The 57193-nt window shown below is 48.5% G+C and carries 60 protein-coding genes and 1 pseudogene (2 of these 61 running past the window's edge); 11 read left to right on the top strand and 50 right to left on the bottom strand.

Annotated elements, in window-relative coordinates; all coding sequences use genetic code 11:
• The 9 genes from pstB to ACNA6I_RS02620 form a co-directional block, all read right to left on the bottom strand.
• Positions 1-11 carry the beginning of a phosphate ABC transporter ATP-binding protein PstB gene (pstB, locus tag ACNA6I_RS02660; protein ID WP_048006100.1) on the bottom strand. The gene continues 796 nt to the left of window position 1, outside the view, so the window shows 11 of its 807 coding nt (coding positions 1-11); its start codon is at positions 9-11; its stop codon lies beyond the left edge, outside the window.
• 17 nt (positions 12-28) lie between these two features.
• Positions 29-916 carry a phosphate ABC transporter permease PstA gene (pstA, locus tag ACNA6I_RS02655; protein WP_048006101.1) on the bottom strand — a complete coding sequence of 296 codons (888 nt, stop codon included), beginning with the start codon at positions 914-916 and terminating at the stop codon, positions 29-31.
• Positions 916-1779 (bottom strand): phosphate ABC transporter permease subunit PstC, encoded by an 864-nt coding sequence (gene pstC, locus ACNA6I_RS02650; RefSeq protein WP_370295458.1) that lies wholly within the window; start codon positions 1777-1779, stop codon positions 916-918. Before pstC ends, pstA begins: the two co-directional genes overlap by 1 nt.
• Before the next feature lie 128 nt (positions 1780-1907).
• Positions 1908-2804, bottom strand: coding sequence for a phosphate ABC transporter substrate-binding protein (locus ACNA6I_RS02645; RefSeq protein ID WP_048014687.1), 897 nt, complete (start codon positions 2802-2804; stop codon positions 1908-1910).
• Positions 2805-3146: 342 nt separating this feature from the next.
• A complete protein-coding gene (locus ACNA6I_RS02640; protein ID WP_063191752.1) occupies positions 3147-5276 on the bottom strand; it encodes a peptidoglycan D,D-transpeptidase FtsI family protein in 2130 nt (709 codons plus the stop codon).
• A 163-nt stretch (positions 5277-5439) separates the two neighbouring features.
• Complete coding sequence (locus ACNA6I_RS02635; protein ID WP_048014685.1) at positions 5440-6654, bottom strand: MFS transporter; 1215 nt, start codon at positions 6652-6654, stop codon at positions 5440-5442.
• Positions 6655-6762: 108 nt separating this feature from the next.
• Positions 6763-7371 (bottom strand): superoxide dismutase SodA, encoded by a 609-nt coding sequence (gene sodA / locus ACNA6I_RS02630; protein ID WP_048006106.1) that lies wholly within the window; start codon positions 7369-7371, stop codon positions 6763-6765.
• Positions 7372-7543: 172 nt separating this feature from the next.
• Positions 7544-8023 (bottom strand): DUF456 domain-containing protein, encoded by a 480-nt coding sequence (locus ACNA6I_RS02625; RefSeq protein ID WP_048006107.1) that lies wholly within the window; start codon positions 8021-8023, stop codon positions 7544-7546.
• A 65-nt stretch (positions 8024-8088) separates the two neighbouring features.
• Positions 8089-9717: a Na/Pi cotransporter family protein gene (locus ACNA6I_RS02620; protein WP_048006108.1), complete on the bottom strand. Its 1629-nt coding sequence runs from the start codon at positions 9715-9717 to the stop codon at positions 8089-8091.
• 267 nt (positions 9718-9984) lie between these two features.
• Between ACNA6I_RS02620 and ACNA6I_RS02615 the strand changes: the two genes are divergently transcribed.
• Entirely contained in the window at positions 9985-10749 is a 765-nt protein-coding gene (locus ACNA6I_RS02615; RefSeq protein WP_416312918.1) for a DUF1189 domain-containing protein, read from the top strand.
• Positions 10750-10765: 16 nt separating this feature from the next.
• Here ACNA6I_RS02615 and ACNA6I_RS02610 read toward each other — a convergent pair whose 3' ends face one another.
• Positions 10766-11944 (bottom strand): MFS transporter, encoded by a 1179-nt coding sequence (locus ACNA6I_RS02610; RefSeq protein WP_416312917.1) that lies wholly within the window; start codon positions 11942-11944, stop codon positions 10766-10768.
• 37 nt (positions 11945-11981) lie between these two features.
• Here ACNA6I_RS02610 and ACNA6I_RS02605 point away from each other — a divergent pair, with 37 nt between their 5' ends.
• Positions 11982-12326 carry a hypothetical protein gene (locus ACNA6I_RS02605; protein ID WP_063191698.1) on the top strand — a complete coding sequence of 115 codons (345 nt, stop codon included), beginning with the start codon at positions 11982-11984 and terminating at the stop codon, positions 12324-12326.
• Between the two features lie 104 nt (positions 12327-12430).
• The gene (ispG, locus tag ACNA6I_RS02600) at positions 12431-13543 is read left to right on the top strand and encodes a flavodoxin-dependent (E)-4-hydroxy-3-methylbut-2-enyl-diphosphate synthase (protein ID WP_048006111.1); all 1113 of its coding nucleotides are present in this window, start codon (positions 12431-12433) and stop codon (positions 13541-13543) included.
• A 72-nt stretch (positions 13544-13615) separates the two neighbouring features.
• Here ispG and ACNA6I_RS02595 read toward each other — a convergent pair whose 3' ends face one another.
• Positions 13616-14002, bottom strand: a complete 387-nt coding sequence (locus tag ACNA6I_RS02595; protein WP_148795497.1) for a DUF4190 domain-containing protein — start codon at positions 14000-14002, stop codon at positions 13616-13618.
• 181 nt (positions 14003-14183) lie between these two features.
• Here ACNA6I_RS02595 and ACNA6I_RS02590 point away from each other — a divergent pair, with 181 nt between their 5' ends.
• Positions 14184-14744: a nucleotidase gene (locus ACNA6I_RS02590; protein ID WP_048006410.1), complete on the top strand. Its 561-nt coding sequence runs from the start codon at positions 14184-14186 to the stop codon at positions 14742-14744.
• 36 nt (positions 14745-14780) lie between these two features.
• On the opposite strand, the gene ACNA6I_RS02585 is transcribed toward ACNA6I_RS02590, so the two are convergent.
• From ACNA6I_RS02585 to ACNA6I_RS02570, 4 genes are all read right to left on the bottom strand, one after another.
• Positions 14781-15143, bottom strand: a complete 363-nt coding sequence (locus tag ACNA6I_RS02585) for a DUF1499 domain-containing protein (protein WP_048006112.1) — start codon at positions 15141-15143, stop codon at positions 14781-14783.
• Positions 15144-15545: 402 nt separating this feature from the next.
• Complete coding sequence (locus tag ACNA6I_RS02580) at positions 15546-15962, bottom strand: Fur family transcriptional regulator (protein ID WP_048006113.1); 417 nt, start codon at positions 15960-15962, stop codon at positions 15546-15548.
• A 2-nt stretch (positions 15963-15964) separates the two neighbouring features.
• Entirely contained in the window at positions 15965-16822 is an 858-nt protein-coding gene (locus ACNA6I_RS02575) for a metal ABC transporter permease (protein WP_048006114.1), read from the bottom strand.
• Positions 16823-16837: 15 nt separating this feature from the next.
• The gene (locus ACNA6I_RS02570; protein ID WP_048006115.1) at positions 16838-17608 is read right to left on the bottom strand and encodes a metal ABC transporter ATP-binding protein; all 771 of its coding nucleotides are present in this window, start codon (positions 17606-17608) and stop codon (positions 16838-16840) included.
• A gap of 153 nt (positions 17609-17761) precedes the next feature.
• Between ACNA6I_RS02570 and ACNA6I_RS02565 the strand changes: the two genes are divergently transcribed.
• Positions 17762-18016: a DUF2624 domain-containing protein gene (locus tag ACNA6I_RS02565; RefSeq protein WP_048006116.1), complete on the top strand. Its 255-nt coding sequence runs from the start codon at positions 17762-17764 to the stop codon at positions 18014-18016.
• A gap of 37 nt (positions 18017-18053) precedes the next feature.
• Here the strand turns inward: ACNA6I_RS02565 and ACNA6I_RS02560 are convergent, their stop codons facing one another.
• Together ACNA6I_RS02560 and ACNA6I_RS02555 are read right to left on the bottom strand one after the other, a co-directional pair.
• The gene (locus tag ACNA6I_RS02560; protein WP_416312916.1) at positions 18054-18947 is read right to left on the bottom strand and encodes a deoxyribonuclease IV; all 894 of its coding nucleotides are present in this window, start codon (positions 18945-18947) and stop codon (positions 18054-18056) included.
• Between the two features lie 30 nt (positions 18948-18977).
• Entirely contained in the window at positions 18978-20285 is a 1308-nt protein-coding gene (locus ACNA6I_RS02555) for a DEAD/DEAH box helicase (protein WP_048006118.1), read from the bottom strand.
• A gap of 278 nt (positions 20286-20563) precedes the next feature.
• On the opposite strand from ACNA6I_RS02555, the gene ACNA6I_RS02550 reads away from it, so the two are divergent.
• The 3 genes from ACNA6I_RS02550 (at position 20564) to ACNA6I_RS02540 (ending at position 22955) form a co-directional block, all read left to right on the top strand.
• Entirely contained in the window at positions 20564-21256 is a 693-nt protein-coding gene (locus tag ACNA6I_RS02550) for a YqfQ family protein (RefSeq protein WP_251528343.1), read from the top strand.
• 138 nt (positions 21257-21394) lie between these two features.
• On the top strand, positions 21395-22351 hold the full coding sequence (locus tag ACNA6I_RS02545) for a 4-hydroxy-3-methylbut-2-enyl diphosphate reductase (RefSeq protein ID WP_048006119.1): 957 nt from the start codon (positions 21395-21397) through the stop codon (positions 22349-22351).
• A 127-nt stretch (positions 22352-22478) separates the two neighbouring features.
• Positions 22479-22955 (top strand): NUDIX hydrolase, encoded by a 477-nt coding sequence (locus ACNA6I_RS02540; protein WP_048006120.1) that lies wholly within the window; start codon positions 22479-22481, stop codon positions 22953-22955.
• Between the two features lie 20 nt (positions 22956-22975).
• On the opposite strand, the gene ACNA6I_RS02535 is transcribed toward ACNA6I_RS02540, so the two are convergent.
• From ACNA6I_RS02535 to ACNA6I_RS02490, 10 genes are all read right to left on the bottom strand, one after another.
• Positions 22976-24094: a Nif3-like dinuclear metal center hexameric protein gene (locus tag ACNA6I_RS02535; RefSeq protein ID WP_416313208.1), complete on the bottom strand. Its 1119-nt coding sequence runs from the start codon at positions 24092-24094 to the stop codon at positions 22976-22978.
• 2 nt (positions 24095-24096) lie between these two features.
• The gene (locus ACNA6I_RS02530; protein ID WP_048006413.1) at positions 24097-24807 is read right to left on the bottom strand and encodes a tRNA (adenine(22)-N(1))-methyltransferase; all 711 of its coding nucleotides are present in this window, start codon (positions 24805-24807) and stop codon (positions 24097-24099) included.
• 134 nt (positions 24808-24941) lie between these two features.
• A complete protein-coding gene (gene cccA, locus ACNA6I_RS02525; protein WP_048006121.1) occupies positions 24942-25307 on the bottom strand; it encodes a cytochrome c550 in 366 nt (121 codons plus the stop codon).
• A 302-nt stretch (positions 25308-25609) separates the two neighbouring features.
• On the bottom strand, positions 25610-26752 hold the full coding sequence (locus ACNA6I_RS02520; RefSeq protein ID WP_048006122.1) for an acyl-CoA dehydrogenase: 1143 nt from the start codon (positions 26750-26752) through the stop codon (positions 25610-25612).
• Between the two features lie 120 nt (positions 26753-26872).
• Entirely contained in the window at positions 26873-27397 is a 525-nt protein-coding gene (locus tag ACNA6I_RS02515) for a hypothetical protein (RefSeq protein ID WP_416312915.1), read from the bottom strand.
• A 104-nt stretch (positions 27398-27501) separates the two neighbouring features.
• Positions 27502-28632, bottom strand: a complete 1131-nt coding sequence (rpoD, locus tag ACNA6I_RS02510) for an RNA polymerase sigma factor RpoD (protein WP_048006123.1) — start codon at positions 28630-28632, stop codon at positions 27502-27504.
• A 31-nt stretch (positions 28633-28663) separates the two neighbouring features.
• Positions 28664-30472, bottom strand: coding sequence for a DNA primase (gene dnaG / locus ACNA6I_RS02505; RefSeq protein ID WP_048016262.1), 1809 nt, complete (start codon positions 30470-30472; stop codon positions 28664-28666).
• 52 nt (positions 30473-30524) lie between these two features.
• Positions 30525-30959, bottom strand: a complete 435-nt coding sequence (locus ACNA6I_RS02500) for a YaiI/YqxD family protein (protein WP_082139333.1) — start codon at positions 30957-30959, stop codon at positions 30525-30527.
• Positions 30960-31315: 356 nt separating this feature from the next.
• Complete coding sequence (locus ACNA6I_RS02495) at positions 31316-32128, bottom strand: pyruvate, water dikinase regulatory protein (RefSeq protein WP_187427076.1); 813 nt, start codon at positions 32126-32128, stop codon at positions 31316-31318.
• A 10-nt stretch (positions 32129-32138) separates the two neighbouring features.
• Positions 32139-32765, bottom strand: coding sequence for a helix-turn-helix transcriptional regulator (locus ACNA6I_RS02490; RefSeq protein ID WP_048006125.1), 627 nt, complete (start codon positions 32763-32765; stop codon positions 32139-32141).
• Between the two features lie 466 nt (positions 32766-33231).
• Here ACNA6I_RS02490 and ACNA6I_RS02485 point away from each other — a divergent pair, with 466 nt between their 5' ends.
• Entirely contained in the window at positions 33232-34608 is a 1377-nt protein-coding gene (locus tag ACNA6I_RS02485) for a glycine--tRNA ligase (RefSeq protein ID WP_148795501.1), read from the top strand.
• A 106-nt stretch (positions 34609-34714) separates the two neighbouring features.
• On the opposite strand, the gene recO is transcribed toward ACNA6I_RS02485, so the two are convergent.
• The 10 genes from recO to yqfC form a co-directional block, all read right to left on the bottom strand.
• Positions 34715-35467: a DNA repair protein RecO gene (recO, locus tag ACNA6I_RS02480; protein WP_048006127.1), complete on the bottom strand. Its 753-nt coding sequence runs from the start codon at positions 35465-35467 to the stop codon at positions 34715-34717.
• A 46-nt stretch (positions 35468-35513) separates the two neighbouring features.
• Positions 35514-35657: a YqzL family protein gene (locus tag ACNA6I_RS02475; protein ID WP_079516415.1), complete on the bottom strand. Its 144-nt coding sequence runs from the start codon at positions 35655-35657 to the stop codon at positions 35514-35516.
• Between the two features lie 103 nt (positions 35658-35760).
• Entirely contained in the window at positions 35761-36666 is a 906-nt protein-coding gene (gene era, locus ACNA6I_RS02470) for a GTPase Era (RefSeq protein ID WP_048016263.1), read from the bottom strand.
• Entirely contained in the window at positions 36659-37057 is a 399-nt protein-coding gene (locus tag ACNA6I_RS02465) for a cytidine deaminase (protein ID WP_048006129.1), read from the bottom strand. The genes era and ACNA6I_RS02465 overlap by 8 nt, the downstream gene beginning before the upstream one ends.
• Before the next feature lie 194 nt (positions 37058-37251).
• Entirely contained in the window at positions 37252-37635 is a 384-nt protein-coding gene (locus ACNA6I_RS02460) for a diacylglycerol kinase family protein (protein ID WP_252264887.1), read from the bottom strand.
• Positions 37616-38089 (bottom strand): rRNA maturation RNase YbeY, encoded by a 474-nt coding sequence (gene ybeY, locus ACNA6I_RS02455; protein ID WP_048016264.1) that lies wholly within the window; start codon positions 38087-38089, stop codon positions 37616-37618. The genes ACNA6I_RS02460 and ybeY overlap by 20 nt, the downstream gene beginning before the upstream one ends.
• A 2-nt stretch (positions 38090-38091) precedes the next feature.
• Positions 38092-40239, bottom strand: a complete 2148-nt coding sequence (locus ACNA6I_RS02450) for an HD family phosphohydrolase (RefSeq protein WP_048006132.1) — start codon at positions 40237-40239, stop codon at positions 38092-38094.
• Positions 40240-40404: 165 nt separating this feature from the next.
• Entirely contained in the window at positions 40405-41370 is a 966-nt protein-coding gene (locus ACNA6I_RS02445; RefSeq protein ID WP_048006133.1) for a PhoH family protein, read from the bottom strand.
• 3 nt (positions 41371-41373) lie between these two features.
• Positions 41374-42561 (bottom strand): sporulation protein YqfD, encoded by a 1188-nt coding sequence (yqfD, locus tag ACNA6I_RS02440; RefSeq protein ID WP_063191708.1) that lies wholly within the window; start codon positions 42559-42561, stop codon positions 41374-41376.
• A gap of 12 nt (positions 42562-42573) precedes the next feature.
• Complete coding sequence (gene yqfC, locus ACNA6I_RS02435; RefSeq protein ID WP_048006135.1) at positions 42574-42858, bottom strand: sporulation protein YqfC; 285 nt, start codon at positions 42856-42858, stop codon at positions 42574-42576.
• A 458-nt stretch (positions 42859-43316) separates the two neighbouring features.
• Here yqfC and ACNA6I_RS02430 point away from each other — a divergent pair.
• Positions 43317-43541, top strand: a pseudogene (locus ACNA6I_RS02430) (cupin domain-containing protein); the annotation flags it as partial.
• A gap of 118 nt (positions 43542-43659) precedes the next feature.
• On the opposite strand, the gene ACNA6I_RS02425 reads toward ACNA6I_RS02430, so the two are convergent.
• The 6 genes from ACNA6I_RS02425 to rpsU form a co-directional block, all read right to left on the bottom strand.
• Complete coding sequence (locus tag ACNA6I_RS02425) at positions 43660-44559, bottom strand: ferritin family protein (RefSeq protein WP_416312914.1); 900 nt, start codon at positions 44557-44559, stop codon at positions 43660-43662.
• Positions 44560-44812: 253 nt separating this feature from the next.
• Positions 44813-45238: a hypothetical protein gene (locus tag ACNA6I_RS02420; protein ID WP_416312913.1), complete on the bottom strand. Its 426-nt coding sequence runs from the start codon at positions 45236-45238 to the stop codon at positions 44813-44815.
• A 26-nt stretch (positions 45239-45264) separates the two neighbouring features.
• A complete protein-coding gene (gene floA / locus ACNA6I_RS02415; RefSeq protein ID WP_048006137.1) occupies positions 45265-46260 on the bottom strand; it encodes a flotillin-like protein FloA in 996 nt (331 codons plus the stop codon).
• A gap of 19 nt (positions 46261-46279) precedes the next feature.
• Positions 46280-47584, bottom strand: a complete 1305-nt coding sequence (locus ACNA6I_RS02410; RefSeq protein WP_416312912.1) for an NfeD family protein — start codon at positions 47582-47584, stop codon at positions 46280-46282.
• Positions 47585-47812: 228 nt separating this feature from the next.
• A complete protein-coding gene (locus tag ACNA6I_RS02405; RefSeq protein ID WP_048016269.1) occupies positions 47813-48259 on the bottom strand; it encodes a GatB/YqeY domain-containing protein in 447 nt (148 codons plus the stop codon).
• A 14-nt stretch (positions 48260-48273) separates the two neighbouring features.
• A complete protein-coding gene (rpsU, locus tag ACNA6I_RS02400; protein ID WP_032087602.1) occupies positions 48274-48447 on the bottom strand; it encodes a 30S ribosomal protein S21 in 174 nt (57 codons plus the stop codon).
• A gap of 330 nt (positions 48448-48777) precedes the next feature.
• Between rpsU and ACNA6I_RS02395 the strand changes: the two genes are divergently transcribed.
• Positions 48778-49695 carry a Na/Pi symporter gene (locus ACNA6I_RS02395; RefSeq protein ID WP_231593233.1) on the top strand — a complete coding sequence of 306 codons (918 nt, stop codon included), beginning with the start codon at positions 48778-48780 and terminating at the stop codon, positions 49693-49695.
• Positions 49696-50012: 317 nt separating this feature from the next.
• On the opposite strand, the gene deoC is transcribed toward ACNA6I_RS02395, so the two are convergent.
• The 7 genes from deoC to dnaK form a co-directional block, all read right to left on the bottom strand.
• Positions 50013-50684, bottom strand: coding sequence for a deoxyribose-phosphate aldolase (gene deoC, locus ACNA6I_RS02390; protein ID WP_048006141.1), 672 nt, complete (start codon positions 50682-50684; stop codon positions 50013-50015).
• Positions 50685-50824: 140 nt separating this feature from the next.
• Positions 50825-52486 carry a glycoside hydrolase family 13 protein gene (locus ACNA6I_RS02385; RefSeq protein WP_416312911.1) on the bottom strand — a complete coding sequence of 554 codons (1662 nt, stop codon included), beginning with the start codon at positions 52484-52486 and terminating at the stop codon, positions 50825-50827.
• 231 nt (positions 52487-52717) lie between these two features.
• Entirely contained in the window at positions 52718-54046 is a 1329-nt protein-coding gene (mtaB, locus tag ACNA6I_RS02380; protein WP_416312910.1) for a tRNA (N(6)-L-threonylcarbamoyladenosine(37)-C(2))-methylthiotransferase MtaB, read from the bottom strand.
• A 5-nt stretch (positions 54047-54051) separates the two neighbouring features.
• Positions 54052-54804, bottom strand: a complete 753-nt coding sequence (locus ACNA6I_RS02375; protein ID WP_048006144.1) for a 16S rRNA (uracil(1498)-N(3))-methyltransferase — start codon at positions 54802-54804, stop codon at positions 54052-54054.
• Position 54805: 1 nt separating this feature from the next.
• Positions 54806-55750 carry a 50S ribosomal protein L11 methyltransferase gene (prmA, locus tag ACNA6I_RS02370; RefSeq protein WP_048006145.1) on the bottom strand — a complete coding sequence of 315 codons (945 nt, stop codon included), beginning with the start codon at positions 55748-55750 and terminating at the stop codon, positions 54806-54808.
• A 25-nt stretch (positions 55751-55775) separates the two neighbouring features.
• Positions 55776-56912, bottom strand: coding sequence for a molecular chaperone DnaJ (dnaJ, locus tag ACNA6I_RS02365; protein WP_048006146.1), 1137 nt, complete (start codon positions 56910-56912; stop codon positions 55776-55778).
• Positions 56913-57056: 144 nt separating this feature from the next.
• Positions 57057-57193 carry the final stretch of a molecular chaperone DnaK gene (dnaK, locus tag ACNA6I_RS02360; RefSeq protein ID WP_048006147.1) on the bottom strand. The gene runs 1693 nt beyond the window's last position, so 137 of the gene's 1830 nt are visible here — the last part of the coding sequence; the start codon falls outside the window, past its right edge — the gene reads right to left on this strand; the stop codon is at positions 57057-57059.

The following is a 57193-nucleotide window of genomic DNA, read 5'->3' as shown; positions in this document are numbered from 1 at the left end:
TCAATCGTCATATCAATCCCACCTTCACTTATTTAGTCGCCGTAATTTTTTTATGAATATAGCTTCCAAGAATCCTTGCACCCAGATTGAAGATCAGAACGACAATGATCAGGACTGCCGATGCGCCTGCTGCTTTCTCTGCTACGTCAGGAATGATTCCCTGTGTATTGATGGACCAGATGTGGACGGCAAGTGTTTCAGCCGGTCTGAAAACATTCAGGGGCGAAGTAGGGGACAGTGGATTCAAGTCTCCATAATTCAGTCGCGGTGTCGACAATCCGGCTGTAAATAACAGGGCTGCCGCTTCACCGAATACGCGTCCCGATGCCAGGATGGCACCCGTCAGGATCGATGGGAAAGCGCCGGGGATCATGACAGTCTTGATCGTATGCCAGTTGGTGATGCCGAGTGCCAGGCTTGCTTCTTTCAGTTCACGCGGAACGCCACGGATGGCATCCTCGCTCACCCTTACCATGACAGGCAGGTTGAAAACGGTCAGAGCCAGGGCACCCCCGATGATGGTGTAACCCCATCCGGTGATGTTCACGAAAACCAATAGACCGAACATACCGATGACGATGGATGGGAGCGATGCAAGTACTTCAATACATGAACGGATGGTGTTGGTGATCTTACCCGGTTTTGCATATTCAGCCATGTAGATCCCACCGCCTACTCCGAGTGGGACGGTGATCAACATCGTGATGAACAGGATGTAAACGGAGTTGAATAGCTGGTCGCGTATTCCGCTCCCTTCACGAACTGTACTGGATGGAGTCGTCAGGAAATCCCATGTGATATACGGTACTCCTTTGACAAGGATATAGGCGAATAGGGCAACCAGCAGTGCAATGATGAGTGTTGCGATTCCGACGAATACGCCGGTTGCCAGTTTATCTGCTCGTTTGCTGTTCATTAGATTTTCCTCCTAGATGAGAGATAACGGATCAATAGGATAAATAGGAAGGACATGATCAGAAGGATAAGTCCCATTGACCACAGCGTATTGTTCTCTACGCTTCCGTAAGTGGTATGTCCCATATTCAGCGTAATGATCGTCGTCAATGTCGCAGAGGCATCCAGAAGGCTGGATGGAAGATCACGTGTATTACCGATGACCATCTGCACAGCAAGGGCTTCACCGAATGCCCTGGCCATCCCCAGGACCACCGCCGTCAAAAGCGTCGGTAACGCAGCAGGGATCAAGACCTTCCTGATCGTCTGCCAGCGTGTCGCACCGAGGGCATATGAACCTTCACGAAGGTTTTTGGGCAGTGAACTCATGGCATCTGTTGCGATAGTCGTAATCGTAGGCAGGATCATGACGGCAAGGACGATGGTCCCTGCCAATAATGAGAATCCCATGCCGGAGAAGGTTCCCCTGATGAATGGGACCAATACTGTAAGCCCTATAAATCCATAAACGACGGAAGGAATCCCGACGAGGAGTTCCACGATCGGCTGCATGATCTTGCGGCCCCATGATGGGGCAATATCCGTCATGAAGATGGCGGCGCCAATTCCGAGTGGAGCGGCCACAATGGCGGCCAAGATCGTGACAGCGAATGATCCAAATATGAACGGAAAAGCACCGTATAAGGGGTTTTCCCCTGTGGGATTCCATTTTGTACTGGTTAAGAACTCAATGGGGCTTACACCATTTTTTATGAATGATTGCAACCCTTTTGTGGTTAAGAAAATCGTGATGGATATTGTCGCCACAATCATGATGACGGCACTGAGTGTGACAAGAAATTTCCCTTTGAATTCCCCGCTCATCCAAGATCGGTTATTCTTCAGTAGCCTTTTGGAGGCCGGTAGTTGCTTTTCTGACATCATCGTTAAACACCCCTAGTTACGAGATAATAGGGTAAATGCCTATGCATTTACCCTATCAGTTTCATGCATTACTTCTTGGTGATTTTCCCTTCTGCATCGCGTTCCACTTTCATGTCAGCAGAGGAGATATACCCTTGATCCTTCACTAGTCCGCCTTGGACATCTTCGCTCATCATATAATCAAGGAATGTTTTGGCCAGACCATCAGGCTCACCCTTCGTATACGAATGCTCGTAAGCCCAGATCGGGAAGTCGCCTTTTTGTACGTTTTCATCAGTCGGTTCAACACCATCTACTGAAAGTGCTTGTACCTTGTCATCCGTGAAGTAAGAGAATGCCATGTAACCGATGGCTCCGTCCGTCTCACTGATGATTTTCTTGACGGTATTTGTGGAGTCCTCTGTGATTCCTTCAGCAGGGTTTTCTCCATCAAGTGCATATTTTACAAAAGTGGCACGGGTACCTGAAGAATCAGGACGGTTGACGAGGGTGATCTTCTGATCTTTACCGCCAAGTTCTTTCCAGTTCTTGATTTCTCCCGTGAATACTTTCTTCAAGTCTTCTTTGGAAATGTCTTTGACTCCAACGTTCGGATTCACCGCAGCCGTCATTCCAACTACAGCGACTTTATGATCAACAAGCTCGTCAGCTGGAATTCCTTCTTTTTCTTCGGCGAACACATCGGAGTTACCGATTTGGACTGAACCTTCTGCTACCTGGGATAGTCCTGTTCCAGAACCACCGGCATTCACTTGGATATCGGCTTCTGGATTTTCAGCCATGAATTCTTCAGCTGCTGCTGCAACTAGTGGTTGCATGGCAGAAGAACCTGAAATGACGATGGAACCTGATGCTTTTTCATCACTTTTTCCTTCGTCGGTGCTGCTTCCATTTCCGCACGCCGCCGAGAATGTGACAGCTGCTGCTAGTACTGTAAGCAGTCCTACTTTCTTGAAGTTCTTCATTCGTTGATTCCCCCTAGAATATTGGTTGTTTTGTCCTACATGAATTAGATTAAGGGATAAGTGTTAATGGGGTTTTAATCGATTGTAAAGCTTTTGTAAATCGTGTATGTTCTTGATTTAATAAGCATCGGAGCTTGCCTTGATCGGAGAGAGTGCTCTCCCACATTCCTGCTGGAGGATATTTTTTCCTAGGAATATCACCTCATTCCTCCCCATTGCATAGTCCCTATTACCTTGTAGGGTCTCCTATCCTCCGCCTTGCATTCGTTCCTTTTCTGCGCGACTCGAAGCATTGAAAAAAAACAAACAAAAAAGAGGGTGGATTTCTCCACCCTCTAAGGATCAGTTGCTTTCTTCCCTTATCTTTTCCTGTTGCTTTTCAGCATCTTTTGCATTCTCGACTTTTTTGTCCACGGTATTTGTATCTCCTGCGGTCTTCGCCCGTTCTTTCTTCAACTCGAAATATTTATCCATGACCCGTTTGGCGATCTTTTTGTTTGTATAGGGATCGCTCACCCCACTAGCTTGGATGTGGGAAGATGGGACGACGGTTGCATACGCCACTTCCGGGTTGTCAAACGGCGCGTAGCCGATGATCGTCGTATTGTAATTCAGCTTGCCGTCTACATATGTTTCGGCTGTACCTGATTTACCTGCCGCATTATAGGGAGCGTCTTTGAACTCATTATAGGCCGTACCATCAGGGTTGTGATAGACCCGGTAGAACCCTTTTTGTACATGTTCGATCTGATCCTGTGTTGCGTCGATTCTGTTCAGTACCTTTGTCTCGTCTTCAAACAGGACGGAACCGAGACTCTTCTTATCATTGGTCGGCTCCCGGATTTCCTTCATCATATGAGGCTGAATCCTGTACCCGTCATTGGCGATTGTCGATACATACTGAGCGAGCTGCATGGTCGTGTAGGTATCGAACTGCCCGATGGCGTAGTCAAGCAGGAACCCGGGATCGGTAGCCGTTCCTTTCAGTCCAGGTGATTCACCAGGAAGGTCGATGCCCGTCGGTACACCTAGGCCGAATTGGGCGAAATGCGTGCGGAAGGTATCGAATGCTTCCGGATTATTCACGATCGGCTGATTCGGTACATATCGTCCCCCTGCAATCCGAAGGGCGACTTTCCACATATAAGAGTTTGATGACTTTTCCAAAGCGAACAGATCCGTGATCGGCATCTGGCCATACTTATTGAACCAGGATGATTTCGGAGGCGTACCTTTGATTTTCAGGGGTTCATCGATCAAGGTTTCGCCCGGGGTCAGATTCCCCGTCATATACCCCGTCAGGATCGTAGCCCCTTTCACAACGGAACCGACCTCATAGGAAGAGGTAAAGGTGCCGAGAGCCGCATCCCTCATTTCGTATTTGCCGGTCTCTTCATTCTTCATATATTGCTTCCCTGCCATGGAAAGGATCTCTCCCGTATTCGGATTGATCATGACCACATAGGCACGGTCAAGGTTCGGGGATGCCCCCCGGTCCTGTATTTGTTTCGAAAGCTCATCTTCAATGATTTTCTCCACTTCACGCTGAAGCTCCATGTCGATGGTGAGGACAACATCTTTTCCACGCTGTCCTTCCTGGACAAGAAGGGATTCAATGACGCTTCCGTTTTTCGTGATGTTCTTCATCTGCTCTTTTTGACCTTGGAGCAGGTCTTCATATTGAAGCTCCAAGTAGCTTTTCCCTACCCGGTCGTTCCGGTTGTATCCTTCAGCAAGATACGCATCGACAAGATTTTTCGGAAGACCTTCCCTTGCAGAGGATACGTTTCCAAGGATCGTCCTCAGCGTATCATCGAATACATAGGACCGCTTCCAGTCCGTCGTTGTATTCACCCCCGGCAGTTCGTTCAGGTGCTCACTCACCTTGGCAAACTCATCGGGAGTGACATCTTCATTTTTCACGATTTGCGGATTCAATGCGTAGCCACCGGCAAACTCACGGTAGATCGCAATGATCTCAAGATCCTTTTTCGATAGGGACTCAAGCATGTTGTCCGAGATGCGGTCGAGCCTCATCTGGTATACCTTGGCATTTACGTCATCTTCCGAAAGTTCTTCGTCAGCCTGGAGTTTCTTGATTTCAGATGAGGTAACCAATTTATCTGCTTCATCGCTATTCTTGATGATCCAATAGTCTTTTTTATCCCGGACCGTCACGCTTTCCGGGTCTTTGTCAATAAACTCTGAAAGCTTGGTGGCGACATCGATCATTTCCTCCGTCGTCGTTGTATTCGTCCGGGTATATGTGATGGCATTCAACGGGACATTATCCACGATGACGTTACCGTATCGATCATAAATCTTCCCACGAGGAACACCGGTATTCACGACCACATCCTCGGTCCGTTCCACTTCACTCTTATAACTTTCCCCATTTACGATCTGGACGACGCCCAACCGCAGCACCAGCATGGAGAACAGCAGAAAAACAGCAAAAAACAGCATATTCATCCGAATGGGGACGTGCGTTTTCTTTTTCCTTTTACTCCTTTTCAATCCTTCCAACCCTTCCTCTATGTAAAAATTCTATCTATGTATAGTGTATAAAAAAAGCGGCTGAGTTTCTAGCTGTAACTAAAGGGAGGGATATTTTCCCTCCCTTTGAGGAATTTGGCTAGGACTGTTGGAATTGAATCTTCCGGATGAAAAAGTAAATCAAACTGTGCCCGGCACCAAGCAGTAAGAGGAGGACCGGGATGCTTACATCCTGGTCGAAAAGGGTCACAGCCGCAATGAATGCGAGGACCGATACGATCCTTCCTCCATTCAGGAAAAGCTCGCGGACGACGATGTACTCAATCCGCATTTCGGCCGCCTTCCAGCCGGTCCCGATGACGTCATAGGTCATGGAGATATAGGGCACCAGAAGAATGGGATAGGCAACGGCGATCAATCCAGCGTAAATCAGGAGGCGGGTGTACGTCATGTCAAAGACGATCAAGAAAACAGCGAGATAGAGAAGGATGCCGCCGAGCAATATCGCTCTTTTCCTGAATTCCTTTTTAATGACCCTCGAGGCGATATAGTAGCTGATGAAGGCGATGCCGGAGTTTACCAGACCGAATGTCCCGAGTGCGAATTCACTTCCCGTACTGATGTAAACGAAGACCGATACGGCAAATATGAATGTCCCTTCACGGATCCCCTGAAAGAAATGGGCATTTGTGATCCGACGCCAGTTCGGGTCATTGCCCCTCTCCTGAAAGATCCTCCAGAACAGATACTGTCCGTCTGCTGGTCTCCTTTTCAGGAAGAAGCTCAGCACAACGGCCACTGCGAACAAGAACAGGGAAAGTCCGAAGACGATGGTGTAGCCCTTGAACGATTCGAAACGGGAAATGATAAATCCAGCAAGCATCGGTCCGATGATTCCGCCTGCAGAAGTCAGGATCCCGAGGAATCCATTAAAGAAGTCCCTCGTCTCAGGCTCGGTGATCTCGAATGTGAGCACATTGAAGGCAAGCCAGTAAAACCCATACCCGATTCCGAGCAGTGCGCCCAGGATAACAAGATAATGCTCGGCCAGGGAACCGAATGAAAGGACTGATATATAGAAAAGCGCAAGGAAGATGACGCCGATTCGAAGAACGATTACGCGATCGACCTTCTTGGCCCATCTCCCTGCCAGGATGAATGTCAATGGCTGCAGGATGACGACTGTCAGATTGTAGATCCCAAGGTCGACAAATTGACCCGATTGTTTCCATAAATAAATATTGACGAACGTATTCGACAAGGCAATGCTCAATGAGTACATGCCGCCGATCAACAAGAGCAGCGTCAATTCTTTCGTTAAATCGATATCACCTAAAAATCGTTTATAGCTCATAGCAAAACTCCCCTTTGATGTACCCCTATTCTTTGAATAAGGAAGGGAAGTTATGCAGGAAAAAAGGGGGCTCCCGGTAACGGGAACCCCCTTCTAGACATCATGAAATTATTTAGCAGCGCTGTAAAGCTTAGCCACTTCATCCCAGTTGACAACGTTCCAGAAAGCTGAAATGTAGTCAGGACGACGGTTTTGGTAGTTGAGGTAGTATGCATGCTCCCAAACATCAAGTCCAAGGACAGGCGTTTTGCCTTCCATTAGAGGAGAGTCCTGATTTGGTGTGCTAGTTACTTCCAATTCACCGTTGTTCACAACAAGCCAAGCCCAGCCTGAACCGAAGCGACCTGCAGCTGCTGCAGCGAATTCTTCTTTGAATTTGTCGAAGCTACCGAATTTAGATGTGATGGCATCAGCCAGTTCGCCTGATGGAGTGCCTCCACCATTCGGTGAAAGAAGCGTCCAGAATAGAGAGTGGTTGGCATGACCGCCACCGTTGTTGCGCACAGCAGTACGTGCACCTTCAGGAACGGCATCAAGATTCGCTACAAGCTCCTCGACAGATTTGCTGAGAAGGTCGTCGTGACCTTGAAGGGCATCATTCAATTTTGTTACATATGTGTTGTGGTGCTTCGTATGGTGGATGTTCATTGTTTCCTTGTCGATATGAGGTTCCAATGCGTCATACGCGTAAGGCAGTTGTGGTAATTCGTAAGCCATGATTAAATTCCTCCCTATGTAAGTTTGTCCGGACTTCTAGTTCCGGCCTGTTTCAGTTTAAGATTACCAAATCTCCACAGCAGGTTCAACTGATTTGCTTCGTCCTCTGTGATTGATACTCCTTTAAAATACCCATTCTTCCCTATCTTAATCCTCCGCATCCCGGGATTGTTCAGATCACCCAGAAGAAATAGACCAGCATGGCCGCCTGAATAAGACCTTTTGTGATTACGCTCGAGATAAAACCGATCACGGAACCGATCCCCACCTTTACGGCCTGTGTGAATGACGTCCGCTTGACGAGCCACTCACCGAGGATCGCCCCGATGAACGGGCCGATGATGATTCCTAGGACCGGGATGATGAATGGCCCGGCAAGAAGTCCGATCGTACTTCCCCATACGCCTGCCTTGGATCCGCCAAATTTCTTGACGCCGATGAGATTCGTGACATAATCGGCTCCGAACAGAAGGATCACGAACAGGATCTGGATGGTCCAGAACAACCAGTTCATCGGCTCGAATGAAAAGAACAATCCATAAAGGATATACCCGAGAAGCAAAAATAACACACCGGGAATGATCGGGTAGATCAATCCCGCAAATGCGACTACAAATGCCGCAATGATCAAGATCCAATACAACACGTCCATATAACCATCTCCATTCGTATTCGTTAAAAAGGGGACCTTCAAACGAGGTCCCCTTTTGTTCTGCATTATTTTAATTCTAGCACAGCTTCAGCAATATTGACGGCATGATCACCGATGCGCTCGAGATTGCTGATGATATCCACGAACACGATGCCGGACTGACCCGTACATTTGCCTTCATTCATGCGCAGGATATGCTGCTTCCTCAGCTTACGCTCCATCTTGTCGATACGGTCTTCCTTCTCGATGACTTCACGTGCCATATCCAAGGAATTCACATCCAACGCCTCAATGGACTGGCTGACAGTAGAAATCGTAAGACCGAACATTTCCTCAAGGTCATTCATCGCTTCCTCGGAAATCTTCACTTTATTGGCCTGCTGGTATTCCACCAGCTCCACGATGTTTTCAAAATGGTCCCCGATCCGCTCGATGTCCCTGACGGTATCCATCAGGATCGAATGGCGCTCTGATTCCACTTCGGACAGGGATGCAGAAGAAAGGTCGACGAGATAATCCGTGATCTTTTTATCCAAGTTGTTGATAGCACCCTCGATCTGGTAAGCAGTCTCAGAGTTCTTTGTATTCTTCGTTTTCAAAAATTCGTTCGTCTCTTCCAGACCCTTCACGGCAAATTGACCCATCCGCAAGACTTCTTCTTTGGCCTGGCCGATGGCAATGGCTGGTGACTGCTGGATGAAAACAGGATCAAGATGCTGAGCGTTATAATCGATGATCGCATCTTTACCAGGAATCAGCTTCGTCACGATATAGGCAAGCACCGCAATGAACGGGAATTGAATGATGGTATTGGTGACATTGAATGTACCATGTGCGAATGCGATCGTCATCGGCTCGTTCAGATTCAATGATGATTGCATGAACATAATGACCTTTGTGAACAACGGCAGGATGATCAGGAAGATCGTCGTACCGATCAGGTTGAAGAGCACGTGCACGGCTGCAGTCCTTCTTGCCGCTACACTGGCTCCAAGTGCTGCAAGGACCGCTGTGATCGTCGTACCGATATTGTCCCCGAACAGGACAGGAAGGGCTGCATCAAGATCGAGCAGACCGGAGCCGTACAGTTCCTGAAGGATCCCGATCGTTGCTGAAGAACTTTGGACAATCAGGGTGAACACGGTCCCTACTACGACCCCAAGGATCGGATTGTCACTCAGGCTGACCGTGAGCTCATGGAATGATTGCAGGTCACGCAGCGGCTTCATTCCTCCGCTCATCAATTCAAGACCGTAGAAGAGTCCTCCGAATCCGAAGACCATCTGACCGATGTTCTGAATTTTTTTGTTTTTAAAGAAGAACAGAAGGATTGCTCCCAGGGCGATGATCGGCAGCGCGTACTCACCGATATCGATCCCGATGATGAAGGCCGTGACCGTCGTCCCGATATTCGCCCCCATGACGACACCGATGGCCTGTCTGAGCGTCATGAATCCTGCGCTTACCAGTCCTACGACGATGACGGTCGTCCCACTGCTCGATTGAATCAGGACGGTGACAAAGATTCCCGCCAGGACGCCCATGAATGGGTTCGTCGTGAACTTATCAAGGATTTCCCTCAATCGGTCCCCGGCGGACTTTTGAAGTCCGTCCCCCATGTATTTTATTCCGAATAGGAAGATCCCAAGTCCACCTATAAACTGAAACAACATTTCTTGCCAATTCAATTCCATTCCTTCAACCCCTAAGCGTTAATTTCGACACTGATTTACAAAAACCCCATCACCTTTATAAATTATTTTAAAGAACAGGTAAATAGTTTAAGGTCCGAATTTACAATAGATTAATAATATGACCCTTTTGTTACAATACGATTACAAATAACCCCATCCCTTCCTCTCATCGTGGTGAATGTTCATAAAGTTGTCCGATTCCAACTTGTAACGGGCTTATGGTTACGATTAAAATAGAGGAGATATGCCGAGAAAGGAGTTGAGGCTTTGAATATTTTCAAACAGCTGATAAAAAGTATTCATTCCCCAAAACATATAGCCGCATTCCGCTTTCAGGGGATCGGAAAGACCATTTTATACATATTCCTACTATCTTTCTTGTCGGTCATCCCTCGGGTGATCGAACTGACTTCGTTTTCCACGGATGCCATCAATGACGTGCAGGATGCCCTTGAACATAACATCCCTTCATTCACCATCAAGGATGGGAAACTGGAATCCGAATCAAAGGAACCTATCATTATTGAAAAACCGGACATGACCATCGTATTCGATAGTACCGGCGATACCGAGGCCAAGGATATGGAAGAAGAAGAAAAATCCATCGCTTTTCTGAAAGACTCCATCGTGGTGAATCTCATGGGAAGCGTCGAGTGGAGCTACTCCATGATCGGTGCCGAAGATATCACCAAGGACCAGGCACTATCTACGGTCAACATGATGGATAGCCTGAAATGGATCTTCCTTCCAGTGGCCATGATCAGCGTCTATCTGTTCAGTTCTGCCGTGATGTTCTTGAAGATCATGATTTTTGCTCTCATCGCAACGGCCTTTGCAACGGCCATGCAAAAGCGGGTCAATTATCGCCAAGGCTTCCGCATCACAGCATATGCCGCTACCCTCTCGACCCTGTTCTTCACCATCATGGAACTGTTGAAGACCCCGGTTCCGGCAGCACCGTTCGTCGATTGGTTTGTTATCACCGTCATCATCTACCTTTCAGTAAAAGAAATACCGCAGCGGAAGGCCTGACCTTCCCGGGCGCCCATCACTGGGCGCTCTTTTCTTTTAGAAAGTACATATACGTCAGAGCCAGAGCTACGACGAATGCAAATGTCCACCCATACATACTGGTAACATCCTCCTTCCACCTTCCATATGCAATCGGCCCAAGGGCGACACCTGCAAATCGGCTCGTCCCGTATAAACTGACCACAAGTCCCCTCTCTTCCTCCCCTACTGCTCCTGTTACTTCGGAGTTAATGACAGGCAGTATGAGCCCAAGACCGCCGAAACAGACTGTTAGAAGGAACATGAGGCCACTCAGGGAATCCCAGAAGAACAAGCCCCCTGATGCCGCCACCATAAGGACCACCCCCGTTCCCATGTACAGACCTCCATTCCCTTCCTTCAGACGCTTCCCGCACCAATAGGAAGTCACCACCATGGCACCCAGGGGAAAAAGAAAGGCTAACCCCTTGAAAAAACCATCGATGTGAAAAGTATTTTCAATATGGTAGGAAAGGAAGTAAAGGATGCCGAATAATACAAAAAGACCTGTCCCGCCCACCGCATATAGAGGAACCAACAACATCCATTTCTTCTTGAATATGATTTGAATATCCCGCATATAACGACCGGTGCCACGGAAGGAACCGGATTTTCTTTTCTCTACTGAAAGCTCTTTTCGCAGACCGGCAAGGATGATGAAGCTTACCAGGATATACACCCAGAAAGAATGATTCCAAGGGAGCAGGAATGCCAAGGTGGCACCTAGTATGGGGGCAAGCACCTTGCCGGCCCCGTTGGACACCTCAAGGGCGGCCAGCACACCCGTCCGCTTCTCCCCGCTGAACAGGTCCCCTGCAAGGGCCATGGCGAGAGGAGTGGTGCCCGCGGCGCCCAGCCCCTGGATCACCCGCCCCGTCATGAATAAAAGTCCTGAGCCCCCGCCGCTCATTACACAAATCAAGCTCCCAAGAATCATCAGATAAAGGGACCACTTCACCATGAAGCTTCTGCCGAACCGGTCGGACAGGACTCCGACCGCCGGAATGACAATGGCTGCGGGAATCGTGAAGGCACTTAAAATAAATCCACTCCACGCTCCCTCCAGACCGAGTGATGCTTCAATCTCAGGCAGGATCGGAATGAGCATGGAGTTTCCAAGCACCATCAACAGTGGAAGTAATAGTAGGACAAACTCCAGACGTGTCATTTTCATCATAAGAAACTCCTTTTCCAAACGAACAAAACCAGGAGGAATGTTGATCGTGAAGAGGCTCGCGGTTTTTGTAGGTGTGATCATTCTGTTATACAGTGTGTATTATGACTTGAATAAAGGAACATTAACCTTATTACATGAAGAATCAGCGGAGACTGCGGCTACAACGGAAGCACCCGTCACCCCCGCCGTCAGGGAGGTGCCCTATGTTGAAACAAAGGTTTCCACAGGCGATACCGTGTTGAGTCTAGTTAAGGAAGCGGTTGACGGTCCCCTGCCCGTTTCTGTCGACCAGGTGATCCGAGACTTTGAAGAGCTGAACGGTATCGGTGCTTCGGAGATCCAGGCGGGAAAAACCTATAAGTTCCCGAAATACCCCTCTTGAATATGCTTTTTGACACCTATTTCTTGTCAATACCGTGCAAACACTGTTACAATAATTTCGTATTATGAATAGCTGAATAAGCTTTTTAAAGGAGCGAATCACACGTGAGTGAAATCATACATCGCACAAAAACACGCCCCGTCAAAGTCGGGAATCTGACAATCGGCGGAAATAATGAAGTGGTTATCCAGAGCATGACCACCACCAAAACACATGATGTTGAAGCAACAGTAGCAGAAATCCACCGCCTGGAAGAAGCAGGATGCCAGATCGTCCGCGTCGCATGCCCTGACGAACGCGCAGCAGAAGCCATTGCGGATATTAAAAAACAAATCAACATCCCCCTTGTCGTCGATATCCACTTCGATTACAAGCTTGCACTTAAAGCCATCGAGGGTGGAGCTGACAAAATCAGGATCAATCCTGGGAACATCGGACGCCGTGAAAAAGTCGAAGCTGTCGTCAAAGCAGCCAAAGCAAAAGGCATTCCGATCCGTATCGGTGTCAATGCCGGAAGCCTTGAGCGGAAGATCCTTGATAAGTACGGCTATCCGACAGCGGACGGCATGGTGGAAAGCGCCCTGCATCACATCAAGATCCTTGAAGACCTTGACTTCCACGATATCATCGTTTCCATGAAGGCATCTGATGTGAACCTGGCGATCGAAGCCTATACAAAAGCAGCCAAAGCCTTTGACTATCCGCTTCACCTCGGAATCACCGAGTCAGGCACACTGTTTGCCGGTACTGTAAAGAGTGCCGCAGGTCTGGGTGCCATCCTAAGCCTCGGTATCGGTAATACCGTGAGGATCTCACTAAGTGCGGATCCTGTCGAGGAAGTAAAAGTCGCACGCGAACTGTTGAAATCATTCGGTCTTGCAGCCAACGCCGCGACCTTGATTTCATGCCCTACATGCGGTCGTATCGAAATCGACCTGATCTCGATTGCCAATGAAGTGGAAGAGTATATCTCGACCATCAAGGCTCCGATCAAAGTGGCCGTCCTCGGATGTGCAGTGAACGGTCCAGGGGAAGCAAGGGAAGCTGATATCGGTATCGCAGGAGCCCGTGGTGAAGGACTCCTATTCCGAAAAGGAAAAACGGTACGGAAAGTTCCTGAGGAAACCATGGTCGAAGAGTTGAAAAAGGAAATCGACAAAATTGCCGAAGAGTACTTTGCCAAACAGGAAGAGGAAAAGAAACAGCTGGAAGTATAAACGAGAAAGAGGACTGATTTTCATCAGTCCTCTTTTTTTGCATCTTGAAATGCTCCCACTTCCAAGATCATGTTAAAAGAACGGCAGTACGAATATCCCGATGATCAGGGAAACGGCTCCGACTCCGATCGCCCACGCTCCAAGCGTTTCTGCGCCTCGTCGCCTTGCCACGAATCCCAATACGATGCCAACCGCCCCAAGGATGACCGGGAGGATGAACAACGATAGGATGGAAAGGGCAAGTGCCGAATACCCCATTACACTTCCAGAAGTGGATCGCTCCTCTACTTCATCACGTTCATAAGCATCTACGTCACGGATGGAAAGTGGAGCAGCAATCTCAGTCGCTGTTTCTTCACGATAATCTTCTGTTACAAGATTTGTCGCCCGAGTGTCGTGAAAGCCGATTTCTTCTTCACGATCAATCTTCATTAGCTCATGCTTCTCTTCTTCATTCATACTGCAATCCCTCACTTTCTGAGTATGGGAGCCTTCTTAGTGTTCGTTACGAGCGTTTTTTTACTATGCTAATGTTTGCTATTTATGTACGAGGGGTGGAAGGAAAATGAAAATTCGCTTACAGGCAAGGGCGGATTATGATAAACTTGAAGGAGTTTTGATACAGAGGAGCCTGATAAAAATGAAACGCTTTGGAATCGATATAGACGGTACGGTTACGTCCCCCGCCTCCCTCCTGCCTCATATAAATGACCACTTCAAGTTGGCATTGACACTTGATGACATCACCCAGTATGAACTGACGGAAGTCCTCAATATCTCCCCTGCTGAATTCGGGGCATGGTTCAAAGACGCTGAGCCCATCATCTACAAGGACTCTCCCCTTGCAGACGGGGCCAAAGAGGTACTGGATCTGTGGAAGGAATCCCATGAATTATTCTTCATCAGCGCGAGAAGATCGGATCTTCTCCAGGTAACCAAGAATTGGTTCTCTGAAAGCGATCTGACCTACCATCACATCGAACTGATCGGATCGCACGATAAAGTATCGACGGCGAAAAAATACGATGTCGATTTATTCTTCGAAGATAAGCACGACAATGCCGTCGCGATCCATGAAGCGCTGAAGATTCCCGTCCTTCTCTTCAACACCCCATACAACCAGGATCCGATTCCTGAAGGTGTCATCCGGGTGAACGATTGGGAAGAAGCAGCAGCGTGGGTGAAGAATTGGTTGAAATGATGTAAAAAAGCGGCCATCTGGCCGCTTTTTTACTCCTTATAACGAGTGGAACAAATGCTTGAATCGGTCGATCCTCTTCCTGTTTGCCTTGAAATCGTAGTAGCCCAGCCGGGAAGCCGATCTGATGTGCAGGAGATGATTGTATTCATCAATATAAAACTCCACATCATCCTTGAACTTTAAGAACTTTGTACTGAATACGGCATGGATGTATTTTGGGGTTTCCTCCTTCACCTCGGTTTGATCAAAGTGGGCAAGGGCCACATGGATCTTTTCCTTCACCCTTTTTGGATCTTCATCGATGGGAATGGGTGAAATACGATGATAGGAGGTAAGGTCTATGGTGCTCACGCAATTCTTCTTATTGGATGGACAATGATTGAACGGTACTTTTTCCACAGCAGATCGCTCCCTGTTTTTTGAATTCGCTCATTATTTTCCCCATTCTCCCTTTTTTAAACGAAGCTCCCCCGTGTTTAACCTGCCGCACCCACCCGGAAGAGTATAAAGAGAAGCTGAGACAAACGTGTTTTAGTCATAGTAAAACCCGAATCCATTTGCCTGCGATGATACAAATGGATTCGGGTTTTAATTTGTTTTACTGCATTTAGTTTTCCAGCGGGAGTGCAAGACGTAGACTCCTGGCGGTAGAGTAGCTGATGCGAGATCCCGCAGGCTTGCCTAAGAGGCTCACGGACTACCCGCGGAAAGCGGAGTCTTGCACGGAAATCATGAGCGGTATAAAGAACCTACACGGATCGTGTTCGTTATTACATGGTACCTTTATATTTTGTCCCAACCTCATTGGCACTGAGGGCATTTCCCGTAAATCTCGAACTTATGCCCTGAAATATCATAGCCCGTTTCTGATAGATCTTCCTTTAGGACTTCCATCGGGCAGCTGTGGATTTCTTTGGTCTTGCCGCAGTCCATGCAGATGAAATGATGATGATGGTGGTTGGCCGCACAGGTGAACCGGAAATGCCGCTCACCGGACAGGTCCGTTTCCTCAAGGATACCGAGGTCTACGAACAAACTGAGATTCCGGTAGATCGTATCAAAACTCAAACCAGGATAATCGCCTTTCATGTGTTCAAGGACATCCCGTGCCGTCAAATATTTATTGGAAGATGAGAAAAGTTCCAGGAGCTGCTCCCTTTTCCCCGTATGCTTATATCCTTCTTCCTTCAATAACTCCAATGCTTGTGATACATTCATTCTCAATGCACCTCTACTTTCGAAGGTTTATTCGAGCGTACCTTCTTGATGAGGATCGTCATCATCAAGATGATGATGGCGGTCACCACGATCGTTCCGCCTGGCGCTAGGTTTAAATAGAAGGCACTTACTAATCCTACAATAACAGATATCTCACCAAACAACACTGCAAAACCGATCGTTTGTTTGAATCCTTTTGCCACCCGGATACTTGCGGCGACGGGCAGTGTCATCAAGGAAGACACGAGGAGTATGCCGACGATCCTCATGGAGGCGGCAATCACAAGGGCAACCATGATCATGAAGATGAAATGGATGGCCTTTGCAGGGATGCCTGAAGCCTTCGCATGCTCTTCATCGAACGAAAGGAGGAAGAGCTCCTTGTAAAGGAGGAAGATGACCGTGATCACCACCACGCTGATGGCACCGATCAGATACAGGTCCCCCCTGCTCACTGCACTGACGCTTCCGAATAGATAGCTGAATAGATCCGTGTTAAAGCCATCGGCCAGTGAAATGAAGATCGCGCCGATTCCTACTCCCCCCGAGAGGATGATGGGGATGGCCAATTCCTGATAATGCTTGTAGAGCGTCCTCAGCCTCTCGATGAACACCGATCCCAGTACCGAGAACACCATACCGAAGTACAGCGGGTTGAGGGTCGCAAGTGCAGGGACCGTCTGACTCACATACAGGCTCGCTGCAATCCCCGAAAGGGTAACATGACTCAAGGCATCCGCAATGAGGGAGAGCCTTCTCACGACGATGAAGGCCCCCAGGAGCGGTGCAATGATTCCGATCAAGATCCCCGTCAGAAATGCATTTTGTAAAAATTCATAATGAAATATTGCTTCTATCATCGTTTCGCTCTCCCCTTATGCATGCTGATGATCATGGTTCAAGACGTGGACGTCATGACCGTAGAAAGAGGAAAGCTCATCGTCTTTTTGCTTTTCAAACTCTTCTGTATCACCATGAAAGTGCAATTGTTTATTTAGACAGGCCACATGGGTCACTTTGCTCGTGATCGTCCCGATATCGTGGGTGACCAGAACCAGCGTGATGCCAAGGTCTTTATTGAGGCGCTCCAACATTTCATAAAATGTCTGGACGTTTTGCGAATCGACCCCGACGGTTGGTTCATCAAGGATCATGATATCAGGCTTCGATACAAGTGCCCGGGCAATGAATACCCTTTGTTGTTGGCCACCCGACAGCTCTCCGATGTTCCTTCTCGTGAAAGCCTCCATGCCGACCGATTCAATGGCTTCAAGCACATCTTGTTTATGCTGATGGGATATCCTCCGGAAAAGGCCGGCTTTCTTAGTCAGTCCGCTCGACACAACTTCGAAAACCGTTGCCGGGAAGCCCGTATTGAAGCTGTTTGCTTTTTGAGATACAAACCCGATCCTGCTCCAATCCTTGAATTTCTGAAGGGGCGTCCCGAATAACTCGATCTTTCCCTGCCGCAGCCTGAGGAGACCGAGCATCAGTTTCAACAGGGTGGATTTCCCTGACCCATTCGGGCCGACGATGCCCAGGAATGCCCCTTTTGGAACGGTCAGGTTGATTTCCTCCAAGACACGTTCCCTTTCATATCGGAAGCTTACATCTTCTATTTTAATGACTGGTGTTTCGCCATTCATGGTTATCAACTCTCTTTTTAAGAATCGTTACGATTTATGTCCATAGGGTAGTATACAACAAGGGAAATTGAATGTAAACCATGAGGGATCGGGAAAATTCGTTGTCACGTTCTCCCCGTTCACGTCATATGTATCATGTGAGGAGTGATTAGGATGAAGCTGCTGCAAAATGTGATCAACCATAAGATCAACACGATCTCACAGGGGGAACTCATGAAGTATGCCGGTCAGTACCAGGTCTCCCTCACCCCTGCACAGGCCGACAGCATCGTGAAGAGCGTCAAAGGAAAGAATATCGACATCTTCAATGATGCAAAGCGAAGTCAGCTGGTGAAAGAGCTGGCTAGGGTGATCGGACCATCAAAGGCAAAAGAGATCAACGGTCTCTTCCTGAAGCTGATGAAATGAAAGAAGGAGGCGCCCCTCAAAGGGTGCCTCCTTTCCTTTATACTTCCAGAATCTTCTTCAGCACATCTTCGTCGAACTCTCCATTCCGGAGCATCTCGATTTCGAATTTATATGGTGCCTTTTTATTTTTCTTGTCTTCACCCACATATGGGGTTTCAAGTATCTTCGGGATATCCGCAAGCTGCGGATGATGGACGATCCGGTTGATGGCGTCGAATCCGATGTGACCGAATCCGATGTTTTCATGGCGGTCTTTCCGGGCTCCCGATGGATTTTTGCTATCATTCACATGCAGGACCTTGAGACGGTCGATGCCGATGATCCGGTCGAATTCTTCCAGCACCCCGTCGAAGTCCTCCACGATGTTATAGCCTGCGTCATGGGTGTGACACGTATCGAAGCAGATCGACAAACGGTCATTCAGATCGACGCCATCGATGATGGCAGCGAGCTCCTCGAATGAACGTCCACATTCCGAGCCCTTCCCTGCCATCGTTTCAAGGGCGATCTGTACCTTGTGCTCCTTCGTAAGGACTTCGTTTAATCCTTCGATGATCTTTTCGATCCCTTTATCGGCTCCGGCACCGACATGCGCTCCGGGGTGAAGGACGATCTGTCCTGCCCCAAGGGCTTCCGTCCGTTCGATCTCCGAGCGGAGGAAGTTGACGCCAAGCTCGAATGTGGCAGGATTGGTGGTGTTGCCGATATTGATGATATAAGGGGCATGGACGACGATATCCTCGATGCCATGCTCTTTCATATGGGCCCTTCCTGCTTCGATATTCAAGTCTTCGATCTTCTTCCTTCTTGTGTTCTGGGGTGCACCCGTATAGATCATGAATGTATTTGCCCCATATGAAACGGCTTCCTCACTCGAAGCCAGCAGCATATTTTTCCCACTCATTGATACATGAGATCCGATCTTCAACACATGTCTCAGCTCCTTTACGACGCTTTCAAATTATTTGTTCCTGCTTTTGATCCTTCTTTCACGCTTTTTGATCTGCTCCATTTTGTATTTCATTTTCTTTTTGTATCCCGGTTTCACCTTTTTCGGCTTCCGTACCATGGATTTGGCTTTTACGTCTGCCTCATCCGCACTGGTTTTCTGGCGGTTCTTCCGTTTATTCAGCGCAGGGAGCTCGACCCAGTCGCCTTTTTTTAGGTCTTTGTGGGCAAAGTGGATACCCTTTTTCTCCAGTCGGTTGATGGCATCTTCATCGGACGCCTCATAGATGGTGAAGGCAATCCCGCTGTTGCCGGCACGAGCCGTACGGCCTGTCCTGTGGATGTAGAAATCAAGGTCCTGCGGCAATTCAAAGTTGATGATATGGCTGATTCCCTCGATGTCGATCCCCCTGGCAGCAAGGTCTGTCGCCACGATGTATTGGAATTCGAGATTCCTTGTCTGCTTCATTACCTTTTTCCGTTCACGCGGAGAGAGGTCACCGTGGATCCTCCCTACTTTCAAGCCTTTGGCAATCAGGGCATCCGCCACTTCATCCGCTTTCGATTTCGTGTTTGTGAACACGATCCCGAGGTACGGGTTGATATCGGTCAGGATGTTGTAAAGCAGGTTGATTTTGTCACGGCTTTTCACCGGGACGATGACGTGCTCGATGTTCTTCGCAGATAGACGCTCAGGCTCCACATGGGCGAACTGAGGATTCTCCATATACTTCTTCAAGAAAGGCTTCAACTTCTCTGGGATGGTCGCAGAGAATACGAGCATCTGAAGGTTTTCCGGCATTTTGCCTGCGATTTGATCCACATCTTCGATGAATCCCATATCAAGCATCAAGTCGGCTTCATCGATTACAAGCATGGTCGCTGTGTAAACCAGCAAAGCCTGTTCTTTGACAAGATCATTGATCCGTCCAGGCGTACCTACGACGATATGAGGCTGGCTCTTCAGTTTTTCGATTGTCCGCTGCTTGTCCGTTCCGCCGATGAAACAGCGAGATGTGATATCAGTGTCTTTGGTGATCTTAAGAATCTCCTGATAGATTTGCTGGGCAAGTTCCCTCGTAGGCGCAGTGATTACCGCCTGGACCGTCTCGGAAGCTGCATGGATCTTCTCGATGATCGGGAGCAGATAGGAATGGGTCTTGCCTGTACCGGTCTGGGATTGCCCGATGGCACTTTGACCTTTCAAGATCATCGGAATCATCTTTTTCTGGATTTCTGTCGGCTCATGAAAACCCCGTTCTTCAATAGCATGCTGAATGAACGTTTTGAATTCATACTGTGTAAAGGCGTTCTTAGTCATGTCTCTTCATCTCCTTTATCTCGACATCTCATTATACCTATTTCATGGTGATGCATGGACACCCCATACTGAAGGGTCCACCCGGTGTTCAGCGGGTGAAGATCTATATAAAACGTCAGTTGTCATTTAAATCAAGAACATCTAACCATTATAATCAATTTCCCGAGAAACATCTAGCCTATCGGGACAAAATCATTTCTCCCTCCACACAATACCCTTTTCCGGCTGCTTGCATACGTTATAAAGATGACGATTCCATTTGAAAGGAGGCGATCATCATGCCGCCACGCGGAATGATGAGAACGCGCGGAGGAAATCCATTCGGCATGCAGCAGCGTAACCCGTTCGGAATGCAGCAGAGCAACTTCCGCATGCAGCAGGGGAATCCATTCATGATGCAACAAGGCAGAAGGAATCGACCCAATATGGATCGCACTTCACCTTCTCCGTTCCAGATGCCAGGAGGCCAGCAGGGCAAAAAGAAAGGCCTGCTCTCCAAACTATTGAAAAAAGGCGAAAATCGAAGGGGAGGGGCGCCTGAAGGTGGAGGTGGTCTTCTCGAGCAGTTCACCCGATCGGCTGCCGATGCGGGGATGGACCGGTCTCCCCAGGCAGCCGGGGGCATCCTTCAGGGACTGATGAATCCCGGGAATATCGGCTCTTTTCTGACGAACACCCAACAGGTGCTACAGACTGCACAGCAGCTCGGACCGATGGTTTCACAATATGGACCCATGGTCAAGAACATCCCTGCCCTGTGGAAGCTGTACCGTGGACTGAAGGATTTACCGGGGGATGAAGAAACGAAGGAAGAGGCAGAGGTATCTGCAGAAGATGCTCCTCCCCCACCAAAGGGACAGAATGCAGATGAAACCGTGGAAACACCCGTCCCCGATGAAGAACCCGCCCCGCCCGTCAGACCGAGAGCCCCAAGAAAAACGGGGCAATCTTCACCCAAGCTTTATGTTTAACTCTGTCATGCCCTGCAGAATGGTTATCTGGAGGGCTGTTTCCAGTGGTCCAACCCTTTCTACACCCATACTCTTTGTCATAAACGATGTTCTCCTTTATAATGGGGGTACAACCTTTCCCATGTAGGAGGATTATTAGTGGATATTATTAAAATCACCCCGAGGGGATACTGCTACGGAGTCGTCGATGCCATGGTCATCGCCAGGAATGCGGCGCTCGACAAGTCACTCCCCCGTCCGATCTATATATTGGGCATGATTGTCCATAACAAACATGTGACCGATGCATTCGAAGAAGAAGGCATCATCACCCTTGATGGCCATAACCGGAAGGAAATCATCGACCAGGTCAATGAAGGGACCGTTATCTTCACAGCACACGGGGTATCCCCGGAAGTAAAGGAAATCGCCAAGAATAAAGGGCTCGTCACATTGGATGCAACATGCCCGGATGTCACGAAGACACATGACCTCATCCGCGAGAAGGAAGCAGAAGGATATGACGTCATCTACATCGGTAAAAAAGGCCACCCTGAACCAGAAGGGGCCGTCGGGGTAGCCCCTGATATCGTCCACCTTGTGGAAACAGCCGAGGATGTGGAAAAGCTCACCATCGACAATGAAAAGATCATCGTGACGAACCAGACGACCATGAGTCAATGGGATGTTCTCGATACGATGGAAAAGGTCAGGGAAATGTACCCGCATGTTGAGCTTCATAAAGAAATTTGCCTGGCGACGCAGGTGCGTCAGGAAGCCGTTGCAGAGCAGGCCGGGGCAGCAGATGTCCTTATTGTTGTCGGTGACCCGAAGAGCAATAACTCCAACCGTTTGGCACAGGTGTCGAAAGAAATCGCCGGAACACCTGCCTACCGGATCTCAGACATTAGTGAGCTTGAATTGGAATGGCTCAAGGATGCAAAAGTGGCTGCCGTCACGGCTGGGGCTTCCACCCCTACCCCCATCGTCAAGGAAGTCATCCGATTCCTTGAAGCATATGATCCGGCTGACGAAGCGACTTGGACAAGGGAACGCAATGTTCCGCTTAATAAGATCCTTCCTAAAGTCCGAAAAGCAAAACTCGGCTCATCTTAATGTAAATCAAACGCCTACGCTGGGACTCCCCGCGCAGGCGTTTTTTTTGATTATATATGTTCACATTCATCATGGATTCCCCTTCTCCTGAATGCTATACTGAAGGAAAATATTCACAGGAGGCAATATGGGTTATATTATGGAATTACGCGAGCAAGTCGGGAGCATCCCACTCATCATGGTCGGTTCATGTGTCCTCGTCATCAATGAATCAGACGAACTGCTTTTGATGAAGCGCACGGACAATCAATGCTGGGGTCTCCCGGGAGGTTCCATGGAACCCGGGGAGACGCTGCAGGAAGTAGCCCAACGGGAGCTTTATGAGGAAACCGGATTGCAAGCAGGATGCCTACACCTATGGAACATCTATTCAGGTCAGGAATTCTATTATCGGTATCCACACGGCGATGAAGTGTACAATGTCGTCACCGCCTATCTATGCAGCACCTATAGCGGAGAATGTCGTTTGAATGAGATCGAGGGATCCGAACTGCGTTTCTTTCCACTGGACTCTCTCCCACCGGAACTGAGTCCGCCAGATCGACCGATTATCTTGGAGTATCGGGCACAAAAAGAAAAGCCTTGTTCGCAGCCCCATTGGTAAGGGTGCGGACAAGGCTTCTTTTACATGAAGGTAAACGGATTGGTGTTAGACGCCGAAGGGAAGACGTTCACCACATATCCTTTTTCGGCGCACGCCTTGGCCAGGTGCTGAGCCACGCCGTCCTTCATGATTTTCTCGATGTGATGGCCGGCATCAATGACGTTCAAGCCGAGCATCATGGCATCGTGGGCAGTATGGTAGTAGATGTCACCCGAAATGAAGACGTCCGCTCCCTGTCGCTTGGCAGCATGGATGAATTTATTCCCGTCGCCTCCAAGGACCGCCACTTTGTTTACGGGCGCCTGAAGGTCCCCTGTCACTTTGACGCCATCCATCCCGAATACCTCTTTGACCCGCAGGGCAAATTCCTTCAGGGTCGTGCCCTCTGGTAACGATCCGATCCTGCCGAGACCCATAGCTGGCGCTTTGTTCTCCAGTGGATAGATGTCATAAGCGACTTCTTCATAAGGGTGGTTGGTGACCATGGCTTTCAGTACCCGGCCCTCGATGGAAGCGGGATACACCGTTTCGATCCTTTCCTCCTCTGCCACTTCAAGGCGCCCCTGTTCCCCAAGATAAGGGTCGGTTCCTTCGCCAGGGAGGAATCTGCCTTCTCCCTGTGTAGTGAAGCTACAATCGGAGTAGGCGCCGATATGCCCCGCTCCTGCTCCGGCCAATGCCCCGCGAAGGCGTTCTCCGTGCTCTTTTGGTACGAAGACCACCAATTTCCTGAGCTCTTCGGAATATGTCGGCACAAGGACGGATGGTTCAACAAGCCCGAGAGCATCAGCGAGCAGATCGTTCACCCCGCCCTTTGCTACATCAAGGTTGGTGTGGGCTGCATAAACAGCAATATCATTCTTGATGAGCTTTTCAATCATCCTTCCCTGATATGTATCTGTATGGATCGCCTTCAAGGACCTGAATAACGGCGGGTGATGGGCGATGATAAGCTTCACATTATTCTTGATCGCTTCATCCACCACATTTTCAAGAACGTCCAGGGTTACCATGACATTCTCCACCTTTTCGTTGAGTCTGCCGATTTGAAGTCCGATCGGATCACCTTCCTCGGCAAGATGCTTCGGTGAAAATTGTTCGAAAAGCTGAATGATTGCATGTCCATTCGGTGTTTTCATCTTCATCGATTCAGAACCTCCTCTACCAGTTTGATTTTACCAAGCAGATCATTCCTTCGCTCCTCGAGTGCCGGAGTTTCCTCAGCCTGTTCCATGTTTTTCAGGATTGCCTTCCACTGGGTCAGTTCCTGTGTCCATTTCTTTCTGAACGGTGCATTGCCTTCCTGACTCAAGATCGGACCCATTAGCAGCTGGGCCTCCTTGTCTTCACTTGAATATCCCGCCTCTGGATTTCCTTTTTCCGCCACAAGGACTTCATAGATTTTACCGTCTTCTTCAAGGATTTCTTCATTCGTGAGTGACCAGCCATTGTCCATGAGCCATACACGGATGGATACGGCGCTGACGTTCGGTTGAAGGATGAGTCTTGCATTCTCCACCTTATCCTTACCCTTTTCCAATATGGAAGCAATCAGCGTCCCGCCCATGCCTGCAATGGTGATGCAATCCACTTCTCCCGGACGGAGCACATCGAGGCCGTCTCCCAATCTGACATCCACCTGGTTTTCAAGAGCGTTCAGTTTGACCTGCTTCAGAGCTGATTCAAACGGCCCCTTAACGACTTCACCCGCAATGGCCGAGGCCGCGATCCCTGCCTGGACCGCATAACATGGCAGATAGGCATGATCGGACCCGATATCTGCGATGGTACTGTTTTTTGGTATGTACGATACAACTGTCTCCAGTCGTTTGGATAATTTTTCGCTATTCATCATTTCACCTTATCAATCTGGATTCATTCTTCCCTCCCCAGTTCCGGGAAGGAGTTTTCCGCTTCGATACCATTCTACCCAATTTCAAGGTATAAAAAAAGCCCCCTGCCCATCAGGCAAAGAAGCTTTCTTTATTATTTGAGTGATAAGATCCAGTCTGCCATGGCATCAAGGTTCTCATCTTCCACAAGTCCTGCCGGCATGATCCCCTTACCGTTCTTGATCGTATCCTTGATTTGATCTTTGGAAAGATCCGTTCCTTTCAATGCAGGTCCCGCTCCGCCTTCATAGTTGCCTCCGTGACAGCTCATACAATTTTCCTTGTAATGTGCTTCGGGATCGAATTCGCCGCTTGAAGCCTGCTCTCCGCCTTTTTCTTCTTCCTTTGCCTTGTCGGCTTTCTCTTCAGCATTATTCAATCCTTCAAGAGATAAGAAGAAAACAAGTCCGATACCAAGTGCCATAATGAGAATGAACGGAATGATTGGATTGCGATTCATGGCTTAACCCTCCTTCGTATGTATACCATCCAAATAGTACCCTATTTAACAATTTATATTTTACTGTAAAAACAGGGAAAGTAAAAGTCCTACGAATTAACTTTTCCATCTTTCTCACAATTTAGACACATTATGTTCGATTTTACGCCGAATTCTCTTAACCGTTTTCATTATTGTTACACAAGCAATCCTTTTCACAGGACTTTCATCCTGTTCTGATTTGGTATCGCTATCAACGATCACGTTTATTTCCAGTTACACTGTAAATATAAGGGACCCGGTATAAGCCGGGTCCCCAGATATCAATGGCAGCCGATCAGTCTTGAGATGACCATACGCTGGACTTCCGAAGTTCCTTCCCCGATCTCGAGAAGCTTTGCATCGCGAAGGTACCTCTCCACGTGATACTCCCTCATATACCCATATCCCCCGTGGATCTGAATCGCTTCATCCGCCACTTCCATGCTGATTTCGGATGCATACAACTTGCACATGGACGCTTCCTTGGAAAACGGTCTGCCCTGATCCTTCAGCCATGCTGCCTTGTGCACCATATTCCTGGCCAATTCGATCTTCATCGCCATGTCGGCCAGCTTGAATTGTGTCACTTGGAACTGGGAAAGCGTCTTTCCGAATTGCTTTCTCTCTTTCGCGTATTGCAGAGCCTTATCAAAAGCCGCCTGAGCGACCCCCACGGCCATGGCACCGATTCCGATCCTTCCACCGTCAAGCGTCACGAGGAACTGCTTAAAGCCCTCTCCACGCTTACCGAGGAGGTTCTCCACAGGGACTTCAACATCTTCCAGTACGAGCTCCGTCGTGTTCGAGGCGTGCAGTCCCATCTTTTCATAATTATCGATCACCGTGAAGCCTTTGGCATCCGTCGGCACAATGATCGCGCTGATTTCCTTGTTTCCGTCCTTTTTGCCTGTGATCGCCGTAAGAGCAAGATGGTTGGCATAGCTGGCATTCGTGATGTAGCATTTATTGCCGTTGATGACCCAGCGATCGTCCTGCTCCACTGCCGTCGTCTGGGTTCCGCCTGCGTCAGATCCCGCATTCGGTTCGGTCAGCCCGAAAGCTCCGAAGCTCTCGCCCGTACAGATCGGAGTCAAATACTTCTCCTTCTGCTCATCCGTGCCGAACATGGAAATCGGTGCCCCCCCCAATGAAATATGGGCTGAATATGTGATTCCGGTCGATGCGCATGCCCGACTCAATTCTTCCGTCACAATGGCAAAGCTGACCGTATCAGCCCCCGCCCCGCCGTATTCTTCTGAAAACGGAAGACCCATCAGTCCAAGGTCCGCCAATTTTTTAAAAACGTCAGCAGGGAATTGCTTGGACCGGTCCCTTTCAAGAGCACCCGGCGCCACCTCTTCTTCTGCAAACTCTCTAATGGTCTTTTTAATCATTGTCTGTTCCTGCGTCAAGTCGAAATTCATTTCCATCCCCCTTGTCTGTCTCGCATCCTGCCTAGAGCAAGAATGTATGCGCTATCATTTACATTATAAAAGGAATAAATGAATTTTCTCAACTTTAAAAAACTTTATAATTTTCTGTAGTTATATTAAAATATAAATAGTCAGCAGGGCCGCTGCCAAGATCCCCCCGATTAAAAACGGGAGGCTTTTGTTCCGAAAACCCATAATCGACCAAATGGAACAATGGAAATAAAGGAGCGGTATCATGACTTCCCTTTTCCCTTCAAAGCATGCATCCACGATATGGACTGTCATAAAAAGAAGGATGAGGGCTGCAGCCACATACAGGAAAAGGGTGGAGATTCCTTTCTTGCTATAATGAATTGCCATGGCCACGAGGAAAACGACAAATACTGCCAAAATCGCTGTTTGCAAAAGCGATGACATTTCAGTAAAATAAATGACAAATACGGTGAGGCCGAGAGTCAGGGCCGATGTTGCAAGATGCGTGTATCTTGAAGAGGAAACGCTTTCACTATCCCCTTTGGTATAAAGGTTGAGGAGGTAGTCACAGTAGTGCTCAGGAAGCATGCTGCTTTCCTTCCAACGTCTGATTTCGTTTATGATGATCTTTGTTTCTTTATCCTGTTGTTTGATTCCAATCACTGCCTAACCTATAAGTATACGTATAATTTTCGTCATAGCCTGTCGAAACTCCTTTTTCATCTATAAAAAAACCGCCTCGGCGTATGCGAGACGGTTCGAATTTCCTATTCGAGGAAGTCTTTCAATCGTTTGCTTCTGCTTGGATGACGAAGCTTACGCAGTGCTTTCGCTTCGATCTGGCGAATCCTTTCCCTTGTAACACCGAAAACTTTCCCGACTTCTTCCAGTGTGCGGGTCCTTCCGTCATCAAGTCCAAAGCGAAGACGAAGAACGTTCTCTTCACGGTCTGTCAGGGTATCCAGAACATCCTCGAGCTGTTCCTTCAGAAGTTCGTAGGCTGCATGCTCGGATGGCGACTGTGCTTCTGCATCCTCGATGAAGTCACCTAGGTGTGAATCATCCTCTTCCCCGATCGGTGTTTCCAATGAAACAGGCTCTTGGGCAATTTTCAGGATTTCCCTTACTTTTTCCGGTGTAAGATCCATTTCCTCAGCTATTTCTTCAGGTGCAGGCTCACGACCTAGATCTTGAAGGAGCTGGCGTTGGACGCGGATCAGTTTATTGATGGTCTCCACCATATGGACAGGGATACGGATCGTCCTTGCCTGATCGGCGATGGCGCGGGTGATGGCCTGACGGATCCACCAAGTGGCATACGTACTGAATTTGAACCCCTTACGGTAATCAAATTTCTCAACTGCTTTGATAAGACCCATGTTCCCTTCCTGGATCAGATCAAGGAACAGCATACCCCGGCCGACATAGCGCTTCGCGATACTGACCACAAGTCGAAGGTTGGCTTCTGCAAGGCGTCGCTTCGCCTCTTCGTCCCCTTCTTCAATTCTTTCGGCAAGATTGATTTCTTCTTCTGCCGACAGCAGGTCGACCCTTCCGATTTCCTTCAGATACATGCGGACCGGATCATTTATTTTGACGCCGGGAGGGACACTGAGGTCATTCAGGTTGAACTCCTCTTCCTCTTCCTTTGCCAGTTCAGGGGCACTCGGATCGTCATCTTCATCACTCTCTTTGATGATTTCGATGCTTTGTTCACCTAAGTGCTCGTAAAATTCATCCATTTGGTCAGAGTCCAATTCGAAGCCCGATAGTTTGTCGGCGATATCCTCATATGTGAGGACACCTCTCTTCTTACCCTGATTCACTAAAAATTCTTTCACCTGATCAACGGTCAATTCAGACGCTATTTGTTTGGAACGCGCGGACTTTTCAGCCATGTGTTCCCCTCCTTCCAACTTCCTGGCAAAACTATAAAGACTTACGCAGCTGTAAGATTTCCATCGCAATCTCTACTTCCTTACGATAATCATTTCTTCTCTCAGCTTCTTTTCTTTCCTGTTCTTTTTCCTTTATCTTCAACATCTTTTGATGTTTTAAGACCTGTTTCACATAATCCATCAGTTCATCATCGGTGCATTCTTCGCTGATGGACATCATTTCGATCTCCGTTACCACGCGCCTCAGGCGTTCATCGCTCAGATATCCGATGAATCCGCGGGCACCTGGTGGCAGACCTTCTTCATAATACCCGAGAAGATAGGTGATGATCGCCTGATGCTCATCTACATTCAGGCTGACACCGGCAAGCCAATCCTGCACCTTATACGCGACGTTCGGATCCCTCATCATATGGGCGATCAAACGCCTTTCGGCATTTTGATACGCAGGGAGGAGCTGAGACTTCCGGTTGAAGGGAGGAGCAGCAGCCGCTGGTGCGGGAGAATGCTGTACCTTCTTTGTCCGGGGTGCTCCTGTCTGCCCCATCTGCTGCTGCAGGGCATCCAATGACAGGTCGAACTCATCGGCGAGATTTCTCAGATAGAAGTCTTTTTCCACGGCACTGTTCAAGCCGACGATTTCCTTGAGTACCTCTTCGATATAAGCGAGCCGATCTCCTTCATCATTCAGGTTTTTATTCAGCTTGTAATAGCGTAGTTTGAACGCCATGAATGTCAGAGCTGCCCCTATTACATCCTGCTGAAACTTTTCGGATCCATAGGTGGAGATGTAGTCATCGGGGTCAAGCTGCTCGGGAATGGCGGCGATGCGGATATTCATGCCGTGGTTCGTCAGGAGATTTCCGGCCCTGAACGCGGCTTCGATCCCCGCAGAGTCACCGTCATAACAAATCACGACGGAATCCGTGAGTCGTTTGATCAAGCCGATCTGCTGCTCGGTCAAGGAGGTTCCCATTGTGGCGATCCCATTCTCGACTTCTGCCTCGTTTGCGGAAATGACGTCTGCGAACCCCTCAAAGAGGATCGCCTGCTGTTTCCGCCTGATGGAGGCCCGTGCACCATGGTAATGATAGAGGATTTTACTTTTATTGAAGATTTTCGTCTCCGGACTGTTCAAGTATTTCGGTTCATCGCCTTTTTGGAGGCTCCGCCCCGAAAAGGCGACCGTTTCCCCTTTTGGATTCTGGATCGGAAACATGATCCGACCCCTGAACCGGTCGAGGAAGGATTGATCCCTTTCCCTTCTGACCAGGAGTCCGGCCTCTTCCATGAGTTCGAGGGGGTAGCCCCTCTTTTCCAGAAACTTGACTGTGAAATCCCAATTGGGAAGCGACCAGCCGATTTTGAACTTCCGGATGCTTTCCGTTGTGAACCCCCTGGCAAGCAAATATTCCAGTGCTTCCTGGCCCTCTTTTGTATTAAGGAGCAAATGATGGTAAAATTTACTCAAAAGTTCATGGGCCTCGATCATTCTCTTTTCTTCTTCAAGATGAGCATGATCCACACTCGGGCCGGCAGGTGTGACTTCGATCTCTTCGCCAACCTTTTCACCCAGCTTCTGCGCTGCTTCCTGGAAGGACATCCCGTCTACATCCATGAGGAATGTAAAGGCATTGCCTCCCGCACCACAGCCGAAGCAATGGAAGATTTGTTTATCAGGTGAAACAGAAAAAGATGGAGTGTTCTCTCCATGGAATGGGCACAGCCCAAAATAGTTGCGACCCTGTTTCTTCAGTTGCACATAGTCGCTCACAACATCCACGATATCCGTGGATGATAAAATTCTATTCAGCTTCTCTTCAGGGATTCTTTCTGACACTGTTCATCACCTGTTTTATAAATGTCCCTCATAGTTCATTCGATAAATTTTATCAATCTCCTGCAATTTGCGACAATAAATTCTCGAAGTTTGCGGAAAAAGTTTCCCGATCTGATTGGGTGAATGCCTTGGGACCTTTTCCATACTTCCCTTTTCTGCGTTCCTTAGCGGCAAGATACCTGTAATCGAGGGCAGTGGCAATCGTTTCTTCCTTGTATGCTTTTCCCCTGGGGGACAAGGCATAAACGTGCTTCGGCAGGACTAGACTGGCGAGCCCGATGTCCTGGGTGACGAGCACGTCGGAAGGACGGACGTGATTCATGATGTACAGGTCGGCTGATTCCTTGGAACTATCAACATAGATCCATTCACCTGCTTCAGGCTCACTTTTCCTGTGGGCATGGGAAGCGACGAATACAACCCTGAAACCGTACCTTCTTGAGATCAGGCTGATTTCCTCCTTGACAGGACAAGCATCAGCATCCACGTATACACAGGGATGATATGGGTCATACCTAACTATTCTACATCACTCCATGTAATCCTTCTCTCCCGGATAACTTTCCTTGGGAGCAAGGAAGAATTTGTCGAAAAAAACCCTCTTCAGGACTTGACATATCACAATAATTAGTTTATTCCTTAAGAGTTTAGTCTAAACCTATTTTAAATATTTTTATCACAATTTTTTATTATAGTATATCCCCGGCAATTTGACCACCCATAAAACTCATTCTTTCCACGATCCCATGTTCATGCTGCCATACTTCAAGGCCTTCGTGCGGGAACTCTCCATCCACAGAAAACCCGGACCTCCATGATCATGATGGTCCGGGTAAACAATACTCAGGATTTCTGATAGATATTCGTGATGACATTGGCCGTCTCTTCCACGGCTTTATTCGTCACATCGATGACATGACAACCGATGCGCCCCGTGATGGCCTCGAAGTATGTAAGCTCTTCTTCGATCCTCTTGATGTTTGCATAGCTTGCCTGGTCGTTCAGACCGAGGGATTTCAACCGTTCCCTGCGGATCGTATTCAGTTTGTCCGGACTGATCTTCAAGCCGAAGCATTTTTCCGGCGGAACCTTGAAAAGCTCCTCGGGTGGATCGACTTCAGGAACAAGAGGGACATTCGCCACCTTGTAACGCTTGAGTGCAAGGTATTGTGACAATGGTGTCTTGGATGTCCTCGATACGCCGACCAAAACAATATCCGCCCTGAGAAGGCCCCTCGGATCCCTTCCATCATCATACTTCACTGCGAATTCGATGGCCTCGACCTTTTTGAAGTAGTCGTCGTCGAGCTTCCTGACCGTACCCGGTTCAAAAAGCGGCTCCTTCTGATAAGAGGATTGATATGTATCCATGAGGGGTCCGATGATATCGAACGCATGGAGGTCTTCCACCTTCGCCTTCGCCTTGATGTAGGCGCGCATCTCAGGTTTTACAAGGGTGTAGACGATCAGCCCTTTCGTCATTTTGGCCAGGGAGATCACTTCATCGATATTTTCCAGCTCTTCAATATACGGGAAGCGTTTAATGACCGTATTCTTAGAACCATCGAACTGGCTGATGGCGGCCTTGGTCACTAGTTCGGCCGTTTCCCCTACGGAATCTGATACCACATAGATAATCGGTTCTTTCACGATCATTCACCACCTGTTAATATTCATCTGCCAGTGCAACGAACGCCTTCGTTACATTCGTCTTTGTAATCCGTCCCGTCACTTCCAGATCTCCATTATCCGTTTTCCGGACAACAGGGACGGAGTCGATCTGTTTATGGATCAAATCCTTCGCGACACCGATCAACGGATCATCCTTCTCGCATGTCGTGATGTTCGGCATCCTCGTCATGATGATATTCACCGGAAGCGTACTCAATTCCTGCTTTCCGATGCTCGCCCTTAGAAGATCCTTCCGGGAAAGGACCCCGACCAGATAGGAATTCGCATCAACCACGAACAGCGTCCCCACATCTTCGAGGAACATCGTCACGATGGCATCATAGACCGAAACATTTTCATTGACCACTACGGGAATGGATTGGTAATCCTTCACGTAGATTTTCTTGAGGTTTTCGGTCAGCAGCTGGGTTCCCGTCTTACCGGTATAGAAATACCCCACCCGGGGCCGTGCATCAAGGTAACCCGCCATGGTCAGAATGGCCAGATCCGGTCTCAGGGTGGCACGGGTCAAGTTGAGTCGGTCGGCGATCTGTTCTCCCGTGATGGGTCCATTATCTTTTACGATTTGCAAAATCGTTTCTTGACGTTTATTCAGTTCCATTTTTCTTCACCACCTAACGACCCTTTTTCAAAATGTTATACTGTATACTAAATATTATATACTAATGAATCAAAATGAAAAGAGTATTATCTTTTCCCTTTATGTGTAAACTATATCGGAATATTAGACCTGTAAAAGAGTATCCTGTTTCCCAAGAAACATCAACTCTTTTTCACTTTGAACGAACAATGGTTGTCAAGAAGAAAATCCCATGATAAAATAGCTAACACATTCATACGTAAGCAATGACGGATAGATAAGTAACCGCAGCTTAAAGCGACCGGGGATGGTGAAAGCCCGGAATAGCGGAGAAACGGCGATCCCGAGCTCATACAATCGAAAGTGGATATGCCATGTGCATATCAACTAGGGTGGAACCGCGAGCCAAAGCTCGTCCCTAGGCCTACAGTGCCTGGAGACGAGCTTTTTTTATTGGCCGGCCCCCTTATCTAAAAAGGAGTGACAGATTATGTCAATGGAACAAGTTGTGAATCTTGCAAAACACCGTGGATTTGTGTTCCCAGGATCTGAAATTTACGGTGGCCTTGCCAATACGTGGGATTACGGTCCCCTTGGCGTGGAACTCAAAAACAACATCAAGAAAGCATGGTGGAAGAAATTCGTCCAGGAATCCCCTTATAATGTCGGCCTAGATGCCAGCATCCTGATGAACCCCAAAACATGGGAAGCTTCCGGCCACGTCGGAAACTTCAATGACCCGATGATCGATTGTAAAAAATGCAAAACCCGTCATCGCGCTGATAAACTGATCGAGAATGCCCTGGAAGCCAAAGGGATGGAAATGATCGTCGACGGCCTCCCGTTCGAGAAAATGGAAGAGATCATGAAGGAACATGAAATCGTCTGCCCGGATTGTGGCGCGCAGGATTTCACAGAAATCCGCCAGTTCAACTTGATGTTCAAAACGCACCAAGGCGTCACGGAATCCTCCACGAACGAAATCTTCCTTCGTCCGGAAACGGCTCAGGGAATCTTTGTGAACTTCAAGAACGTGCAGCGCTCCATGCGTAAAAAAATGCCTTTCGGGATTGCGCAGATCGGAAAAAGCTTCCGAAATGAAATCACGCCGGGTAACTTCACGTTCAGAACACGCGAATTCGAACAGATGGAGCTTGAATTCTTCTGTAAGCCCGGTGAAGACCTTGAGTGGTTCTCTTACTGGCGCGAATTCTGTAAGAACTGGTTACTGAACCTTGGTCTAAACGAAGACAATATGCGCCTGCGTGACCACGACGAAGACGAACTGTCCCACTACAGTAATGCCACTACCGACATTGAGTACAAATTCCCGTTCGGATGGGGCGAACTATGGGGTGTCGCTGACCGTACAGATTTCGATTTGAAGCGCCACATGGAACATTCGAATGAAGACTTCCATTACATGGACCCGCAAACCAATGAAAAATATGTACCTTATTGCATCGAGCCTTCCCTCGGGGCAGATCGGGTGACGCTCGCCTTCCTATGTGATGCATTTGAAGAAGAGGAGCTTGAAAACGACTCCCGTACGGTGCTCCGCTTCCATCCTGCACTTGCACCATACAAGGCAGCCGTACTTCCGCTTTCGAAGAAGCTTTCGGACGATGCGTTCAAAGTGTATGAAGAGCTTTCCAAAGACCTTATGATTGACTTCGATGAGACGGCTTCCATCGGTAAACGCTATCGTCGTCAAGATGAGATCGGTACCCCGTTCTGCATTACGTATGACTTTGATTCTGCTGAAGACGGACAAGTGACGGTCCGCGATCGTGATACGATGGAGCAGGTTCGCATGCCGATCAGTGAAGTGAAAAGCTTCCTGGATGGTAAAATCAACTTCTAAACAGTAAAAGACCTCCACGCCTGAGCGTGGAGGTCTTTCATTTCATGACACCAAAAGGACCGCTCCCTGCGAAAGGGGCGGTCCTTCTCACTCTATTCACATCACACTAGAATAAATCCTTCAGGTTGTCCATCTGATCCAGGAATCTCCTCGATTTCAAGTGCAGTCCGGAATATTCATCATAGTAGGTCCGGATGACCTTTTTCAATTCGGCCTTTGTTTCATCCTTCACCGATACATTTCCCAACCGGTTGATATCAAAGTAATAGAAGACCCTCAATAATTTGACCGTCCCCTGCTTCAAAGGAAGGGCATGGGGATCCTTATGGGCGCACCGGTGGCAGATGAAGCCATTTTCCCGAAATGAAAATGAGAAGGTCCCTTCCTTCTCGCCGCACACAGAGCATCCATCGAGGTTCGGATACAGTCCAAGAACCGGCAGCATCTTCATTTCAAAGATATGGACAAGGATCTCGGGATCCACTTCCTCATCAAGATAATGCAAGGATTGGTGGAGAAGCTCGAACAGGAAGGGATTCGGCTTCCGGTCCTCCGTTGCCTTATCCAGCAGCTCCACCATGTAGGTGGCGTAGGACGTCTTGAACAAGTCTTCACGGATATGGCGAAGTGACTCCACCATTTCCCCCTGCTGAAGGGTACCGAGGCCGCTTCCTTTGATATACATGAAATAGCCGTATGTAAATAACTGTGATATGGCGGAAAGACGGCTGTTGGGCTTCTTAGCACCGCGAGCCATCAGTCCCACCTTACCGAATTCCCTAGAGAAGACGGTAACGATCTTATTCGTCTCGCCATAGTCATTCGTCCTGATGACGATTCCTTCACATTTCTGTAGCATAAGGCCACCTCCCGACGTCCATTTGTCCGGGTGATGACAAACTCGTTTAAGTTATAGGAAAATCCGCTTCTGAATTTTCCTCATCAAATCCTGTTATTTCATCACTTGAATCTTTTTCGAGTTCTTTAAAGAGCAGATACGTGTCGATACTTCCTGTTTGTGAAAAGAACTTCCAGGTTAAGTCTAACATATAAAACCCACCTTTCTGGATTTAAGCTAGTAAGACCTTTCATGTGATTAGAGTGAGCATTTCAAGCAGATTTGATGTGTTCTAAATATTGTTAATCCCAAGATCAATATTCGTCATCATTGAAGCCATAGTCTTTCAGGTTCGAAGCACGGTTACGCCAATCTTTCTGGACCTTCACCCAAAGCTCCAGATAAACCTTCGATCCCAGAAGATTCTCGATATCGATCCTGGCTCGCTTGCCGACTTCCTTCAGCATGGCTCCACGTTTACCGATGACGATCCCCTTCTGTGAATCACGTTCCACAATGATCGTGGCGAGGACATCGATGAGGTTATTGGAGTCTTTCCTCTCCATTTTATCGATGACGACCGCAATGCTGTGAGGGATCTCTTCACGGGTCAGATGCAGCACCTTTTCCCTGATGAGTTCTGACACGATGAAGCGCTCCGGATGATCCGTGATCTGGTCGGCAGGGTAGAATTGCGGCCCTTCCGGCAGGCGGTCCTTCAACAATCCAAGAAGCTGGTCGACGTTATTCCCTTCAAGGGCTGAAATCGGCACGGTGGCCGCAAATGGATACAGTTCGTTATATTTCTGGATGATCGGCAAAAGCTCATCTGGATGAACCTGATCGATCTTATTCAAAATGAGGAAGACGGGCGTCTTGACGCCTTTGAGCTTCTCGATGATATAGTGATCACCCTTGCCGAGGCCTTCTTCGACATTGATCATGAAGAGGATCACATCGACTTCCTTCAGGGTATTCTGTGCGATCTTGACCATGAAATCCCCAAGCTTGTGCTTCGGTTTATGGATTCCCGGTGTATCGATGAAGATCATCTGTGCTTCATCGGTCGTATAGACTCCCTGTACTTTATTACGGGTCGTTTGCGGCTTGTCGCTCATAATGGCAATTTTCTGGCCGATTACTCGGTTCAAGAATGTCGATTTTCCGACGTTCGGTCTTCCGATGATGGAAATAAAACCTGATTTGTACTGATTACTCATGTAAATCCTCCGGTGAAAAAGCTCCCGGCAACAACTCTGCAACTGTCAGTTCCTGAACATCTCCGTTCAGATTGGTGAGGACGACCCTCATGTCTTTCGGACAAAGCTCCGATATGACCTGACGGCACGCTCCGCATGGAGGGACCGGTCTCTTCGTATCCGCTACGACGGCAAGCATGGAGAAATCCTTATCTCCTTCTGAGTACGCCTTGAATAAGGCTGTGCGCTCAGCGCAATTACACATGCTGTATGCCGCGTTCTCGATGTTGCATCCACGATATACCTTCCCGTCCTTGGTGAGGAGGGCTGCTCCTACCTGAAACCGACTATAAGGGACGTATGCTAGTTCTCTTGCTGCCTTTGCTTCTGTTATCATTTGTTGAACATTCATTCGTTTGATTCTCTCCTTTTTCCCTTACCCCTTCATTTTACTACACTTTTTCTAAAATGACATGGGATGTTATCAAATTGTTAATAAATAGTTAGATTATTCTAATAACTTTCCATCACTGCTCCTCATTCCCTTCCTCCATTAAAACGCTTTCAGTCAGGAAAATCAAATGTCCCCGAAATGGGGACATGGATTTAGAGAATAGCCAGTATTTTCGGGACGAAAATGATCAGCCCGATAATCGCTGAGCAGATGGCAAATAGCAGCACGGCGCCGGAACCAAGATCCTTTGCCAGCTTGGCAAGGGGGTGATAGTCCCCGGTCGAAAGGTCAACCGTCTTCTCGATGGCCGTATTCACCATTTCAAGGGAATGCATCAGGAAGATCAGGATGAGGATGATCATCCATTCCATTTTCGACACGTGGAGCAGGGTGGCCATGATGAGAACGATGATCCCCACGCATGTATGGATCCTGAAGTTCTGCTCGGATTTCCATGCGCTCATCACCCCTTCCCATGCATAGCCGAATGACCTCAACAGCTTCTTGAAGCCGCCGTTAGCCCCTTTGGAGTCCATATGCGTCCAGGATATCCCTTTGTCTCTGGAACATCCTCTCTTCGTCTTCTTTCTCCATGTGGTCGTAGCCAAGCAAATGGAGGAAGCCATGAAGGGCTAGGAATCCAAGCTCCCTTTCGAAGGAATGGCCGTATTCTTCGGCCTGTTCACGCGTTCGTTCGATGGAGATCACGATGTCCCCCAGTACGCGCGGCATCCCTTCCCCGATGATTTCCACCTCGTCTTCACCAAGCTCTTCAAGAGCGAAAGAAATGACGTCCGTCGGCTGATCCTTCTCACGATACTCCCGGTTGATTTCCCTGATCCGGTCATTGGTGACGAAGGTGACGGACACTTCACTTCCCTCTTCGATCCCTTCCTTGCCTGCGGCAAAGTCAAGGATGGAGTGGACGAGCTCAGAATCCTTCTCCTCTATCTCTTCCGTTTCATCTATCATGTCAATATGCAAGATCATGTTCATTCTCCTTTTGCTTGTTCTTCCGGATATTCAATCCTTGGATGGAATATCCCGTTCAAAGTCTCGCACAGGGCCCTTTTCACCTGCTCCAGCTGTTTGAGTGTGATGTCGCACTCATTGAACTGTCCGTCCTGAAGTCTGTCCTGGACGATGGAGTGGATCAGGTTCTTGATTTCCTCCTGTGTGGGAGACGACTTAGAGCGTACGGCTGCCTCCACGCTATCCGAGATCGAGATGATGGCCGCCTCGATGGTTTGCGGCTTGGGACCGGGATAGCGATACTCTTCTTCCTTCACAGCTTTCCCCTGTTCCTTCGCCTTATAATAAAAGAATTTCAAAAGCGTGGTCCCATGGTGCTGCTCGGCGATATCGATGATCTCTTTAGGAAGCTTGTGCTTCCTCAGCATGTCTGCACCGTCCGTCGTATGACTAATGATAACATCCCGGCTCGTTTCAGGCGATACCCGGTCATGGGGATTTTTTCGGTTCATCTGGTTTTCGATGAAGAACTGGGGACGTTTTGATTTCCCCACATCGTGATAATAACATCCGACGCGGGCAAGAAGGCCGTTGGCTCCGATGGCTTCACATGCGGATTCGGCGAGATTTGCCACCATGACGCTGTGATGATACGTCCCCGGAGCCTCGGTCAAAAGCTTCTTCAGGAGCGGCTGAGTCGGCCTTGAGAGCTCCATGAGGCGCATGGAAGACAGGATGCCGAACCCTGCTTCGAAAAAGGGAAGGAATCCGATTGTAAAAATGGATGAGCCTACTCCTGAAATCAACGCAAAAATGAAGTAATACAGATACTCTGTGTTTGTATAGGACGTACCGCTCAGCAGGATCAGGAATGCAAGGACCAGGACGTTCACCAACGCGACAAAAAGACCGGCACGGAGGATATTGGACCGCTGATTCTTACTCACAAGGAAAAGCACGCCTGCAACCCCGCTGAACAGGGTATAGATGGCAATTTCAAAGTCGATCGCACCCGTGAACGGATGGTGGAAGATCACGCTCGAGCAGGCAGACAGGATGAAGACCATCATCATGGCGATCCTCTCATTCAACAGGATCCTGAGGATCATCCCGCTGAACGCTGCCGGGAGTATGTAGGCAATATCATTGAATTGAAGCTGCTCAAGGAGACCGACAATCTTCATGATCAAAAGGGAAATGACGAAAATGATGCTTGTAAGCAGCAGGTAATTCTGCTTTCTTTCTTCCGTGATCTGAAGGGTATAAAAGAAATAATACAATGATCCGATGATGACGATCACAAAGATCGCGAGACCGAGGAACGGTTTTACCGAGAAGCTGTTATCGACCATTCCGAGTGCCTTCAGGATTTCGTATTTTTTCGGCGTCACGAGTTCTCCGTCTTCCACGATGACACCGCCTTCAATGATTTCAACGGAGCGGACATTGGCAACTGCCTGTTTCTTCAGTTCTTCCGTCTTTTCTTTATCATAATATTCCGTCGGCTCGAGGGCCAGATTCCCAAGATCGATGGCCACCTGAAGAAGATTGCCATTGAACGAAAACTTGGATATCCGCTGTTCGAGTTCAAGACGTGCTTCCTTCAGATCCTCTTCCTTGACGTGGTCCTCCATGATCACCTGCATCTGGGTGGACACCACCGTTTCAACACGGTCAAGGTCTTCCCCCGATGCTTCGAGCATGGTCAACAAGCGATCATCCTTCAGCGTATCCGCTGCATCGTTTTCCTTCGGCAGCTTCTCTTTCAGCTGATTGAGCTGTTCGGTCAGTTCTTTTTTGGAAGGAGGTTTCAGATTATCCCGGTCCTTTTCCTCGGACTGTTTCTTCACTTCCTTCACGCTCTCGATCATGGAGTGGACGAGGGCATTGGAATTGTCGATGGCCCCTTCTTTCGGGGTATATACCTTTCCGACTTCCCTTTCCGCCTCTTCTTTCTTTTTCTCCGTCGCTTCGGCATCAACGAATTTCTTCGGTGCCCGGATGGTCGTCTGTGCTTCTTCATATAGATGGATATCGAGGGTTTTCGGTTTTACATTCCCATATAGGACTCCGAAGACGATGAGCCCGAGGAGGATGAATAGCAGGTTCGTGAATAATCGGTAGCTTAGTATGCTTCTTATCTTGTTCAATAATGGGTGCGTGCGCATAGTGACCCCCCTGTTGTAGCGGTTTCCGGCAACATAAGGCCGGTCCAGGAAATACATATGTAAAATGATAGCAGTTTTTTACTTATTTATCTATGTATAAAAGGGTACAAAAAAGATTGATCCTCGCCGCGCATGGCGACATGACGCGCGAGATCAATCCTGGTATTATCCTTGTTGTTCGTTTTTTTCATACGCATCGATGATTTTCGCCACGAGAGGGTGACGGACCACATCGGCCTGCTCGAGATAGATGAATTCCACCCCTTTGACGTCTTTAAGGATCTTTTCCGATGATATCAACCCCGATTCACTTCCACGCGGAAGGTCTACCTGGGAACGGTCACCCGTGATGATCATCTTGGAATCAAATCCCAATCGGGTCAGGAACATCTTCATCTGTGCCTTGGTCGTATTCTGGGCCTCGTCAAGGATGACAAAGGCATCATCCAGGGTCCTTCCCCTCATATAGGCAAGGGGCGCGATCTCGATGGTGCCTCTCTCGATGAGGCGGGCAGTATGCTCTGCTCCCAACACATCGTGAAGGGCATCATAGAGCGGCCGCAGGTAGGGATCGACCTTCTCCTTCAGGTCACCCGGCAGGAAACCGAGACTTTCTCCGGCTTCCACTGCTGGCCTCGTCAGGATGATCTTCTTCACCTGACCATTTTTCATGGCGTGAACGGCCATGACTACGGCGAGATACGTCTTCCCAGTACCTGCTGGGCCGATGCCGAAGACAAGATCTTTCTTCCTGATGGCCTGAATATATTGTCGTTGGCCAAGGGTCTTGACCCTGATTGATTTCCCCTTGGCATTCTTTGTGATCTCTTCTTGATAAAGGTCGGCAAAATACTCAAGCGTCCCTTGTTTCCCCATTTCAATGGCATACAGGACATCCCTTGAACTGATGTTGATGCCTTTTCGGATAACGGCCACAAGCTGATCGGCGATTTCGACGGTCAGGCGCACCTCTTCGTCCTTACCGGATACGAGAAGCTCCTCTCCCCGGGTGACGATTGAAACGCTGAGTTCCGTTTCCAACAATTTTAAATGTGAATCCGATACCCCAAAGAGCGCCACGGCTTCATTCGGGTTCTCAAGCTGCAATTTCATTAAGATTTCGTCTGACATTCGCTAGTCTCCTTGAATGAGTGGTTGTCCTACTGCAATGTTTTCTACTACCTTAAAGTGAATGGTTACCCTAACTTTACCATTCTCGAACTTCTCATGCAAAATTTTTTCTCCCTTTATTTCCGCATCGTCCGGAAGTTGGGATAGAAGGTTGTTCCGTGCAAGCTTCCTCGCTTCTGCAAGAGCTTCCTTTTTTGTATACTTGCGGTCCACCACTTCTTTCTCTTTTATGGAAGTGTCGGTTATGGCGATGGGTGTTTCCCATTTCAAAAAGCGCAGCCGCTTCGTGTTCTCTTCTTTCACGGATTCCTTGTACTCAGGATCCCCGAAGCCCCATACAGGAAGTTTCCATCCGGATATCCCGACGTGGAAACGCCTCTTTTCATTTCCTGTAAAGACGGAAAACGTTGATTGGAGAGGAAGGTCGACGCTCGTCTTATACCAGGTTTCCCCGAAGACCTCGCCTTTGGCGGGTACGCCCTTTGGTTTATCCTCTGTACCGATCAACCCGGATACAAGCAGCTGCCCCTTTTCCACATAGTCGGAGACCGCCACTTTCGGATCACCCTCTTCTACGAACATGCGGACAATGACCGCTTTCTTACCTGCCACAAGATGCTGTGCCCCTGTGACTTCCCCCGGTTCGGGCGCATTCTTCTCAACTACCTGGAAGTGAAAGGTTGTCCCCTTAAGGTCCACGCCGACCCAGGTGATATTATCCATGCGATAAGATAATTCCCGCTGGATGGTTTCCACATCCGGGACCGTGAACTGCGTTTTACCCGTGGAGAGCCCCAATGACTTCAATTCTTTCCTCATCTGATGCTCGACTTCCGGGGATGCCCCCTTGATCTCGATCCCCCAGATCATATTGGAGAGGACGAAGATGATGGCGAAGAAAGCGAGGGCTCCGGCGAGAAAACCGGAATTCTTCCATATCCGCTTCAAAAGGAACGGCCCCCCCTCTCCTTTCAAGAAGGAGACCCTGCAGTCGAACGGGCGCACAGCATGCCTCAGCTTATGTACGTCACTGAATGCGATCTGGAATGTGATGGCTCCCGTTGCCTTCCGTTTTACATCCCATACCGGGATCCCTGCCTTCAATAAGGCGTTCAGTGCAGGTTCCATCACCCTACCCTCGATCTTAACCATGACCTTGCCATTGATAAAGGTGACCCATTGATTCTTCAAAGTCCGTTCCCCCTACTCATCTAAATAGATTACTTCGACGACTTTTCCCTGCAAGAGGATCTCCTCAGGGAGGATGATTTTGATCACAAATTGCTCCCCCTTGATTAACAGCTGTCCTTGTTTCAGGAGCAATCTCACTTCATCATCCGCAAAAGTCAGCAGCCCCCTGTGGTTTTCTATATAAATATGGATTTGTCCAATCATTGTGATGCGGGGTAGGTCCATCATGACATCTTCCGGCAGGTCCATCTTCTCTGTCATCCATTTGCGCATTTCCTGGAACCAGTTTTTCGCCATAAAAAAAGAACCCCCTTTCATCTCATACGTATGAGTTGATCGGGAGATATATGTATAGCCCTTCTATAAAAACTGGGTTTCCTTAAAGCTTGTAACCCTCTTCACCTCCAATGCAGTCAAGATGGCTATCCCATTTCGAGCATTTGATAAGAAGTACATTCACCCAATGAAGAGCATAGGATAATTCGATAACTTAGAAGGGATTGAGAAAAATGTACTACGATCCATATAGGTACCAACCCGTGAATGTCTATCTGGGCAACCAGGTGGGAGACGGGATGAATTATTACTATGGGAGCCTTCCGGTTGAAAGATCCACCTACCACCCTGTGACCTTGTGGTCAGGTGATTCTCCTCTCCACCTAAACAACTATGGGCCGGCCCACACCTATCACCATCAACCCGGTCCTCTGACTACAGTAGACAGGTATGAAAACAACGAGAAAAACGCCATTTATTTTGGCAGGACTCCAGATGAATGGATCACACATACAGACTTTTTGGTAAAAGAAGGGCTCGAGGACGTTAAAAGGGGTATTAACGCTACTCACATCCTCCAGGAATTCATTTTAATGGGGGTTCTTGTAGGAAAGGGGTATCCCCCTGAAGAAGCATATAAAACAGTGGAAGAATGGGAACGTAGCGGCGCATCCAAACTTCTTCAGCAAAGCAAAAACATGTAGAGGTATTGTGATGCCCCATGCAATCCCCCTGTTCTCCTCCATCAAGAAAAGGGAGTGCGATTATTCATATAATCGCACTCCCTTACTGTGTCTTCGAACCAAGGAATCCACAAGAAAACTATTCCATTTTTTCAAGTCCTTTTTCAAATGCCGCCAAATGATTCATCGAGGCCCTTCGCAACTGAGAAAAAACAGCCTTCGCATCGGAAGGGAGATCCTGTGATAAGAACCGTTCGTACATGGAAATATTGTCTATTTCCCCTTCAACTCCGGCAGCATAGGCGGCCTTTATACTTGCTGGAGTGGATACGAGTGATTGTGAGGTATCTGCCGGAATCGGGATTTGATACCGTTCAAAAAGAGGGAGCAGTGCATGAATATGATTCTTTTCGGCTTCTTTTATCTGTATGAACGGACGGATCGGCCCAAAGACCTTTACGATCTGATCATACCTGGCTTGTGCAAGGTATTCGTCTTGAAGGGCATAAGTCAGCATTTTGGGAAGTGTCAGAGTAGAGTCAGCCAACGCCCCCTGTGCACCATATTGTTCAAGTTGCCTGTCGGGCATCTTCAATTGTTGGATAAGATACAGGAACCATACAGCGTGGTTTTGTTCATCCGCTGCTGCTCGCCGAAATCGATCTTTAATCACAGCATCCTCCGCTTTATCTGCGATATCCAAGTAAAAATCAACACCTTCTTGTTCATCTACGAATGAATATTCAAGCGCAGATCGATATTCATCAGGGCATTCCCCACTGATCATAAACGTTGGCTGCCTTCCGGTCAGGTTGGTGTATATCCTGGTGAATTCCTGAAAATGACGCTTTTCATCTTTTTGTATCTCGAGTATTTTATCCCTTTCTTCTTTCACAGGTGCCAGTTTTGCCAACTTTTCATAACACGTCAGAGCACTATATTCTGCATGTATCGCCGTCTGGATATCATGGATCAGTTGAGTATCCCGGATGGATCGCTCATAGTGCCGATGATGGGAAAATAGATGATGCCAATGCATGATTGTCCTCCTTCTGAATCTCAGTCAACATATCCTATGCCTTTTGCAATGATACGTGCGGAAACCATTATCGGGTCGGTATTCATGTGGATGCGTCAGTATCTATTTTCTCCAAAAGAAAAAGGTGAGGCACAACGTGTGCCCCACCCATTCCATATTCATGTTGCGTGAGGATCAGGTGACCCACACGCTAATCTATCTGCCTTTGAAGGTAATCAAGTGATTTTCCTGTTCAGTCAGCATCGTTCACAGGTTATTTTCGCTGATGCCTTCTTCTCGATCTTGGCGCTCCGAAAACTTCGGAGTAAATGAACCCTTTCACCACGTCATCTTGATTGTGGAAATCGAGGTCGATGCGCTTTTTCCGAATGGTTTCTGCCTTGGCCAAGGTTTTCTCCATTTGCTTCGATAACCGCTTTTCCTCTTCTTTCAAGGTATTGGTAATCGTATTGGTAGCGGCTGCCTTCTTCTCTTCAAAACGGGTCTGGATGCTCGCGGCACCCTTCTTCACTTGTTCTTCCACTCTTGCTTTTGTTTGTTCGATTTCAGGTGACCGGGAAGGATTACTGCCCGGGGTCGGCGTACGGGGTCTGTTCGTCTGATCCTTTCCCTTTTCTTTATTACGGCCGAAAAGGGCGGAGATCAGACCGATGACAATCGCAAGTATCAGTCCTTCCATGAAGGCATCTCCTTTCCTTCAGGGACTTACTTATCCGTATCGTGTTTGTCCCCGGTCATTTTTCCGATGGAATCTCTCATATCCGTATCGGCATCGATGTTCTTAAGATTCATATAATCCATGACACCCATGTTGCCTGAACGCAAAGCTTCCGCCATGGCAAGAGGTACTTCCGCCTCGGATTCCACAACTTTCGCTCTCATTTCTTCGACTTTTGCTTTCATTTCTTGTTCGTTTGCAACGGCCATTGCCCTTCTTTCTTCCGCTTTCGCCTGGGCAATCTTTTTATCCGCTTCAGCCTGCTCTGTTTGAAGCTCGGCACCGATGTTTTTACCGATATCCACATCCGCGATATCAATGGACAGGATTTCAAAAGCCGTCCCTGCATCCAATCCTTTCGAAAGGACCGTCTGTGAAATCAGATCAGGGTTTTCCAGAACCTTTTTATGATTGTCGGAAGAACCGATTGTGGATACGATCCCTTCCCCTACACGGGCAACAATGGTTTCCTCACCGGCTCCACCGACGAGTCGGTCGATATTGGCACGGACGGTAATACGTGCCTTCGCCTTCACTTCAATTCCGTCCATCGCTACACCGGCGATGAATGGTGTTTCGATAACCTTCGGATTAACACTCATTTGAACGGCTTCCAGTACGTCCCTTCCTGCGAGGTCGATGGCGGCTCCGCGTTCGAATGTCAATTCGATATTGGCACGGTGGGCAGCGATCAGGGCGTTGACGACCCTGTCGACATTCCCCCCTGCAAGATAGTGACTTTCAAGCTGGTTGATGGATACCTGAAGACCGGCTTTATGGGCTTTGATCAACGGATTGATGACCCTGCTCGGGATAACCCTTCTCAGTCTCATACCGATCAGCGTGAAGATGCTGATCCTGACACCTGCTGCAAGTGCTGAAATCCACAGCATCACAGGGACGAACGTGAATAGGATGGATAAAATGATGATCCCCACCACAATGGCGGCAATCAAGAGAATCGAACTTGTATCAATGACCATTTACACAACCTCCAATAATTTATGTGATTTCCCTTACGACGATACGGGAACCTTCCACTTTTACAATCTTGATCTTTTCATTCGCTTTGATGAAGCTTCCCTCGGTGACGGCATCGATCCGCTCGTCGTCGATGAGGATGGTGCCCGATGGTCGGAGTGGCGTTTTGGTGATGCCTTCGCGTCCGATGAGTTCCAATCTGTTGGCATTTGAAACGTAACCGCTTTCCGTGGATGTTGAATCTCGCAAAATCATCTTATTGAATAGTCTCATCTTTTTACCAAACACCTTTACATACAGAATGATGGCGGCGATCGCTACAGCGATGGCTATTAGAATCGAGTAACCCATTTGCACAAAATCGCCTCCTGCCATAAAAATGCTGCCGATGACGGCTGCTGCCCCTAGCGTGCCGGCAATTCCTCCCGGGAGGAAAAACTCTGCTATCAACAGCGCGATCCCTATGATGAAGAGGATGAGGGTTTCATACCCCGCAAGACCCGCCACCATATGACCATAGAAGAATAAAAGGAGCGAGCTGATCCCGACTGTTCCTGCTACCCCGAACCCCGGAGAATAAAGTTCTACGATAAGCCCCAGGCTGGCAAGTGACAGGAGGATCGGAACGACGACCGGATTCGTCAAGAAGCGGGCAAGCTTTTCAGCGAAGGTTGCTTCCACATTCACAACAGAATCCTCTTCAGCGCCCAGCTTTTGAAGAAGTTCATCCATATTGCTTACCGTACCGTCGGAATATCCGACTTTTTCGGCGTCACTAGCCCCCAGGGTCAACAGCTCACCCTTCTCAAGGTCGACTTCGGGGATGGAAATAGAATCGTCAGCCATCGCCATGGCGTACTTCGGATCACGATCCTTGGATTCAGCTGCACTTTTCATGGAAGACAGCCAATAGCTCTGAGCTTTTTTATCCGCTGCGTTTCCTTCCTGGTCGATGACAGCTGCAGAACCGAATTGTCCATTCGGCACCATATAGATTTCATCGGCGTGAAGGGCCAGGAACGCCCCAGCAGACAACGCCTTATGATTAACGAAGGCGACTGTCTTTGTATCGATTCCATCCATGAGCTGACCGATATCACCCGCGGCATCCACAAGACCACCCGGGGTGTTGAGATCGAAAATGATCACATCTGCTCCGGCATCTTCCGCTTCCTTGACGGCCCGTTCAAGGAAGGCATGCAGACCGCGTTCCACTTCTTTGTGGACCGGGATCACATAGGCCTCTTTGGCGGCGGCACCTGTCAATGGCTGGATCAGCGAATACCCGAAAAGGAACAGGAACAAAACCAATAATCCTTTTTTCAAACAGACCCCCTCGTTTCATTAAAATTATTCCCTGACTTATGTACGTTTGAGTTGGGGATCAGGTTTCATCTTTTTTGAATTTTTCTCAGGCGGCAAGATTCTGGTTGAAAGAGTGGAACGTGATCAGGGCGGCGTGACGGGCACACATCTGTAGGAGAGGATCCGCGGGGCTGTTGATGCATGCTACTTACTAAAAAAGCCGGCAAGCTACTGCTTCCCGGCTTTTTCCTATGATAGATGTTGAAGAACAAGTTTATTGACGAGAGCCCCATCAGCTTTCCCTTTTACCTTGGGCATGATCGCTCCCATCACTCTGCCCATGTCAGCTTTAGATGAAGCGCCCACTTCTGCTACCGTCTCTTGGACGATGGCTGAAACTTCTTCTTCCGAAAGCTGCTTAGGCATATATATTTCGACGTAAGTCAGTTCTGCTTGGAGTTTCTCCACGAGATCGTCACGACCTGCGCTTTGAAACTCCTGGAGGGAGTCTTTCCGTTGTTTGACTTCTCGAGAAAGGACTGTCAACTCTTCGTCTTCAGAGAGCTGCTGTTTCCCGAACTTGATGGCTTCATTTTGAAGTGAGGCCTTCAGCATGCGGATGACGGACAGCTTCTCCTTTTCTTTGTTTTTCATCGCTTGTTTCATATCATCATTTAAACGATCGAGAAGACTCATGGTTACACCCTCTCTTAGAACTTACGTTTTCTTGCTGCTTCTGATTTCTTTTTGCGTTTTACGCTTGGTTTTTCATAGAATTCGCGCTTTCTAAACTCTTGTAAAGTTCCTGTTTTAGAAACTGAGCGTTTGAAGCGACGAAGAGCATCTTCAAGCGATTCGTTTTTACGAACAACTGTTTTTGACATCTCTCTTTCCCTCCCTCCGAACACACTACACTTACATGTTCAAGTCAGAAATGGTTTGTACCAAATCCAAGGACAATGGATGTCCCTTTACTTAAGATCTTCCCTTGCTGCATTGTCACAAGGGGACAGAAAGTGTATGTCTTTCTTGGATGAATCCCACAAAGTACTAAAAGGAATCCATGTACTTTGCCATTATAATATATCCTATGTGATAGGTCAACAATTTATCCCGAATCGGGACATAAATAGGCATGTCCTCCGCGGTTTCCCCATAGATTTGAGTATGCTCTTCTATTCAGTCGGAAGGGAAATGATCAGATCATGGGACATATGTTGGTTTTCATTCTATTCATCGCTTGCTTCCTATTCGGGATGACCTGGCTGAGGACAGGGCTGTTCAACCTTGCCAGTGATAATATCCGGAGGTGGCTTCACTACCTGACCCATACACCGGTCAGGGGCGTCTTGACCGGGACGGTCCTGACGGCATTGATTCACAGTAGTTCAGCGGTCATGGTGTTGACAGTAGGGCTTGCTTCCTCGGGCATGATTCCGTTCAGACAGACGATCGGGATCATGCTGGGTTCAAATATCGGGACCACCTTCACGTTGGAAATGTTCACACTCAACCTGAATATGCTCATCATCCCTGCCGCCGTCGCGGGAACCATCCTCCTCTTATTCGGATCGACGAATGGCAGGAGCTTCGGGATGACCTTGGTGGGCTTCAGCTTGATCTTCACCGCCATCATGGGCATTCAGCACCTTGCTGAACCCCTGACGCAGCATCCGGCGATGAAAGGGTACATGGAGAACATGGATCGCCATCTCTTACTCGCCCTCTTGGTCGGCTGTCTTCTCACTGCCATCATCCAGTCCAGCACGGTGGTGACAGGGGTTGCCATGGGGTTTCTTGCGGCAGGGTCGATCGGGATCGATACGGGCATCGCGGTGATGCTCGGAGCAAACGTGGGGACATGTATCACCGCCATCATGGCGAGCTTCGGCGGGGGACGGGAGGCAAAGCTCACGGCCTATGCACATGTGTGGCTGAACGTCATCGGCGTCGGACTTTTCATACCTCTTATTCCCCTTTTGACGAGAGGCGTAGAGGCCCTCTCGTCTTCAGGGGATATGCAGCTCGCCCACGCCAGTGTGATCTTCAACCTTGTCTGCTCGCTTATGGTCCTTCCGTTCGCTTCAAGATTCGCCCGATTTGTTGAAAGAATACACGGTCCCAAGGAATGATGAAAAAGAGGTTAGAACATATCAAAAAAGGGACCATTTAACGACGAACACGATCAGTTCAGATTCTTTATACGCTCATGATTTTCGTGCAAGACTTCTCTTTCCGCGGGTAGCCCGTGAGCTTCCCCGGCTGGCCTGCGGGTTATCACATCAGCTACTCTTCCCGTAGGAGTCTTTGTCTTGCACCCCAAACAACCGCTGGAAACGATGATGGTCATGAACCAATTGAAAAAACCGAATTCATTTGCCTTATCGCAAGTGAATTCGGTTTTTACGATGACTGAAACACTTTTGTCCCAGCCGCGCCCTATATAACCTTAGTAGTCAGATTCTGCAGCAAGTCCCTGCATGATTTTCACACCGGAGCTCGCACCAAGTCTTGTGGCTCCTGCTTCAATCATGTTTTGGGCATCTTCAAGGGAGCGGACTCCTCCAGATGCTTTGACGCCGATATCAGGTCCGACCGTTTCCCTCATGAGGGTGATGTCGGCTACCGTTGCCCCACCAGTGGAGAATCCAGTAGACGTCTTCACATAATCGGCACCTGCCTCAACAGCAAGCTTGCAGGCTTTCACCTTTTCTTCGTCCGTCAGAAGGCATGTCTCGATGATGACCTTTGATAGGGCTTTTCCTTTAGAAGCTGCCACGACCGCTTCCATATCCCGTTTCACCAATGCATCATCCCCGCTCTTAAGCGCGCCGATGTTGATGACCATGTCCACTTCCGTCGCTCCATTGGCAATGGCATCTTTTGTTTCGAATGCCTTCACTTCAGGGGTGGAAGCTCCAAGTGGGAATCCGATGACCGTGCAGACCTTCACCTGTGTTCCTTCAAGCAGTTCATGTGCATATGCCACCCAAGTAGGGTTCACACATACAGATGCGAATGTATATTCTTTTGCCTCTTGACAGAGGATTTCGACTTGTTCTTTTGTTGATTCCGGTTTCAGTAATGTATGGTCGATCATATTAGCAATTTGTTGAGCCATTCCAATCTCTCCTTTTAACAGTTGTCCGTACCTCCATCATCATACCAAAATCCTCTGAAAAAGACGAGTATTTCTTGTTGGAAGATCACGCACCACTCCAGCTATCATAGGGATGAGACCGTTTTCCCCGACATTCCATTCTAGATCTTGTAGACCCTTGCTTCATATGGTTTGAGCGTGATCATACTCGATTCTTCATGAGCTTCGACTTCATGATTGGCCAAGAGCAGTCGGGAAGACACCACCTGGATGTCACCAAGATCCGCTTCCGCACCCTCCGTCGATAAATTCGTGAGCACTACGACACGGGTGTCTTCAACGCTTCGGGTATACGCATAGATCTGCGGATGATTCTCAAGAAGCAGCTCGTAGACCCCATAGGTGAACACAGGCTCTGATTTCTTAAGTGCAATCATTTTCTTATAGAATGAAAGGATTGATTCTGGATCTTTTTCCTGTGCGGATACATTGATCTTCTTGTAGTTCGGATTGACTTTCATCCACGGCTCCGCCGAGGAGAAGCCTGCTTGTTCAGCAGCAGACCACTGCATCGGAGTACGGCTGTTATCACGTGATGAAGCCCAGATGATCTCCATGATGGCGTCATGCTCCAATCCTTCCTCACGCTTGGCGCGGTACAGATTCTTCACAGCCACATCATCATAGTCCTCTAGGTTAGGGAACTGGACGTTGGTCATGCCGATTTCCTGTCCCTGATAGATGAACGGTGTCCCCTGCATGAGGAAGTACATCGCTCCCATGGCAGTAGCGCTCTCCCTCCATAGATCGGTATCATTCCCCCAGGTCGACACCACCCGCGGCTTATCATGGTTTTCGATGAAAAGGGCATTCCAGCCGTCGCCCTCAAGCCCTTTCTGCCAACGGCTGAGGACCTTCTTCAATTCCACGATATCGAGATCGGCATCAGACTCGGCATCCCACAGTCCAAGATGTTCGAACTGGAAGATCATGTCCATCTTCCCTTCCTTCTCCCCGACCCAAAGACCTGCCTCATCTGCGCTTACGCCATTGGCTTCGCCCACCGTCAACACATCATAGTTCGCATAGGTCTTTTCTTTGAATTCCTTGAGGAAGGTGTGGATCCCCTCCTGGTTCATATGCATATCGAATGATGAAACATATTTCTTCCCATCAGGATTCGGCATATCCGGAAGACCTGGTCGCTTCTTGATATGGCTGATGGCATCGATCCGGAAACCGTCGATTCCTTTATCAAGCCACCAGTTCACCGTATCATACAGCGCTTCACGGACATCAGGATTCTCCCAGTTCAAGTCGGGTTGCTTTGTCGAGAACACGTGAAGATAGTATTGCCCTGATTCTTCATCAAATTGCCATGCCGAACCATTGAAGATACTTTCCCAGTTGTTCGGTTCCTTCCCGTCTTTAGCGTCCCTCCAGATATACCAGTCCCTTTTCGGACTATCGACAGCGCTCCTGGATTCAATGAACCATGGGTGTTCATCGCTCGTGTGATTCAACACGAGGTCCATGATCAGCTTCATATCCCGCTTGTGAACCTCAGACAAGAGCTGATCGAAGTCCTCCATCGTGCCGAAATCCTTCATGATGTCTTGATAGTCGGATATATCATACCCATTATCATCATTCGGAGATTCATATACCGGGCAGATCCAGATCACATCGACGCCAAGATCCTTGATATAGTCAAGCCGTTGAATGACACCTTGAATATCACCGATTCCGTCACCGTTGGAATCTTGAAAACTCCGGGGGTAAATCTGATATCCCACTGCTTCTTTACGCCATGATCGTTCCATCTCATCACACCTTATCTATATTTTTAGATTAAACGCTTTCAAATTAAATGCAATCGTTTGCACAATCGTAGAAAAAAAGTACTGGAGAGGTTTATTCCAGCTACGTTTAGTTTACCTGCTTCCATGGGTCATAGCAATATCTATTTTATAAATTTGCACAGTCACGACAAGGTTTTTACTTCTTGCAGTTCCGAGCCATGAAAAAAAGGCCGCCAATCGGCAGCCTTTTCATCAGATAACAGCTTTTTGATCCTCGAGGACCCGTACGAATTCACCTTGGTTGGTCGGATAACCGGCCTTGGTGATTTTCACCTTCACGAGTTTCCCGATCATCTCCTCGCTTGCAGGGAAGATAACTTTCAGGTAGTTATCCGTATACCCTACATACAGATTCCCGTCCACCTGTTCTTCAGGAATCACTTCCAGCACTTCGTTTTCAAAGCGGGAAGCGTACTCCTTCGCCAGCTGATCAGATAGATTGATGAGGCGATGAACGCGTTCATTCTTCACCTCTTCATCGATTTGATCATCCATTCTGGCAGCCGGTGTACCGGTCCTCTGAGAGTAAGGGAACACATGAAGCTCTGAGAATTTTTGATCTTTGATGAAATTATACGTTTCCATGAACTCTTCTTCTGTTTCACCCGGGAATCCGACAATCACGTCAGAAGTGACAGCCAAGCCCGGCAGAGCTTTCTTGAGCTTTTCAAGCCTTTCAGCGAAGAATTCCATCGTATATTTTCTGCGCATCCGCTTCAGGACGGTATTGGAACCCGATTGAAGCGGAATATGGAGATGCCTCACGACCATATTGGATCGATCGATCACATCGATGACTTCATCCGTAAGCTGACTCGCTTCGATGGATGAGATCCTGATCCGCTTCAGCCCCTTCACCTTCTTCTCGAGGTCGGTGAGAAGCATGGCAAGATTGTAGTCTTTCATGTCTTCCCCGTATCCTCCAGTATGAATCCCGGTCAAGACGATTTCCTTGTATCCTGCATCAACCAGTTGCTGTGCCTGGTTGATGACTTCTTCGGGGTCACGGGAGCGCATGAGTCCGCGGGCCCATGGAATGATGCAGAACGTGCAGAAGTTGTTGCAGCCTTCCTGGATCTTGAGTGAAGCCCTTGTACGGTCCGTAAAGGCCGGTACATCCAGCTCTTCATATACGCGGTTTTTCATGATATTGGTCACGCCGTTGATCGGCTGGCGTTCTTTTTTGTACTCTTCGATGTATGTGAGCATCTTCCTGCGGTCCTGCGTTCCGACTACGATATCCACTCCGGGGATGGCCATGATTTCTGCAGGGGAGGTCTGCGCATAGCATCCCGTCACGCAGATGACTGCGTCGGGATTCTTACGGATTGCCCTCCTGATTACCTGACGGCTCTTTTTATCCCCCGTATTTGTCACTGTACACGTATTGATCACGTATACGTCTGAAATGGAGTCATACTCCACCCGGTCGTATCCTTCTTCTTTAAACAGCTGCCAGATCGCTTCTGTTTCATAATGATTCACTTTGCATCCTAACGTATGGAACGCTACTGATGGCATTGCCTTCACCTCATTAATTCTAATTGATAGCTGATGGCGGACAGAGCATAAAGAGGAGCGGTCTCCGTCCGTAGGATCCTCGGTCCGAGGCCGCATGGGATGAACCCGTTTTCCTTGCACAATTCCACTTCGCTATCGGTCAAACCGCCTTCGGGTCCGAATAGGATCAAGACCCTTTGTGAAGGCTTCACTTCCGAGAGCACGTTTGAAAGATTGCTTCTTTCTCCCGCTCTCGATTCTTCTTCATATGCGACAAGCTTGTAATCATACCCCTCGGCTTCCACAAGCAATTCTTTTAACGTAAGCGGTGAAGAAAGGTCGGGGATCAGCGTGCGGTGCGACTGTTCGGCCGCTTCCTTGACAATCTTCTCCCAGCGCTCGACTTTCTTCTTCCCCTTCTTTTCATCCCATTTCACAATGGAGCGTTCTGCTTTAAAAGGGATAAATCCCGAGGCGCCAAGCTCGGTTCCCTTCTGAAGGATCCATTCCAACTTATCCCCTTTCGGCAAACCGCTCGCAATGGTGACTGAAATTGGCATTTCCTTCTTGTCCGACTCCCATTCTACTATCGATACATCGACAGCGTCACTGGAAATCCTTTCAATTTTCCCGATGGCAGAGGATTGGTCAGGAAAAACAACGAAGAGCTCGCTGCCTTCCTGCATCCTCATCACCCGGACGATATGATGATGATCTTCTCCTGAAATGGAGACCCATTCTCCATCGTGATAGGGTTCCCCTACAAAGTAGCGCTGCATATCAATTCACCGGCCGCTTCGCGATGATGGCAACCCAGTCTTCCATCACCATGACTTCTTCCACGTGGAACCCTGCACCTTCAAGAGCGTCACGGACCTGCTGTTTCTTCGGCTGGATGATCCCTGACGTGATGAAATATCCACCGGGCTTCGTGAGGCGATATGCGTCCTCGGTGAAGCGAAGGATGATTTCAGCCAGGATATTCGCTACAATCACATCGGCTTCCTCCGTGATGCCTTCAAGGAGATTATTCTGATCCACCGTCACGATGTTCTGGACCTTATTCAGCTTGACATTCAATCTTGCCGAGCGTACGGCTACTTCATCCAGGTCATATGCGTTCACTCGCTCTGCCTTCATGAGGGCAGAGGCGATGGATAAGACACCGGATCCGGTCCCGACGTCGAGGACGAAGTCGTTTTCCTTCACGGTCCGCTCAAGGGCCTGGATGCACATGACCGTGGTGGGATGCGTACCCGTACCGAATGCCATACCAGGGTCGAGCTCGATGATGAGTTCGTCGCTGTTGACAGGGGTATACTCTTCCCACGTCGGCACGATCGTCACCTTATCAGAAATCTTCACCGGGTGATAATATTTTTTCCACGCCGTCGCCCACTCTTCCTCATTCACTTCGGAAATCTCCACTTTGTTCTCACCGATATCGATGTCATAGGTCACGAGATTGGTGATGCCCTGCTTGATTTCCTCAACGGTTTCACCAAGGAAGCTGTTGACCGGCAGATACGCTTTGACCAACACACCTTCATTGGGATAATCCTCAGGGTCGAGTTGGTAGATCTCCCCGAATACGTCTTCCCGTTCTTTGATCAGCTCCATCGGATCTTCAATCACGACACCACTGGCACCTGATTCATGAAGGATATTGGAAACTGGTTCGATTGCTTCGTTCGTTGTAAGGATACTGATTTCTGACCATTTCATGTTTCTCTACCAACTCCGTTCTGAGTTATTCACCTTTGAAGGCTTTTTTCACTTTATCAAAAAAACTTTCGTGCTGTTCATCCGGTATCTGCCCGCTGATATCGGCAAATTCCCTTAACAGCTGTTTCTGTTTTTCTGTCAGCTTGGACGGAGTGACGACCTTGATCAGGACGTGCTGATCGCCTGTACCATAGCCTCTTACATTCGGAACACCTTTCCCTTTTACGCGGAAGCGGGTACCCGTCTGTGTGCCTCCAGGGACCTTGAGTTTGACCTTGCCGTGCAATGTCGGTACCTCGATTTCATCTCCGAGGGCAGCCTGTGCAAACGTGATTGGCATTTCGCAGTAAACGTCATCTCCATTACGCTCGAAGAAATCATGGCTCCGTACGTGGAACACGACATAGAGATCTCCCGCAGGCCCGCCGTTGATGCCTGGTTCACCTTGACCACTCACCCGCAGCTGCTGTCCATCATCGATTCCTGCAGGGATCTTGACGGAGATCTTGCGGCGTTTTTGCACCTTGCCGTCTCCCCCACATGTCCTGCACTTCTCTTTGATCTGTTTACCCGATCCATTACAGTGGTGGCATACACGTCGGTTGACGATCCGTCCGAATGGGGTATTCTGCTCCACATTCAGCTGGCCGGAACCTTGACAGTGGGAGCATGTTTCCACTTTCGTCCCGGGTTTCGCACCCGATCCATGACAGGTATCGCATTCTTCTTCTCTTGGAATCTCGATTTCGGTATCTTTTCCGAAGACCGCTTCTTCGAAGGAAAGCGTCATGGTGTACTGCAGATCGGCTCCTGCCCTTGGGGCGTTCGGATCGCGTCTTCTGCCACCACCTCCGCCGCCGCCGAAGAACGTGTTGAAGATATCTTCGAATCCTCCGAATCCTCCGCCGAAGTCTCCTGCTCCACCGCCGCCGAATCCCTGGTTTGGATCGGTATGTCCGAATCGATCATACTGAGCCCGCTTCTGATCATCGCTCAATACTTCGTACGCTTCTTTCACTTCTTTGAACTTGTCTGCAGCATCCGCTTCTTTATTAATATCAGGATGATATTTTTTGGAGAGTTTGCGGTATGCTTTCTTCATTTCTTCTTTCGAGGCGCCTTTTTCGACACCGAGAACTTCATAATAGTCCCGTTTACTCATTCAAACACCACTCCCGAATCCTTTGCATAAAGGTTATTTTAACATTGGGGGAGATCCATTATCAATAGAAACCATCGGATCCCTCCCCATAGAAAAAGCCAAAGCCAAGAACCGTCCTGACTTTGACTTTTTTCAATGGTTGATTTATTTCTTTTCGTCATCTACTTCTTCGTACTCAGCGTCTACGACGTCATCGTTCTTTGCGTCTCCGCCTTCAGCTCCCTGTGCAGCCTGTGCTTCTGCCTGGGCTTGCTCGTAAAGCTTCATGGAAAGGTTCTGAA

The sequence above is a fragment of the Rossellomorea sp. FS2 genome (assembly GCF_047915635.1).
Taxonomy (GTDB): Bacteria; Bacillota; Bacilli; order Bacillales; family Bacillaceae_B; genus Rossellomorea; species Rossellomorea marisflavi_A.
The sequence above is the reverse complement of the archived record's forward strand: the minus strand, read 5'-3'. Positions and strand labels throughout refer to the sequence as shown.

What these genes read in the sequence shown, in the direction of transcription:
- pstA (WP_048006101.1), bottom strand. Translation starts at nt 916, where the DNA reads ATGAACAGCAAACGAGCAGATAAACTGGCAACCGGCGTATTCGTCGGA.
- pstC (WP_370295458.1), bottom strand. Translation starts at nt 1,779, where the DNA reads ATGAGCGGGGAATTCAAAGGGAAATTTCTTGTCACACTCAGTGCCGTC.
- ACNA6I_RS02645 (WP_048014687.1), bottom strand. Translation starts at nt 2,804, where the DNA reads ATGAAGAACTTCAAGAAAGTAGGACTGCTTACAGTACTAGCAGCAGCT.
- ACNA6I_RS02640 (WP_063191752.1), bottom strand. Translation starts at nt 5,276, where the DNA reads ATGAATATGCTGTTTTTTGCTGTTTTTCTGCTGTTCTCCATGCTGGTG.
- ACNA6I_RS02635 (WP_048014685.1), bottom strand. Translation starts at nt 6,654, where the DNA reads ATGAGCTATAAACGATTTTTAGGTGATATCGATTTAACGAAAGAATTG.
- sodA (WP_048006106.1), bottom strand. Translation starts at nt 7,371, where the DNA reads ATGGCTTACGAATTACCACAACTGCCTTACGCGTATGACGCATTGGAA.
- ACNA6I_RS02625 (WP_048006107.1), bottom strand. Translation starts at nt 8,023, where the DNA reads ATGGACGTGTTGTATTGGATCTTGATCATTGCGGCATTTGTAGTCGCA.
- ACNA6I_RS02620 (WP_048006108.1), bottom strand. Translation starts at nt 9,717, where the DNA reads ATGGAATTGAATTGGCAAGAAATGTTGTTTCAGTTTATAGGTGGACTT.
- ACNA6I_RS02610 (WP_416312917.1), bottom strand. Translation starts at nt 11,944, where the DNA reads ATGATGAAAATGACACGTCTGGAGTTTGTCCTACTATTACTTCCACTG.
- ACNA6I_RS02605 (WP_063191698.1), top strand. Translation starts at nt 11,982, where the DNA reads ATGTTGATCGTGAAGAGGCTCGCGGTTTTTGTAGGTGTGATCATTCTG.
- ACNA6I_RS02595 (WP_148795497.1), bottom strand. Translation starts at nt 14,002, where the DNA reads ATGAATGAAGAAGAGAAGCATGAGCTAATGAAGATTGATCGTGAAGAA.
- ACNA6I_RS02590 (WP_048006410.1), top strand. Translation starts at nt 14,184, where the DNA reads ATGAAACGCTTTGGAATCGATATAGACGGTACGGTTACGTCCCCCGCC.
- ACNA6I_RS02580 (WP_048006113.1), bottom strand. Translation starts at nt 15,962, where the DNA reads ATGAATGTATCACAAGCATTGGAGTTATTGAAGGAAGAAGGATATAAG.
- ACNA6I_RS02575 (WP_048006114.1), bottom strand. Translation starts at nt 16,822, where the DNA reads ATGATAGAAGCAATATTTCATTATGAATTTTTACAAAATGCATTTCTG.
- ACNA6I_RS02570 (WP_048006115.1), bottom strand. Translation starts at nt 17,608, where the DNA reads ATGAATGGCGAAACACCAGTCATTAAAATAGAAGATGTAAGCTTCCGA.
- ACNA6I_RS02565 (WP_048006116.1), top strand. Translation starts at nt 17,762, where the DNA reads ATGAAGCTGCTGCAAAATGTGATCAACCATAAGATCAACACGATCTCA.
- ACNA6I_RS02555 (WP_048006118.1), bottom strand. Translation starts at nt 20,285, where the DNA reads ATGACTAAGAACGCCTTTACACAGTATGAATTCAAAACGTTCATTCAG.
- ACNA6I_RS02550 (WP_251528343.1), top strand. Translation starts at nt 20,564, where the DNA reads ATGCCGCCACGCGGAATGATGAGAACGCGCGGAGGAAATCCATTCGGC.
- ACNA6I_RS02540 (WP_048006120.1), top strand. Translation starts at nt 22,479, where the DNA reads ATGGGTTATATTATGGAATTACGCGAGCAAGTCGGGAGCATCCCACTC.
- ACNA6I_RS02535 (WP_416313208.1), bottom strand. Translation starts at nt 24,094, where the DNA reads ATGAAAACACCGAATGGACATGCAATCATTCAGCTTTTCGAACAATTT.
- ACNA6I_RS02530 (WP_048006413.1), bottom strand. Translation starts at nt 24,807, where the DNA reads ATGAATAGCGAAAAATTATCCAAACGACTGGAGACAGTTGTATCGTAC.
- cccA (WP_048006121.1), bottom strand. Translation starts at nt 25,307, where the DNA reads ATGAATCGCAATCCAATCATTCCGTTCATTCTCATTATGGCACTTGGT.
- ACNA6I_RS02520 (WP_048006122.1), bottom strand. Translation starts at nt 26,752, where the DNA reads ATGAATTTCGACTTGACGCAGGAACAGACAATGATTAAAAAGACCATT.
- rpoD (WP_048006123.1), bottom strand. Translation starts at nt 28,632, where the DNA reads ATGGCTGAAAAGTCCGCGCGTTCCAAACAAATAGCGTCTGAATTGACC.
- ACNA6I_RS02495 (WP_187427076.1), bottom strand. Translation starts at nt 32,128, where the DNA reads ATGATCGTGAAAGAACCGATTATCTATGTGGTATCAGATTCCGTAGGG.
- ACNA6I_RS02490 (WP_048006125.1), bottom strand. Translation starts at nt 32,765, where the DNA reads ATGGAACTGAATAAACGTCAAGAAACGATTTTGCAAATCGTAAAAGAT.
- recO (WP_048006127.1), bottom strand. Translation starts at nt 35,467, where the DNA reads ATGCTACAGAAATGTGAAGGAATCGTCATCAGGACGAATGACTATGGC.
- ACNA6I_RS02475 (WP_079516415.1), bottom strand. Translation starts at nt 35,657, where the DNA reads ATGTTAGACTTAACCTGGAAGTTCTTTTCACAAACAGGAAGTATCGAC.
- era (WP_048016263.1), bottom strand. Translation starts at nt 36,666, where the DNA reads ATGAGTAATCAGTACAAATCAGGTTTTATTTCCATCATCGGAAGACCG.
- ACNA6I_RS02465 (WP_048006129.1), bottom strand. Translation starts at nt 37,057, where the DNA reads ATGAATGTTCAACAAATGATAACAGAAGCAAAGGCAGCAAGAGAACTA.
- ACNA6I_RS02460 (WP_252264887.1), bottom strand. Translation starts at nt 37,635, where the DNA reads ATGGACTCCAAAGGGGCTAACGGCGGCTTCAAGAAGCTGTTGAGGTCA.
- ybeY (WP_048016264.1), bottom strand. Translation starts at nt 38,089, where the DNA reads ATGATCTTGCATATTGACATGATAGATGAAACGGAAGAGATAGAGGAG.
- ACNA6I_RS02450 (WP_048006132.1), bottom strand. Translation starts at nt 40,239, where the DNA reads ATGCGCACGCACCCATTATTGAACAAGATAAGAAGCATACTAAGCTAC.
- ACNA6I_RS02445 (WP_048006133.1), bottom strand. Translation starts at nt 41,370, where the DNA reads ATGTCAGACGAAATCTTAATGAAATTGCAGCTTGAGAACCCGAATGAA.
- yqfC (WP_048006135.1), bottom strand. Translation starts at nt 42,858, where the DNA reads ATGGCGAAAAACTGGTTCCAGGAAATGCGCAAATGGATGACAGAGAAG.
- ACNA6I_RS02425 (WP_416312914.1), bottom strand. Translation starts at nt 44,559, where the DNA reads ATGCATTGGCATCATCTATTTTCCCATCATCGGCACTATGAGCGATCC.
- ACNA6I_RS02420 (WP_416312913.1), bottom strand. Translation starts at nt 45,238, where the DNA reads ATGGAAGGACTGATACTTGCGATTGTCATCGGTCTGATCTCCGCCCTT.
- floA (WP_048006137.1), bottom strand. Translation starts at nt 46,260, where the DNA reads ATGGTCATTGATACAAGTTCGATTCTCTTGATTGCCGCCATTGTGGTG.
- ACNA6I_RS02405 (WP_048016269.1), bottom strand. Translation starts at nt 48,259, where the DNA reads ATGAGTCTTCTCGATCGTTTAAATGATGATATGAAACAAGCGATGAAA.
- rpsU (WP_032087602.1), bottom strand. Translation starts at nt 48,447, where the DNA reads ATGTCAAAAACAGTTGTTCGTAAAAACGAATCGCTTGAAGATGCTCTT.
- ACNA6I_RS02395 (WP_231593233.1), top strand. Translation starts at nt 48,778, where the DNA reads ATGTTGGTTTTCATTCTATTCATCGCTTGCTTCCTATTCGGGATGACC.
- deoC (WP_048006141.1), bottom strand. Translation starts at nt 50,684, where the DNA reads ATGGCTCAACAAATTGCTAATATGATCGACCATACATTACTGAAACCG.
- ACNA6I_RS02385 (WP_416312911.1), bottom strand. Translation starts at nt 52,486, where the DNA reads ATGGAACGATCATGGCGTAAAGAAGCAGTGGGATATCAGATTTACCCC.
- mtaB (WP_416312910.1), bottom strand. Translation starts at nt 54,046, where the DNA reads ATGCCATCAGTAGCGTTCCATACGTTAGGATGCAAAGTGAATCATTAT.
- ACNA6I_RS02375 (WP_048006144.1), bottom strand. Translation starts at nt 54,804, where the DNA reads ATGCAGCGCTACTTTGTAGGGGAACCCTATCACGATGGAGAATGGGTC.
- prmA (WP_048006145.1), bottom strand. Translation starts at nt 55,750, where the DNA reads ATGAAATGGTCAGAAATCAGTATCCTTACAACGAACGAAGCAATCGAA.
- dnaJ (WP_048006146.1), bottom strand. Translation starts at nt 56,912, where the DNA reads ATGAGTAAACGGGACTATTATGAAGTTCTCGGTGTCGAAAAAGGCGCC.